At 58.7% G+C, this 56,367-nt stretch carries 58 protein-coding genes, 1 riboswitch and 1 other annotated feature (1 of these 60 cut by a window edge); of the genes, 28 read left to right on the top strand and 30 right to left on the bottom strand.

The annotated features are described in order from the left end of the window. The 4 genes from FD37_RS00500 to FD37_RS00485 all read left to right on the top strand — a co-directional run. Window positions 1–1,034, top strand: partial view of an MFS transporter gene (locus tag FD37_RS00500; RefSeq protein ID WP_147007722.1) — the 3' portion only. It extends 442 nt beyond the left edge of the window; 1,034 of the gene's 1,476 nt are visible here — the last part of the coding sequence; the start codon falls outside the window, past its left edge; its stop codon occupies window positions 1,032–1,034. 144 nt (window positions 1,035–1,178) lie between these two features. After that, window positions 1,179–1,985 (top strand): aldo/keto reductase, encoded by an 807-nt coding sequence (locus FD37_RS00495; protein WP_045806454.1) that lies wholly within the window; start codon window positions 1,179–1,181, stop codon window positions 1,983–1,985. A gap of 325 nt (window positions 1,986–2,310) precedes the next feature. Next, window positions 2,311–2,499 (top strand): hypothetical protein, encoded by a 189-nt coding sequence (locus FD37_RS00490; protein WP_045806455.1) that lies wholly within the window; start codon window positions 2,311–2,313, stop codon window positions 2,497–2,499. A gap of 148 nt (window positions 2,500–2,647) precedes the next feature. Further along, window positions 2,648–3,247: a sugar O-acetyltransferase gene (locus FD37_RS00485; RefSeq protein WP_056962733.1), complete on the top strand. Its 600-nt coding sequence runs from the start codon at window positions 2,648–2,650 to the stop codon at window positions 3,245–3,247. A 115-nt stretch (window positions 3,248–3,362) separates the two neighbouring features. Here the strand turns inward: FD37_RS00485 and FD37_RS12695 are convergent, their stop codons facing one another. The 4 genes from FD37_RS12695 to FD37_RS00465 form a co-directional block, all read right to left on the bottom strand. Further along, window positions 3,363–3,545, bottom strand: a complete 183-nt coding sequence (locus FD37_RS12695) for a hypothetical protein (RefSeq protein ID WP_147007724.1) — start codon at window positions 3,543–3,545, stop codon at window positions 3,363–3,365. A gap of 93 nt (window positions 3,546–3,638) precedes the next feature. Continuing rightward, on the bottom strand, window positions 3,639–4,088 hold the full coding sequence (locus FD37_RS00475) for a GNAT family N-acetyltransferase (RefSeq protein WP_056962716.1): 450 nt from the start codon (window positions 4,086–4,088) through the stop codon (window positions 3,639–3,641). 130 nt (window positions 4,089–4,218) lie between these two features. Beyond that, on the bottom strand, window positions 4,219–5,322 hold the full coding sequence (locus tag FD37_RS00470) for a family 20 glycosylhydrolase (protein WP_082605081.1): 1,104 nt from the start codon (window positions 5,320–5,322) through the stop codon (window positions 4,219–4,221). Window positions 5,323–5,481: 159 nt separating this feature from the next. Next, entirely contained in the window at window positions 5,482–6,531 is a 1,050-nt protein-coding gene (locus FD37_RS00465) for an SDR family oxidoreductase (protein ID WP_056962712.1), read from the bottom strand. A 127-nt stretch (window positions 6,532–6,658) separates the two neighbouring features. Between FD37_RS00465 and FD37_RS00460 the strand changes: the two genes are divergently transcribed. From FD37_RS00460 to FD37_RS00445, 4 genes are all read left to right on the top strand, one after another. Continuing rightward, entirely contained in the window at window positions 6,659–7,237 is a 579-nt protein-coding gene (locus FD37_RS00460) for a TetR/AcrR family transcriptional regulator (RefSeq protein WP_056962706.1), read from the top strand. Window positions 7,238–7,428: 191 nt separating this feature from the next. After that, window positions 7,429–8,130, top strand: a complete 702-nt coding sequence (locus FD37_RS00455) for an ABC transporter ATP-binding protein (protein WP_045806460.1) — start codon at window positions 7,429–7,431, stop codon at window positions 8,128–8,130. Between the two features lie 8 nt (window positions 8,131–8,138). Beyond that, window positions 8,139–10,715 (top strand): FtsX-like permease family protein, encoded by a 2,577-nt coding sequence (locus FD37_RS00450; protein ID WP_082605080.1) that lies wholly within the window; start codon window positions 8,139–8,141, stop codon window positions 10,713–10,715. Between the two features lie 121 nt (window positions 10,716–10,836). Further along, window positions 10,837–11,814, top strand: a complete 978-nt coding sequence (locus tag FD37_RS00445) for an aldo/keto reductase (RefSeq protein ID WP_045806462.1) — start codon at window positions 10,837–10,839, stop codon at window positions 11,812–11,814. A 108-nt stretch (window positions 11,815–11,922) separates the two neighbouring features. On the opposite strand, the gene FD37_RS00440 is transcribed toward FD37_RS00445, so the two are convergent. The 3 genes from FD37_RS00440 to FD37_RS00430 all read right to left on the bottom strand — a co-directional run bounded on the left by FD37_RS00440 (window position 11,923) and on the right by FD37_RS00430 (window position 13,777). Continuing rightward, window positions 11,923–12,291: a hypothetical protein gene (locus FD37_RS00440; RefSeq protein ID WP_045806463.1), complete on the bottom strand. Its 369-nt coding sequence runs from the start codon at window positions 12,289–12,291 to the stop codon at window positions 11,923–11,925. Window positions 12,292–12,622: 331 nt separating this feature from the next. Next, a complete protein-coding gene (gene map, locus FD37_RS00435; protein WP_045806464.1) occupies window positions 12,623–13,414 on the bottom strand; it encodes a type I methionyl aminopeptidase in 792 nt (263 codons plus the stop codon). 156 nt (window positions 13,415–13,570) lie between these two features. Further along, window positions 13,571–13,777, bottom strand: coding sequence for a hypothetical protein (locus FD37_RS00430; protein ID WP_045806467.1), 207 nt, complete (start codon window positions 13,775–13,777; stop codon window positions 13,571–13,573). Between the two features lie 208 nt (window positions 13,778–13,985). On the opposite strand from FD37_RS00430, the gene FD37_RS00425 reads away from it, so the two are divergent. Continuing rightward, a complete protein-coding gene (locus tag FD37_RS00425) occupies window positions 13,986–14,828 on the top strand; it encodes an SDR family NAD(P)-dependent oxidoreductase (RefSeq protein ID WP_045806468.1) in 843 nt (280 codons plus the stop codon). Between the two features lie 657 nt (window positions 14,829–15,485). Here FD37_RS00425 and FD37_RS00420 read toward each other — a convergent pair. Continuing rightward, complete coding sequence (locus FD37_RS00420; protein WP_056962700.1) at window positions 15,486–16,436, bottom strand: 3-hydroxyacyl-CoA dehydrogenase family protein; 951 nt, start codon at window positions 16,434–16,436, stop codon at window positions 15,486–15,488. A 451-nt stretch (window positions 16,437–16,887) separates the two neighbouring features. Between FD37_RS00420 and FD37_RS00415 the strand changes: the two genes are divergently transcribed. Next, complete coding sequence (locus FD37_RS00415) at window positions 16,888–17,145, top strand: hypothetical protein (protein ID WP_056962698.1); 258 nt, start codon at window positions 16,888–16,890, stop codon at window positions 17,143–17,145. 80 nt (window positions 17,146–17,225) lie between these two features. Here FD37_RS00415 and FD37_RS00410 read toward each other — a convergent pair whose 3' ends face one another. The 5 genes from FD37_RS00410 to FD37_RS00390 all read right to left on the bottom strand — a co-directional run bounded on the left by FD37_RS00410 (window position 17,226) and on the right by FD37_RS00390 (window position 22,148). Beyond that, window positions 17,226–18,128, bottom strand: a complete 903-nt coding sequence (locus FD37_RS00410) for a hypothetical protein (protein ID WP_225436310.1) — start codon at window positions 18,126–18,128, stop codon at window positions 17,226–17,228. 121 nt (window positions 18,129–18,249) lie between these two features. Beyond that, window positions 18,250–18,972: a nicotinamide riboside transporter PnuC gene (gene pnuC / locus FD37_RS00405; protein WP_056962695.1), complete on the bottom strand. Its 723-nt coding sequence runs from the start codon at window positions 18,970–18,972 to the stop codon at window positions 18,250–18,252. 268 nt (window positions 18,973–19,240) lie between these two features. Beyond that, window positions 19,241–19,960, bottom strand: a complete 720-nt coding sequence (locus FD37_RS00400; protein ID WP_056962694.1) for a MerR family transcriptional regulator — start codon at window positions 19,958–19,960, stop codon at window positions 19,241–19,243. A gap of 155 nt (window positions 19,961–20,115) precedes the next feature. Next, window positions 20,116–20,889, bottom strand: a complete 774-nt coding sequence (locus FD37_RS00395) for a hypothetical protein (RefSeq protein ID WP_056962692.1) — start codon at window positions 20,887–20,889, stop codon at window positions 20,116–20,118. A gap of 137 nt (window positions 20,890–21,026) precedes the next feature. Then, a complete protein-coding gene (locus FD37_RS00390; protein ID WP_056962690.1) occupies window positions 21,027–22,148 on the bottom strand; it encodes an NAD(P)-dependent alcohol dehydrogenase in 1,122 nt (373 codons plus the stop codon). 295 nt (window positions 22,149–22,443) lie between these two features. On the opposite strand from FD37_RS00390, the gene FD37_RS00385 reads away from it, so the two are divergent. Then, window positions 22,444–23,190, top strand: coding sequence for a DeoR/GlpR family DNA-binding transcription regulator (locus FD37_RS00385; protein ID WP_056962688.1), 747 nt, complete (start codon window positions 22,444–22,446; stop codon window positions 23,188–23,190). Window positions 23,191–23,332: 142 nt separating this feature from the next. After that, entirely contained in the window at window positions 23,333–24,436 is a 1,104-nt protein-coding gene (locus FD37_RS00380; protein ID WP_056962686.1) for a glycerol dehydrogenase, read from the top strand. Window positions 24,437–24,500: 64 nt separating this feature from the next. Here the strand turns inward: FD37_RS00380 and FD37_RS00375 are convergent, their stop codons facing one another. The 3 genes from FD37_RS00375 to FD37_RS00365 all read right to left on the bottom strand — a co-directional run bounded on the left by FD37_RS00375 (window position 24,501) and on the right by FD37_RS00365 (window position 27,147). After that, window positions 24,501–24,902 carry a hypothetical protein gene (locus FD37_RS00375; protein ID WP_056962684.1) on the bottom strand — a complete coding sequence of 134 codons (402 nt, stop codon included), beginning with the start codon at window positions 24,900–24,902 and terminating at the stop codon, window positions 24,501–24,503. 29 nt (window positions 24,903–24,931) lie between these two features. Beyond that, window positions 24,932–25,318, bottom strand: a complete 387-nt coding sequence (locus FD37_RS00370) for a hypothetical protein (protein WP_056962683.1) — start codon at window positions 25,316–25,318, stop codon at window positions 24,932–24,934. A 188-nt stretch (window positions 25,319–25,506) separates the two neighbouring features. Further along, window positions 25,507–27,147: a peptide ABC transporter substrate-binding protein gene (locus FD37_RS00365; protein ID WP_056962682.1), complete on the bottom strand. Its 1,641-nt coding sequence runs from the start codon at window positions 27,145–27,147 to the stop codon at window positions 25,507–25,509. A 123-nt stretch (window positions 27,148–27,270) separates the two neighbouring features. Continuing rightward, window positions 27,271–27,520: a binding site (T-box leader), on the bottom strand. A gap of 288 nt (window positions 27,521–27,808) precedes the next feature. Between FD37_RS00365 and FD37_RS00360 the strand changes: the two genes are divergently transcribed. Continuing rightward, a complete protein-coding gene (locus FD37_RS00360) occupies window positions 27,809–28,984 on the top strand; it encodes a PrsW family glutamic-type intramembrane protease (RefSeq protein WP_056962681.1) in 1,176 nt (391 codons plus the stop codon). 152 nt (window positions 28,985–29,136) lie between these two features. On the opposite strand, the gene FD37_RS00355 is transcribed toward FD37_RS00360, so the two are convergent. From FD37_RS00355 to FD37_RS00330, 6 genes are all read right to left on the bottom strand, one after another. Next, window positions 29,137–30,705, bottom strand: a complete 1,569-nt coding sequence (locus tag FD37_RS00355; RefSeq protein WP_056962679.1) for a bifunctional metallophosphatase/5'-nucleotidase — start codon at window positions 30,703–30,705, stop codon at window positions 29,137–29,139. Then, window positions 30,705–31,517: a phosphonate ABC transporter, permease protein PhnE gene (phnE, locus tag FD37_RS00350; protein WP_056962677.1), complete on the bottom strand. Its 813-nt coding sequence runs from the start codon at window positions 31,515–31,517 to the stop codon at window positions 30,705–30,707. The genes FD37_RS00355 and phnE (FD37_RS00350) overlap by 1 nt, the downstream gene beginning before the upstream one ends. Continuing rightward, window positions 31,517–32,311 carry a phosphonate ABC transporter, permease protein PhnE gene (phnE, locus tag FD37_RS00345; RefSeq protein ID WP_045807343.1) on the bottom strand — a complete coding sequence of 265 codons (795 nt, stop codon included), beginning with the start codon at window positions 32,309–32,311 and terminating at the stop codon, window positions 31,517–31,519. The genes phnE (FD37_RS00350) and phnE (FD37_RS00345) overlap by 1 nt, the downstream gene beginning before the upstream one ends. A 1-nt stretch (window position 32,312) precedes the next feature. Continuing rightward, a complete protein-coding gene (gene phnC / locus FD37_RS00340; protein WP_056962675.1) occupies window positions 32,313–33,089 on the bottom strand; it encodes a phosphonate ABC transporter ATP-binding protein in 777 nt (258 codons plus the stop codon). A gap of 74 nt (window positions 33,090–33,163) precedes the next feature. Beyond that, the gene (locus tag FD37_RS00335; protein WP_045807341.1) at window positions 33,164–34,117 is read right to left on the bottom strand and encodes a phosphate/phosphite/phosphonate ABC transporter substrate-binding protein; all 954 of its coding nucleotides are present in this window, start codon (window positions 34,115–34,117) and stop codon (window positions 33,164–33,166) included. A gap of 290 nt (window positions 34,118–34,407) precedes the next feature. Next, window positions 34,408–35,139: a glucose 1-dehydrogenase gene (locus FD37_RS00330; protein ID WP_056962673.1), complete on the bottom strand. Its 732-nt coding sequence runs from the start codon at window positions 35,137–35,139 to the stop codon at window positions 34,408–34,410. Window positions 35,140–35,273: 134 nt separating this feature from the next. Between FD37_RS00330 and FD37_RS00325 the strand changes: the two genes are divergently transcribed. Next, entirely contained in the window at window positions 35,274–35,726 is a 453-nt protein-coding gene (locus FD37_RS00325) for a MerR family transcriptional regulator (RefSeq protein ID WP_056962671.1), read from the top strand. A gap of 99 nt (window positions 35,727–35,825) precedes the next feature. Here the strand turns inward: FD37_RS00325 and FD37_RS00320 are convergent, their stop codons facing one another. Further along, on the bottom strand, window positions 35,826–36,779 hold the full coding sequence (locus tag FD37_RS00320; protein WP_045807338.1) for an aldo/keto reductase: 954 nt from the start codon (window positions 36,777–36,779) through the stop codon (window positions 35,826–35,828). Window positions 36,780–36,951: 172 nt separating this feature from the next. Here FD37_RS00320 and FD37_RS13055 point away from each other — a divergent pair, with 172 nt between their 5' ends. Then, window positions 36,952–37,083, top strand: a complete 132-nt coding sequence (locus tag FD37_RS13055; protein ID WP_147007726.1) for an intracellular growth attenuator family protein — start codon at window positions 36,952–36,954, stop codon at window positions 37,081–37,083. 101 nt (window positions 37,084–37,184) lie between these two features. On the opposite strand, the gene FD37_RS00315 is transcribed toward FD37_RS13055, so the two are convergent. Beyond that, window positions 37,185–38,012 (bottom strand): hypothetical protein, encoded by an 828-nt coding sequence (locus FD37_RS00315; protein WP_056962669.1) that lies wholly within the window; start codon window positions 38,010–38,012, stop codon window positions 37,185–37,187. Window positions 38,013–38,221: 209 nt separating this feature from the next. Here FD37_RS00315 and FD37_RS00310 point away from each other — a divergent pair, with 209 nt between their 5' ends. From FD37_RS00310 to cytX, 4 genes are all read left to right on the top strand, one after another. Next, entirely contained in the window at window positions 38,222–40,117 is a 1,896-nt protein-coding gene (locus FD37_RS00310) for a glycoside hydrolase family 2 TIM barrel-domain containing protein (protein WP_056962667.1), read from the top strand. Further along, window positions 40,098–41,066, top strand: coding sequence for a beta-galactosidase small subunit (locus FD37_RS00305; RefSeq protein ID WP_056962665.1), 969 nt, complete (start codon window positions 40,098–40,100; stop codon window positions 41,064–41,066). Before FD37_RS00310 ends, FD37_RS00305 begins: the two co-directional genes overlap by 20 nt. A gap of 284 nt (window positions 41,067–41,350) precedes the next feature. Further along, a complete protein-coding gene (locus FD37_RS00300) occupies window positions 41,351–41,656 on the top strand; it encodes a MerR family transcriptional regulator (RefSeq protein ID WP_056962664.1) in 306 nt (101 codons plus the stop codon). A 3-nt stretch (window positions 41,657–41,659) separates the two neighbouring features. Further along, a riboswitch (TPP riboswitch) is annotated at window positions 41,660–41,760 on the top strand. 64 nt (window positions 41,761–41,824) lie between these two features. After that, entirely contained in the window at window positions 41,825–43,009 is a 1,185-nt protein-coding gene (gene cytX / locus FD37_RS00295; protein ID WP_056962662.1) for a putative hydroxymethylpyrimidine transporter CytX, read from the top strand. 68 nt (window positions 43,010–43,077) lie between these two features. On the opposite strand, the gene yeiL is transcribed toward cytX, so the two are convergent. Further along, window positions 43,078–43,749, bottom strand: a complete 672-nt coding sequence (gene yeiL / locus FD37_RS00290; protein WP_056962660.1) for a transcriptional regulator YeiL — start codon at window positions 43,747–43,749, stop codon at window positions 43,078–43,080. A 113-nt stretch (window positions 43,750–43,862) separates the two neighbouring features. Between yeiL and rihB the strand changes: the two genes are divergently transcribed. Continuing rightward, window positions 43,863–44,795 (top strand): ribosylpyrimidine nucleosidase, encoded by a 933-nt coding sequence (rihB, locus tag FD37_RS00285; RefSeq protein WP_056962658.1) that lies wholly within the window; start codon window positions 43,863–43,865, stop codon window positions 44,793–44,795. A 129-nt stretch (window positions 44,796–44,924) separates the two neighbouring features. Here rihB and FD37_RS00280 read toward each other — a convergent pair whose 3' ends face one another. Then, the gene (locus tag FD37_RS00280; RefSeq protein ID WP_045807330.1) at window positions 44,925–45,488 is read right to left on the bottom strand and encodes a cadmium resistance transporter; all 564 of its coding nucleotides are present in this window, start codon (window positions 45,486–45,488) and stop codon (window positions 44,925–44,927) included. A 245-nt stretch (window positions 45,489–45,733) separates the two neighbouring features. On the opposite strand from FD37_RS00280, the gene FD37_RS00275 reads away from it, so the two are divergent. Genes FD37_RS00275 through FD37_RS00265 form a run of 3 tightly spaced genes read left to right on the top strand, consistent with a single transcriptional unit; the run spans window position 45,734 to window position 48,000 of the window. Further along, window positions 45,734–46,240 carry a TetR/AcrR family transcriptional regulator gene (locus tag FD37_RS00275; protein WP_045807324.1) on the top strand — a complete coding sequence of 169 codons (507 nt, stop codon included), beginning with the start codon at window positions 45,734–45,736 and terminating at the stop codon, window positions 46,238–46,240. 22 nt (window positions 46,241–46,262) lie between these two features. Beyond that, window positions 46,263–47,321, top strand: a complete 1,059-nt coding sequence (locus FD37_RS00270) for an ABC transporter permease (protein WP_045807323.1) — start codon at window positions 46,263–46,265, stop codon at window positions 47,319–47,321. A gap of 4 nt (window positions 47,322–47,325) precedes the next feature. Beyond that, window positions 47,326–48,000 (top strand): ABC transporter ATP-binding protein, encoded by a 675-nt coding sequence (locus FD37_RS00265; RefSeq protein ID WP_056962656.1) that lies wholly within the window; start codon window positions 47,326–47,328, stop codon window positions 47,998–48,000. 142 nt (window positions 48,001–48,142) lie between these two features. On the opposite strand, the gene FD37_RS00260 is transcribed toward FD37_RS00265, so the two are convergent. After that, window positions 48,143–49,333, bottom strand: a complete 1,191-nt coding sequence (locus FD37_RS00260) for a multidrug effflux MFS transporter (RefSeq protein ID WP_056962729.1) — start codon at window positions 49,331–49,333, stop codon at window positions 48,143–48,145. 397 nt (window positions 49,334–49,730) lie between these two features. Between FD37_RS00260 and lepB the strand changes: the two genes are divergently transcribed. The 4 genes from lepB to FD37_RS00240 all read left to right on the top strand — a co-directional run bounded on the left by lepB (window position 49,731) and on the right by FD37_RS00240 (window position 53,460). Continuing rightward, complete coding sequence (gene lepB, locus FD37_RS00255; protein ID WP_056962654.1) at window positions 49,731–50,321, top strand: signal peptidase I; 591 nt, start codon at window positions 49,731–49,733, stop codon at window positions 50,319–50,321. A 155-nt stretch (window positions 50,322–50,476) separates the two neighbouring features. Next, window positions 50,477–50,932, top strand: coding sequence for a MarR family winged helix-turn-helix transcriptional regulator (locus FD37_RS00250; protein WP_045807318.1), 456 nt, complete (start codon window positions 50,477–50,479; stop codon window positions 50,930–50,932). A 229-nt stretch (window positions 50,933–51,161) separates the two neighbouring features. Then, complete coding sequence (locus FD37_RS00245; RefSeq protein WP_045807317.1) at window positions 51,162–52,493, top strand: C1 family peptidase; 1,332 nt, start codon at window positions 51,162–51,164, stop codon at window positions 52,491–52,493. Between the two features lie 127 nt (window positions 52,494–52,620). Then, window positions 52,621–53,460, top strand: a complete 840-nt coding sequence (locus tag FD37_RS00240; protein WP_056962652.1) for an AAC(3) family N-acetyltransferase — start codon at window positions 52,621–52,623, stop codon at window positions 53,458–53,460. Window positions 53,461–53,911: 451 nt separating this feature from the next. On the opposite strand, the gene FD37_RS00235 is transcribed toward FD37_RS00240, so the two are convergent. Both FD37_RS00235 and FD37_RS00230 read right to left on the bottom strand, forming a co-directional pair. Further along, a complete protein-coding gene (locus tag FD37_RS00235) occupies window positions 53,912–54,199 on the bottom strand; it encodes a hypothetical protein (protein WP_052957183.1) in 288 nt (95 codons plus the stop codon). 106 nt (window positions 54,200–54,305) lie between these two features. Then, window positions 54,306–54,845 carry a hypothetical protein gene (locus FD37_RS00230; RefSeq protein WP_056962650.1) on the bottom strand — a complete coding sequence of 180 codons (540 nt, stop codon included), beginning with the start codon at window positions 54,843–54,845 and terminating at the stop codon, window positions 54,306–54,308. Between the two features lie 423 nt (window positions 54,846–55,268). Here FD37_RS00230 and FD37_RS00225 point away from each other — a divergent pair, with 423 nt between their 5' ends. Next, on the top strand, window positions 55,269–56,093 hold the full coding sequence (locus FD37_RS00225) for a DNA/RNA non-specific endonuclease (RefSeq protein ID WP_056962648.1): 825 nt from the start codon (window positions 55,269–55,271) through the stop codon (window positions 56,091–56,093). An 80-nt stretch (window positions 56,094–56,173) separates the two neighbouring features. On the opposite strand, the gene FD37_RS12690 is transcribed toward FD37_RS00225, so the two are convergent. Continuing rightward, window positions 56,174–56,329: a hypothetical protein gene (locus tag FD37_RS12690; protein ID WP_156153324.1), complete on the bottom strand. Its 156-nt coding sequence runs from the start codon at window positions 56,327–56,329 to the stop codon at window positions 56,174–56,176. Window positions 56,330–56,367 lie beyond the last annotated feature (38 nt).

Below are 56,367 nucleotides of genomic sequence, written 5' to 3'. Positions count from 1 at the left end.
GGCCGCTGTTCGGGGGCTGGATCGTCGACACCTTCAGCTGGCACTGGGTCTTCTACGTGAACCTGCCCTTAGCGGCCGTGTCGATTGCCATCGTGGCCCTGTTCTTCAAGGGGAGCCGCGCGCTCAACCAGCAACCGGTCGATTACCAGGGGGCCGTCCTGATGGTCCTAGGACTGGTCGCCATCTTGGTCGGCATCCAGTTGCTAGGGACCACGGCCCTCTGGGTCACGGTCGCCTTCGTGGTGGTGGGGCTGGCCCTGCTGCTGCGGATGCACCGCGTCGAGGACCGGGTCAGCGACCCGATCGTGCCCAACCGGCTGTTTAAAAATGAAAAATTGGTCATCGACCTGGTGATCTTCGCGGTCCTCTGGGGCGCGTTCGTCGCCTTCAACATCTACGCGCCGATGTGGGCCCAGGGTATCATGGGCTTCAGCGCGTTGATCGGGGGGATGACCCAGATCCCGGGGTCCATCGCCAACTTCATCGGGTCCGAAATGGCACCGGCCGTGCAGCCGCGTATCGGCCGTTACGGGGTCCTGGCGATCGGTACGCTGACCTTTCTGGTCACGTTTGTCGGCATGGGCCTGGTCGGGTCCGACGCCAGCTACACCTTTTTACTGGTGATGGGGGCCTTTAACGGCTTCGGTATCGGGGTCTGCTTCACGACCCTGCAGGTCGCCGTCCAGAGCGACGTGGCGATGGTCGACGTGCCGATCGCGACCTCGTTCGCCTACCTGGTCCGGATCCTGAGTCAGACGTTCATGTCCTCCATCTACGGGGTCATCCTGAACCAGGCGCTGTCCGCCGGGGTCCGGACGCACCCCGCCATCACCATGGGCATGCTCAACCAGCTGACCAACTCGCAGACCGCCGGGCACCTGCCGGACCAGTTATTGCCACAGATGCGGGCCATCCTGTTCGCGGGGATGCACAACATCATGGTGACGGCGCTGGGGCTGGTAGCCATCATCGTGGTCCTGATCAGCGTCTTACTGGTGCGGCACCACCAGCCAGCCCGGCGTCAAGCCGCCTAAAATCAGCCTGTTCACGGGGCCTCGCCAAGATACTGGCGGGGCCCCGTTTTGGGCGTGCGTTGGGTCAAAATGCATGAAACGGCTTACCCGGTGGTGTATCATGATTGTATGCATGACAATTTGACGGAAGAGCGAGGTAATTTCATGGAAACGACACAGTTAAGCAACGGCGTCACCATCCCCATGTTAGGATTCGGCACCTATTTGATCGATAGTCAGGACGTCCCCGCGGCCATTCAGACCGCATTCGATGCCGGGTACCGGCACCTGGACTGCGCCCACATTTATCGCAACGAACCGGCTGTCGGGGCCGCTATCAAGGCTTCCGGCATCGCCCGCGACGACCTGTTCGTGACGTCCAAGGTCTGGAACGCCGACCAGGGCTACGACAAGACGCTGGCCGCTTACGACCAGACGCTCAAGGACCTGCAGCTGGACTACCTGGACCTGTACCTGATCCACTGGCCGAACGAGAAGAACTTCGACCTGACGCTGGACACCTGGCGCGCCCTCGAGACCCTGTACCAACAAAAGAAGGTCCGGGCCATCGGGGTCTCGAACTTCTCGCAAGACCAACTGAAACAGGTCTTTGAGATGGCCACGGTCAAGCCGATGGTCAACCAGATCGAACGGCACCCGTACAAGGTCCAGGCCGACCTAGGGAAGTTCGACACCGATAACGGCATCGTGAACGAGGGGTACTCCCCAATCGGCCACGGTCACCTGATCTTGGAGGACCCGGTCATCACGCAATTGGCTCAGAAGTACGGCAAGACGCCAGCCCAGATTGTCTTACGCTGGCAGATCGATACCGGCTTCGTGGTCTTCCCGAAGTCCTCGAAGCCGGCCCGGGTCAAGGAAAACTTTGAGATCTCCGGGTTCCACTTGACCGCCGACGAGATTCAAACCATTAACGGCTTGGACCGCGACGAACACCTGAACTACGATTAATGAATGACCGTTAAGCGGACGCGGCGACGTCGGCCATGCGGTGAGACGCAACAGGCAGGTAATTCTCGATTCTTGAGAATTACCTGCCTGTTTTTTGTCAGATGAAACGCGCACCAGTGACGCAAACGTCAATGCCGGAAGCCGTTCAATTATTAATTGATTTGTAAAGGGCCTCAAAGTATCATTAACTGATGAAATAGGGTATTCTAATGGCGAAATGGCGACGGGGCTGAACCAATTCACCAGCAGACGACCCACGACTGGTCGATTGGCCCGGCGCTGGTTTCCAGGCGGGTTAAGAGAGTCAGGGTAAGGAGCGAGAAGAATGACAGCTTTTAACGTGAGCGATCAGGTGCTGCTCCCCCGACCATATCGGGGCGTGGTGGGCACCGTGATCTACTACGATCAAGTGACGAACCGGTATCTCGTGCGTGTCGGCATTGAGCAACAGCTCTACTTCACCGCGGAACAGCTAACCAAGTGGTCCGCCGCGGCCGCCAAACTAGACGAGTAGCGTTGGGCGTCTGGGACGTGGGTCCTGGACGCTTTTTTTGCGCGCTGCGCGGTTCAGGTGAGAAATGGCCACTAAATGGGGGGAGCCGGCCAACCGGTGGGCGTGGTATGCTGAAAGCGGATAGATTGAAAGGAGCGATTCGATGACCCTGAGTTTAGATGAAAAGTTTGCCTACATGGCGAGCGGGCACCCCTACAATGACCTGGATCCCCGCTTGGAACGCCTGCGAGACCAGGCGACCCAGAAAACGGAAGCGCTTAATCAAGCGGGGAGCACTGCCGAAAAGGAACGATTGTTTCGTGAATTAGCGGGGCACGTGGGCGCGCGGCCGTTCGTGAACCCCAACTTTCGCTGCGAGTTCGGCCGCAACATCACGGTGGGCGACGACTTCTACGCCAACTACGACTGTGTGATCCTGGATGGCGCGCCGGTGACCATCGGCAACCACGTGCTGTTCGGGCCCAAGGTCGGCCTGTACACCAGTAACCACCTCTTCGATGCCGCGGAACGCCGGCGAGGGGGCTGTGTTGCCAAACCCATCACGATTGGCGATGACTGCTGGTTGGCGGCCAACGTCAGTGTGATGCCCGGAATGACCATCGGGGCCCACACCATCATTGGCGCCGGCAGCGTGGTGACCCATGCAATCCCGAGCGGGGTCATCGCGGCCGGTAACCCGTGTCGGGTGCTCCGGCAGATTACGTCCGCCGACCGGACCGGCTTCGATCCGACTAGTGGGATGAATTGAATGATTGAACGCAAACTGGCGCCGCAAGTGACTTTCGACTTGCGGCGCCAGTTGTTTTAAGGCCAGAACGGTACCGTTGGCCTACGTCTAGCGCGGACTCAATGCGGGCTTGGCGTTATTTTTTTCGGTTATTTTTAAAGCCGTCTGCACAAATAACCAAGGCCGCCACGATTAAAATGCCGGCCCCAATAAAGAAGAGAAACCGATATTGCGGCATGAATCCCATGGTAAATAAGAGCATACAGATGGCAAACAAAAAGAAACAGGCACTTGCCAATAAACGACTATTCTTCGTCAATGACGCCACCTCCCTGGGTAATCAGCATAATAGTTATAAGCAGTCCCAGTCAACAGTGATAGCTGCTATTAAGCGCCTTGCGGTTGGCAAGGCTTAAGCGGTGAGTGGCAAAATCATGTCGAGGTGTGGAATCCCGGTCTCCAGGTAAACGTCGCTGACGGGCTGGAAGCCGTAACCCGTGTAGAATTTTTGCAGGTAGGCCTGGGCTTGGATGTCAATCTGGACGGCGTGGGGAAACTGGGTCTTCACGGCGGCGATGGCCTCGTGGACCAGTTGCTGTCCAGCACCCTTGCCCCGGGCGGCCGGCGCCACGACGACCCGGCCGATCCGAACGTGATCGTGCTCGGGAATCAACCGGGCGTAGGCGACGAGGTGTCCGGCTTCGTCGGTGCCGAGGAGGTGCACGGCGGTCAGGTCGGCTTCATCGACTTCTTGGTAGTAACAGGCTTGTTCGACCACGAAGACAGCCGTTCGCAGGTGGTAAAGGGCCCAGAGTTCGTGGGTGGTGAGTTGGTCAAAGCGCTTAGCTTGATAATGGATCATGGCAAAACCTCCTGATTAACGGTGGCCGTGACGGCCTTTTTCGGTAGTATAGCACTGGTGAAATAATGGTGCAAATACACTGAAAAAGCTAACGACGAATCGGGGGATTGGGCAACCGAGAGATCAATCCTTATTGTTTAAAATAAGTGTCCAAAAACGGCTTCGTCTTCGCCAGCACCTGTTGCTGGGAATAGGTCTTTTTACCGTCGCCCCAGATGGAGATGGCCGACCCCAGGTTGCGCTTGCTGGTGGCCAGGTTTTGGTGGCTGGTCTTATCCCAAACGGTGGGGGTCCAGTGCCGTTTGAGGTCGTTTTGCCAGTAGCGGACGTTGGCCGCCTTGAAGGTCGCCGGCCGGGTGATGACGTACAGGTACCAGAAGTTGGCGTTGAGGGTCTGGAACCCGGCCCGGTTCAGCTCGGGCAGGGTCGCGCGAATCTGCCGGTGCGCCTTCGCCGTTTGGGAGTTGCCGGTCTCGCCGTCGTAGCTCCAGTAGACGACCCGAATATTGTGGTCGATGCGCCGCAGGTCGGCCTTCATCAGGCCGTCATTCCACATGGTGGTCTTGAGGCCCTTGCCCCGCAGATACCGGTTCAGGCCGTTGGTGTAGCTGACCGTGGTCGGCTGGGTCGCCTGGGTACTGGCGCTGTACTCGTCGCCCCCGATGGCCAGGTGTTGCCCCCGGTAGAGCAGACCGGTGTACTCCCCCAGCAGGGACTTGACGAAGGGCAGGGTCTGCTTCGCGTGCAGGGTCAGCTCGTTTTGATGCGTGATGGTTGCCGCCAGCTGACGGTTGGCGGCACTCGAGGTCTTCATCAGCTTGATCAGTGCGCGGGTGTGCCCCGGGGTATCGATCTCGGGGATGACCTCGACCTTGCGCTGGTGACCGTACACCACCAGGCTGCGGAGCTGGTGCTTACTGAGGAAAGCCAGACCGGTCCGGCGGTTATAGTAGACGTCCCCGCGTTTACGCGCGGCGGCCACGGTCTGCCCCAGGCGGGCGTTCTCCACGCCGAAGCGACTGTCGTCGGTCAGGTGTAGCTGTAAAAAGGTCCCGCCGCCCCGGTGCACGGTGGTGATGAGCCGCTTCAGTGACGCCACGGAGTAGTACTGGCGTGCGGCGTCGAGGATCAGGCCCTTGGTCTGGTGACTGGCGGCCTGCGCGGGCAGACTCGGTCCCCACCCCAGGCCGGTGACCAGCAGGCCCATGAGTAGCCAGTGATACCAACGATGCATAGAAACTCCCTCCCAAAATGACAACGTGTTTGGTTCAAATATACGGCTTTTCAGAAAAGATGGGTACTGAGGCGTCTCACAACTGTGAAGGGGGGTCAGAAACCACCGTCGAAAAAGAGGCCGTGACAGCTGTCGCGACCTCGTGAGGTGGTCCCCACTCTATTCTGCTGGTGCGGTGACGATGCCCAGGTCGATCATGGACTGGGCGGTGGCGATGATGGCCTCCTTGGCGGAGCGGGGATGCCAGTCCAGCAGGCGCTGGGCCTTGGCGTTACTGGTGCCGGCGTACAGGCCGAGGAGGGAGGCGACCATCCGTAGGTTCGGGTGGGTCAGGGCCGCTGCCTTGACCAGGACGTTTGGGATCGTCCGGGTGGGGAGACGGGGCGCAAAGGCGGGGAAGGCCGCCCGTAAGACGTTGGCGACGTCCAGCATCGACAGGGTCTCTCCGGTCGTGGCCAGGAAACGCTGACCGTTGGCGGCGGGGTGCGTCATGGCCAGGAGGTGCAGGCTGGCCACATCGCGGACGTCCACGTAACCGGAGTCGACGTTCGGTACGGCCTTGACCTGGCCGGCGAGCATCTGTTGCGTCTGGACGTTTGAGTGGGAGTACTTGGCGGACAGGACGGGGCCCATGACGCCTACCGGGTTGACGGTCGCCAGTTCCAGTCCGTGGCCCTCGTTTCGGATGAAGTCCCAGGCGGCCAATTCGGCACGGGTCTTAGATTCCTGGTAGGGGTGGATGTGGGACCAGTTCAGGTCCGACCAGTCCTCCTCGGTGTACGGCGTGGTGCGGTGAGGGTGACCGGCGAAGACGGCCCCGTAAGCCGAGGTCAGGACGACCCGGGAGACGCCGGCGTCCTGGGCGGCGGTCAAGACCCGGCGGACCCCGTCGACGGCCGGGCGAATCATCTCTTCCTTGTGTTTGAAGTCCAACTTGGGGGTGGGGGAAGCCACGTCGATGGCGTAGGTGGCGCCGGCCATGACCTGGTCCCAGTGACGGTCGGCACTGAGGTCGGCGGTCACGATATCGAGGTGCTGAAAGTCGGTGATGCCGCCGTTCGTCAGCATTTCATGGATGACGGCCGTCTTGGCCAGCGAGCGGACCGTGGTGCGGACCGCGTAACCTTGTTGTAGAAGTTGGCGAATGATGTGGATGGCGATAAAGCCGCTGCCGCCGGTGACGACGACTAAGGGGTGTTGGGTGTGCATGGATAAAACCTCCAGAATGTGATTTTTGATTAGGTGACACTTGTAACGTCTGTGGAAGTATCCTACAATGGGAACAACGAAAAGACAAGGGTCACGGCGGCATCTGTGACGGATTGGAGGAAATGTTATGGCAGCGACGCATCACGCCCAGGTCATCAAGCGGGACTCACAAACCTACTTGACCACGGCGTTGTTTCAACTGCTAGAGACGACCGACTTAAAGCGCATCACGGTGACGCAGGTGGTCAAGCGTGCGGGGGTCAGCCGAATGGCGTTCTACCGGAACTTCACGACACTCGACGACCTTCTGCGGGCGTACTTTGAACCGGCCATCGCCGCGCGGTTTAGGGACGTCAGCGACCACGTGCCCGCCGACCAGAAATTGGCGACCATCGGGGCCTTCTTCACCGAGTTCGCCCCAATGTTGCGGCTGGCGACCGAGCGGGGCTTCGAACACATCATTCGAACGGCCTTCGATCAAAACATGACGGCCTTTTACCAGGTGACCCTCGCGCAGACAGCGTTGACGTCCGCCCAACGAACCTACTGGACCCGCTTCATGAGTGCGGGCGTCTACGCTATCTGGCGCGAATGGCTGCTGGACGGGCAACGCGAGCCCTTGACCACGATTCACGACCTGATTGGGACCTTCCAGACGGCGACTATGCGGGCACTAATAGGCGGCGGGAACTCGCGTGGCGATTAGTCGCCGCTAGTGGTGGGCTAACGCAATCCCAAGTCAAAGAAAGGCGAGCCGAAGACTTCTGTCTGAGACCCGCCTTTTTTGACGACCGCGTTCGCGGAAATCCTGAATGAAACCAGGTCGGAACGGGCGTCCCCGCCGCGAACATGCTAAAATAAAGCTATGTAATCGGATACATAAGAGGAGGTTTTTGTATGGCCTACATTGAAGTAACACACGAGACCCGGTCGTTTCGTAACGGGGACCAGCTGACCGTGGCCAATCGCGACCTGACCTTTACGGTCGAACGGGGAGCCGTGGTCACCATCCTGGGACCCAGTGGGGCGGGCAAGTCGACGCTCCTGAACATTCTCGGGGGGATGGACTCGCCGACCAGCGGCCAGGTCAAAATCGACGGGGTCGACATCAGCCGCTTCACCCCCAAGCAGCTGACCACTTACCGGCGCCAGGCCGTCGGGTTCGTCTTTCAATTCTATAACCTGATTCCCAACCTGACCGCCCGGGAAAACGTCGAGCTGGCCTCGCAGATCACCCAGGACGCCCGTGACGTCGACCAGACGTTGGCGTTGGTGGGGCTGAGCGACCGGGCCCGCAACTTCCCGGCCCAGCTGTCCGGCGGGGAACAGCAGCGGGTGGCCATCGCCCGGGCGGTCGCCAAGAACCCCAAACTGTTACTGTGCGACGAGCCCACCGGTGCTTTGGACTATCAGACCGGTAAGCAAGTCCTGCAGGTGATCCAGGATGCCGCTAAGCAGACCGGCACCACGGTGATCATCGTGACCCATAACAGCGCCATCGCCCAGATGGGAGACCAGGTCATCCGGATCAACGACGCGCAGATTCAGTCGGTCCACCACAACGCCCACCCGACGCCGCTGGCCGACATTGAGTGGTAGGTGATGACATGACAACCGCTTATTTACGCGTCATCCTACGAGAAATCTGGCGCTCCAAAGCCCGTTTTCTGTCCATCCTCCTGATCATCTTCCTCGGCGTGGCCTTCTACACCGGCATTCGGGCGACCGGGCCGGACATGCTGCAGGCCGCCGACCGCTACTTCGCCACCCAACGGCTCGCGACCAACAGCGTCCAGTCGACGCTGGGGCTGACGGCCGCGGACACCCGGGTCCTCGACCGGCACACCGACCAGCTGACGTATCAGACCACCCGCTACCTGGACGTGACCCAACGGAACAATAACCGGGTGGTCCGGGTGACCGAGCTGCCTCGTCAGCAACGGGTGGACCGCTTGCGGGTGGTTCAGGGCCGCCTGCCGCGCCAGGCCAACGAAGTGGTGCTGGACGCCCAGGCCAAGCGCCTCCAACCGCGGCTGAAGGTGGGCGGGACCTACCGCATCGCCAGCACCGCGCGGTTGAACCGGCAGTTCACCCGGCGGACGTTTAAGATCGTCGGCTTCGTTAACTCACCCCGGTACCTAGAAAACGTGAGTCGCGGAGTGACCACCGTGGGTAAGGGGACGCTGGACTACCTGGCCTACGTCCGACCACGGACGCTGACCGGCAACGTGGCAAGTCGCTTGGACGTGCAGTTCAAGAACCTGCGGCACGTCACGCCGTACTCCGCGACCTATCGCCGCTTGAACCGGGCCAACACCCGGCAATTAAAGGCCTGGTTGCGGCCCAACGCACAAAAACGTCAACGGCAGCTCCAGCGACAGGCCCGCGCTCAGCTGGCCCCCCTGCAACGGCAGGTCAGTCAACTACAAGCCCAGGTGCCGGCGAAGACGCCCGCCCTGGTCGCGCTGCAGCAACGCTTGCGAGCCGCCCAGGCGCAGGTCGCGGCCATTCGTCCGGCGACCTACCTCTACACCGACCGGGCGGACAACCCGGGGTACACCGAGTACCACGAGAACACCCAGCGGGTCGTGGCGTTGTCCACGGTCTTCCCGCTGTTCTTCATCGCCATCGCCGCTTTGATCTGTCTGACGACCATGACCCGGATGGTCGAGGAGCTGCGGTTGCAGATGGGTACGCTGAAAGCCCTGGGTTACGGCAACGCCGCGGTCGGCAGCGAGTTCATGCTCTACGGCGGGCTGGCCGCGTTGCTGGGGACCGCGCTGGGCGTGGTCTTCGGCGTGAACTTCTTCCCGCAGTTTATCGCGCAGGCCTATGGCAGTATGTATAACCTGCCGGCCATCAGCGTGCAGTACCTCTGGCCCGACATCTGGGCGGCATTGGCCATCGCGCTGGCCTGCACCCTGGGGATCGCGGCCATCGTCTTGCGCGTCGACCTGCGCAGCTTACCGGCCCAGCTCCTGCAACCGAAGGCCCCCAAGGCCGGGAAGACGCTGTTACTGGAACGCTGGACCGGACTGTGGCGCCGGCTGAGTTTTAACCACAAGATCACCCTCCGGAACCTCTTGCGCTACAAGCAGCGCCTGCTGATGACGGTCCTGGGGATCGCCGGGTGCATGGCGATGATGATCACCGGGTTTGGGTTGAAGGATTCGATCGGCGACATCAGCACCAAGCAGTTCAACGACCTCTGGCACTACGACGCCATCGTGACCCGGACGGGCAACCCGACTCGCGCCCAGCGGCAAACGCTGACGCGGCCCGCCGTTTACCGGGACAGCCTGACGCTGAAGTCGGCGCAGGTCACGATCCAGGGCGCTGGCGTGGCCGAGCAGACCGCGACCCTGGGCGTCCCGGAGCATCCCGAGCGCTTGAACCGCTTCGTGACCCTGCGGAACCGGCAGACGCACCGGGCCTACCACCTGACGCGGCGCGGTGCCATCATCGACGAGAAGCTGGCCAAGCTCTACCACGTTAAGATGGGCGACCAATTGCCGCTAAAACTGGCGGGCCAGGGGACCCACAGGGTGACGATCGCGGCCATCGCCGAGAACTACGTCAACCACTTTGTCTACCTGAGCCCGACCTATTACCGGCAGGTCTTCGGTCAGCGCCCGACCTATAATGGCGACCTGGTCCAGTTCACCCACGACAGCGAGCGGGCCGGGAACGCCTACGCCGATACGCTGTTGCGCCACAACGGCTTCCTGAACGTGACGCTGATGCGGACCGAGCGGCAGACCAACTTTAAGACGTTCGACAGCATGAACCTGGTGGTCCTAATCTTCGTGATCTCGGCCGGGGCGCTGGCGCTGGTGGTGCTCTACAACCTGACCAACATCAACGTGTCCGAGCGGATTCGCGAGTTGTCGACCATCAAGGTCCTGGGTTTCTACGACGGCGAGGTCACGCTGTACATCTTCCGGGAGAACCTGATCCTGACGGGGTTGGGCATCCTGGTGGGGTGCTTCTTGGGGAACTGGCTGCACGCCTACATCCTGCAAACGGCGGAGACCAACGCACTGATGTTTTCGCCGGGAATCCACTGGGTCAGCTACCTGTACGCTGCGCTCTTGACGCTGGTCTTCAGCCTGGGCGTCATGGCGTTGATGCATCAGAAACTCAAGCACGTCAACATGTTGGACGCCTTGCAGTCCGTCGATTAACGATTGCGCTTGTCTTAGAGGTACCTCTAAGGACTACACTAGGATCAATGAGTGTGAAAACTGACAAAAAAACGCGCCGGGCGGGTTCCGTGAGCCCGGGCGACTAAAGGAGCAAGTGAACATGGAATATCGTCAATTTGGGAATACCGGTTACAAGATCAGCGAGGTCTCGCTGGGAACCTGGCAACTCGGGGGCAAGTGGGGCGCACCGTTCAGCGAAAAGGACGCGCTCGACACCCTCGCCGAAGCCTACGACCGCGGCGTCAACTTCTTCGACACCGCCGACGGGTATCAGGGGGGCCTGAGCGAACGGGCCGTGGGGCAGTTCATCAAGACCCACCCGGACGTGCACTTCACCACCAAGCTGGGTCGCAAGGAAGAGCCGCTGTCACTGGCGCACTTCGACCCGCAGCACGTCGACCGGTACATCGATGAGTCGTTGGCTAACATGGGCGTGGATTCGCTGGACATGGTCCTGCTCCACTGCCCACCGACCGACATCTACTACACGCCGGAGACCTTCTTCGAGCTGGATAAGCTGAAGCAAGCTGGCAAGATCCAGCACTACGGGGTCAGCGTGGAAAAGGTCGAGCAGGCCATCAAGGCGTTGGACTACGACATCTCGGCCGTGGAGATCATCTTCAACATGTTCCGGTTGCGGCCGGCCAAGCTGTTCTTTGACCTGGCGAAGAAACGCAACGTCGGAATTCTGGCCCGGGTCCCGCTGGCTAGTGGGCTACTGACCGGGAAGTTTACCGCCGACACGACCTTTGCGCCGGACGACCACCGGAACAACAACCGAGACGGGCAGTTGTTCGACAAGGGGGAGACCTTCTCCGGTGTCGACTACCTGACCGGGGTCAAGGCCGCGGCCGAACTGAAGGATCGCCTGGGCACGGATAACCTGGCTGCCACCGCGTTGCGCTACATTCTGATGTATGATGCGGTCTCCGCCGTGATTCCGGGCGCCAGCAACCCGACGCAGATCGAGCGGAACACCAGTGCGGCCGACGTGGCACCGCTGACCGCCGACCAGATGGCCATCGTCCAAGACGTTTATGATCAATATCTGAAGAATCCCGTCGATTACCTCTGGTAGCCTAAGGTGTGTTGATGCGGAGACGCTAAAAAAACGATGTCCGTCCCGGTCGCTTGACCAGGGGGCGGACATCGTTTTGGTGTTTGGGGGGAGTAACTAGACCGCGAATCATGCGGGATTCGTGGGCTGATCCCAGAGGCGACCGACCAGCCCCACCTCCAGGCAGCTGGTGAGGACCAGCAACCAGAGATAGGCGCGCGCTGGCGCGGTTAAGGGGTTCAACAGGATTCCCAGAATGATGAGCATCAGGCTCAACCCGTTAGCCAGCGTCCAACGCCCCAAGGCCTGAACGGACGTGCACAGCGCCCAAGTGGAGGCAGCCGCGGCTCCCAGGAAGAAGAGGAGGGCCAGCGGTCGCCCGGTCAGGTGCCCCGCAACGGTGGCATCAGCGGTGGGAACGAGGGCCGTGAGCAGGACGAATAGGCCGTCCGACAACCAACCACAGAACGTTGCGAATCCAGCTATCTTGTTGTGCATCATGACCCCTCCGTTTCCATCTTTAAGGTACTGGGATTGGCCCTAAAGTGCAATCAACCCGCCACCTTTTTGGGAGGATAGGCCGTTCGCGTAAAAAAGACCTTAAGTGATTGACCCCGGAAAACCTGAAAAACCACAACCGCTGTGCCCGGCGCTGAGTCCGGACGAGCGATTGTGGTTTTTTAGGAAGCAGGTGAGTCTTGGGTGCCGGTAGCATGCCGAGATGATGGGACGGTGAATTCGGTTTTGATGGTGTTCAGCGAAGTCGTGCCCACCACGGCCAGCTTGCTCGCCGGTGTGAAGCGAGGTTATCGACCAGCGGATTATTTCACTAGAGCAGGTACTTGGCGTCGATGTCGGGGTCCTGCGACGTTAAGATCTTGGGACCGTCCTTGGTGATGGCCAGGGTGTGCTCGTATTGGCAGGACAGGGACCCGTCGGCGGAGACGTAGTATTCCCAGTTGTCCTTGTCGAGCTTGTCGGTCAGCTCGAAGGTCCCCAGGTTGACCATTGGTTCGATGGTGATGACCATGCCCTCGCGTAACCGGATGCCGTGACCGGCCTCACCGTAAGCGGGCACGTCGGGTTCCTCGTGCATTTCGGTACCGATGCCGTGGCCAATCAGGTCGCGAACGTCGCCCATGTGGTTCTGCGTCTCCACGTAGTCCTGGATCACGTGGCCGATGTCCCCGATGCGGTTGCCGATGACGGACTGGTCGATGCCCAAGTACAGGGCCTTTCGGGTCACGTCCATGATCCGCTTGACGTCGTCGCTGACGTCCCCCACGGCGTAGGCCCAGCAGGAGTCGGCCTGGTAACCGTCCAAGGAGACGGTCATGTCGACCTTGACCAGGTCGCCGTTCTTTAACAGCCGGCCCTTTTGGGGAGCCATGTGGGCGACTTCATCGTTGATGCTGATGCAGGTCGCGTAGTGGTAGCCGTCGACGTCCTTTTCGGAGGGGATGGCGCCGTGGTCGGCACAGTATTCGTTGGTGAATTTTTCGATTTCCCAGCTGTCGATGCCCGGCTTGATGATGTTGCGCAAGCCCAGGTGAATGTTGGCCAGCAGGGTGCCGGCCTCGTTCATTTTTTCAATTTCTCGTGGTGATTTGATTGTAATCAAGTGTGGTTCCTCCCTAAAAGTCTTACTGCTCCTACTGTACGCTAGTTTGCCGTTTCTGACCAGATATCGGGATGACTGTTTCATGTGAAACAATGGTAAACGCAAAAAAGCCTTAGACACAGGTGTCTTAGGCTCGAAAATTTGTGCATTTGGTCCTTACCGGTGAGAGGTCGTGACGGGCGTGGTCGTCGGGGTCGAATTGCGGACAACCACTTTCTCGGATTTGGCCCGGCTGGTGGCGACGTTTTCGGTAGCCTGATGGGTCTGATTGGTCAGCCGGTTCTGGGTAAAGGTGCGGTAGCTATCGAGCGTCACAAACCCAGCAATGACGGCGGTGACCACAATGGGAACGAGTCGCTTCATAAGATAAATGCTCCTTTGATGTTTACCTAGGAGTATAGGCGGTAATTGTGAATAAATCGTGACCGAACCGTTAAGGGGCTGCGACGTTTTGCTAAAGACGGGCCCAACCGTTGCGCGGCAACAGCGAGTCAACGGAACCGACTAACTTGACCTCGAGGGGACTCGAGGTTGTAAGCTAGAGATAATCAAGTTGAGGAGGAATTCGCATATGACAAAAACATGGTTGATTACGGGAACTTCGACGGGGTTTGGCAAGTCGCTCGCGACGTTTCTGGCGCAGAAACCGGACGTGAACCTGGTTGCCACGGCGCGGCACACGGACCAATTGAGCTACCTGGACCCCTACGACCACGGTCAGATTTTGAAGCTGACCCTGGACGTCACGAACCGGACCGAGATCGCAGCGGCGGTTCAGGATACGAAGGAAAAGTTTGGGCGGATCGACGTGTTGATCAACAACGCCGGGCTCGGCTACTTTGGGACCTTTGAGGAAAGTGACCGGGACGCCGTCGAGTACATGTTCAACGTCAACGTCTGGGGCCTGGTCGACATGACCCGGGCCGTGTTGCCGACCATGCGGGCCCAAAAGTCCGGCATCATCGTCAACTTTTCCTCCATCGCGGGGCTGGCGTCGTTCACCACGCTGTCCTTCTACAATGGGACCAAGTACGCGGTCGAGGGCTTGAGCGAGTCGCTGGCCCAGGAAGTGGCCGACCAGGGCATCAAGGTCATGCTGATCGAACCGAGTGGGTTCCGGACCGACTGGGCGGGCCGTTCGTCGCAGAAGACGCTGCCGCAAATTGACGCGTACCAACAATTTGCTGCTCGGATTGAGGGCAATGCCAAGGAAGCCCACCACGAGGCCGGTGACCCTGACAAGGCCGCGGCAATCATCTACGATCAAGTGACCAATCACGCGGCCGACCTGCCGCTGCGTCTGCCGCTGGGGCAGTACGCCACCGATACGGCCATTGAGAAGTACACCAAGAACTTGGCGGCTTTCAAGCGGCTGCACGACCTCTCCGTTTCGGCGGACCAACCGGAAAAGTAGCCTAGAAAGTTAGGCGGCGCCTGGGACGATGCCTGTCCAAGGCGCCTTTTTAGATGGGGTTAAGTGGCTCACCCGCCAAAAATCCCACCGGACGTTGGGGGAGCGTCCAGTGGGATTTTCGGTGTTGCGCTGAAGGAGTCCTGATCGGGGCGACCGGCGAAGAGAGGACCGGCCGTCCATGCTGGGGAGGAGAAGTCCCCGGCGGCTTGACCAGGATGAAGGGGGCCGCGTCGTTGGTTTGCGGCAACTCGGCGGCCGGGGTGATAGAAATTGGGGCGTGGCTAACGCTGCGTGAGCCGCCTGGTTAGCCACGCGCGCGCCGCAAGGTATTGCAGAGTTGAAGCAGGCATTCGCTTGATTCGGCCCCATCATAGCACCTTCGGAAACCAATCGTCTATACCCGTAACGACTTCTGATATGAATAGATTTATAAAATAGCCGCTTAAGCGAGCCCCACCAACGGCTGCGGGTCCACCGAATTAACGTATCGAGTGACCAACTGGTTAAGTGCTTGATCTAAATGGGCACCGGTGACAAATAGCCTTCGCGAATGGGATGAAAGGCGGGGACTGACCCGAGGTTCCCCCGCCACGCTAAGAACAAAATGCTCCCCACCAGTTGAAACTGATGGGGAGCGTTTTGTCGTCTAGATGATGACTAATCGTCCGGTGTTTGGTCATCCTTGAGGAGCTTCAGGAGGCCAGCGTCCCGTTTGGCGACCACTTGCTTGCCCGCGGCACCGGTCCAACTGTAGAAGCCGCGGCCGGTCTTGAGGCCCAGGTCGCCGTCCGCGACCTTGTGGGCCAGCGCGGGGTCGGTGCCCTGTTCGGCCGACAGGTCCGCGTAGAGGTAGGAACTGATATTCTTGAAGACGTCTAGCCCGCCCAAGTCGGCACTGGCGATGGGCCCGACCAGGCTCCACCGCCGGCCCAGACTGTACTTGATGATGTCGTCCACGGCTTCGGGGGTGGCGATGCCCTCGTCGACGATGTGCAGGGCCTCACGCATGACGGCCAGCTGGATCCGGTTTCCGACGAAGCCCAGCGACGCCTTCTTGAGCGGGACCGCGTGCTTGCCGATGTGGTTCATCAGGGCCACCGTGAAGTCGACCGTGCTGGCCGCGGTCTGCTCACCGGGCACGACCTCGACCAGGGGCATCAGGTGAGCGGGATTCCAGAAGTGGGCCACGACGAAGCGCTCGGGATGTTGCAGGCCGCTTTGCAGCTGAGTCGGGTCCAGCCCCGAGGTGTTGGTGGCCATGATGGCACGCTCCGGGGCGATCTGCTCGACCGTTTGCCAGGCCTGCTGTTTCACGGCCAGGTCCTCGGAAATGGATTCGATGATGAAGTCGGCCCGTTCGAAGGCAAACTGCTGGTCGGTCGTCGGGTGAATGTGGGCCATGACCTCCTCGGTCGACTGCGTCAATAGGCCCGCCCGCTGGAAGGTGGCCAGGTCGTGCTGAATCATGACGATGCTGCGGTCGAGGGCCGCTTGACTTTGATCGTATAGTTTTACGTGGTAACCGTGCAGGGCGAACTGCAGGGTCGTGGCGTGCCCCATGGTGCCGGCCCCCAGGTTACCAATGATTTTAACGTCTTTGAGTTCCATGATGAACGATCCTTTCTACCATGTGATGAGGTGGGGGCCAGAAAGGGTTGGCCCCCACCGTAAACCGCTTACAACTTGATTATAGCATGCTTGGCGGCAGTTAAGGGGCTGCCGGGGGAATCGAGTCAGAATGCGCGTTGCGGGATTGGCGGGGCCACGTAACCCCGGTGGGACGCAATTTATCCGCTTTAACGATTGTGGGGTCACAGGGTAATTTATGAGAAGACTTCTCATTTTGATAAAAGGTGTTAAATTTCGTAAGGTGTAATAGTTGCAATCGCTAACAAGGCTGATTACAAGCGGTTCAGGTTGGCTAAATTTGGTAATGTCTGACTAAAATTCAGCGTCATGTTAAATGTTATTTTAAATTGTTTATAGAATCAATTGTATCCGGGTGAGTAAACCGTTAAACTGGCCCTTAACAGTTTGTTAGTGAAGGAGTGAAAGACCGATGCAACGATTACAGACGGGATTGAAGTACGGCTTGATTTTGGTGTGCATGTTGGGATTCATGTGGCTCGGAGATCAACGCCAGGATACGGCGGCTAAGCCCGCCCAAGACGTCACACTGGTCAAACGCTCGAAAAACATCGCTCATACGGATCAGCTGACGACCTATTCGCCGGACAAGACCTACCGCGATGGTCAGATGGTCATCAAGAACGGCCAAATCTACGAGGTCCAGGTGGCCAGTTCGGCCCATTCTTAACGGCCGCGAAACGAAAAGGATACCCAAAACAGGCAGAAAATTCTCAAAATGAGAACTTTCTGCCTGATTTTTTAGAATATTTAGTTGCTGGCCCCGTCGAAGCCAATGAAGGTGTAGTACGGGGTGCCGCCGACCAGGTACAGACTGTCGAAGGTCCCGGCCACGCCCTTGAGCGGATCCCCGGCGATGTGCTGGGGGCGGTGCAGGTTTTTCAGCGTCAGGCAATACTGGCGCAGCCCGCTGTTTTTCACGTGGGTGAGGTGCAGGCCCGGTAAGGCGTGCCGCACGTAGAGCTTGCGGTAGGGGTCGTTAAAGCGCGTCTGGTAGATCTTGGCCTGGCTGGTCGGTTGCTGGTAGAAGCCCAGCCCGGTCCGTACGTTGGTGGCGTAGGTGAGGAGCTCCACGTAGCCGTCCGGGGTGATCCGCAGACTGGTCTGGTGGGGTTCCTCGGGGCTCAGGGCCGCGGTCGCCCCGCCCAAGTAGAGGTCGCCGTGACTGTAGGCGGGCATGTACTTGGGGCACGGGACGCGTTTAAAGGCCGAGAGCTGCTTCGTCCCGGTGATCACGGTCGGCGTCGCATCGGTGTCTGCCGTGGGATCGACCGTGTAGCCGGCCGGTTGGGCCGTGGCCAGCCGATAATGGCTCAGCCGCGACGCGTACAGCAGGAGTGCGGGCGTCAGGCGACTGCCGTGCTTCTGTTGCGTCAGGTAGCCAGCGACGACGGTGCCCTTGGGGAGCGTCAGGGTCCGCATGACCCGTTTACCGAAATGGGTGGTCGGTACGTAGGCCACCGCGACGCGGGTCTGACGGGTCGTTTGGTAGTATTGACTGAGGTTTAACAGGTCCGTGCTGGCGGTGTAGTGACCCACCTTGACCAGTGCGCCGGGTTGCTCCGTCTGCGCGTGGGCGACCGGGGTGCGGCCGCCGAGGACTAGGCCGACGCCCAGAAGCGCCAGGCCCCAACGGATGAGGGAATGTTTCACGGTGACGACCTCCTTAACGAAAGATTCAATGCTTCCAGTATACCCTATATCGGGCAACGCGGGGAACGGAAACCAAAAAGCGCCGTGACTGGGGTGGGTCACGACGCTTGATAGGGATGGGTTATTTCAGCCCACCTTCATTGTCGGCCTCGCCACTGGCCCAGACCTTCGTAGCGTAAACGGAGTTGAACAGTAAGGCGGCTTGGAGGGCGACCTGGGACAGGTTGGCGCCCAGGGTGCCGATGGTCGTGGCCCCAATCAGGATCTGCACGGTCAACGTCCCCCAATAGATGATGTTGGCGGTGTTGACCACGATCCACAGCGACCAGTTTTCCTGGTACTTGCAGATGTAGAGAACCTGCGCGATGATGCTGACCACGAAGTTGATCGAGTCGAAGTACGGTAGTTGGCCGTGGAGCATCGCCAGGACCCACCAGCCAATCAGCCAGGCGACGAACGCCCCGGCAAAGATCCAGCGCCGGGTGTTGGTCGAGAAGGTGTGGGTGGCCTCGTCGTGCCCCCACATGAACCAGCCGATGGGTTGCGAGATGACGTAGAAGATGTCCATCGCGAACGACCCGTAGGCGTGACTGATCCAGGCGACGTAGGTCATGGCGACGCATTGCACGATCCCGAAGATGAAGGAAATCTTGCGACCCTTCATGCCGTACACCAGGCACAGCGTCCCGGCGACCCCGGAGAGCATGCCGACCCAGCTATCCGGCGCAATCAGGTAGACCCCGAGTTGAATCAGGACCAAGATGGTGACGTAGATGACTTCAAACCGTTTCCAATTGGTGAAAAGCTGGCGATACCACCAGCCGTGTTGCGTTTGTGTGTCCATATGTATTGTTTCCTCCCAAAATAACGATCTATCGTGTTGCCCCTAAACGATTAGGTTAAGTATACCGCGGACGGGGACGGTTGTCTGGGAGGACGATGGGGAAATGGCGAGGGGTGGTAAATGGACAAGTGGGGTGGTTGTTTGGATGATCAATTGAATTTTGAGTCAATCGATTGGGGGACTAGGTTACCGGGAATAACCCGGGTTGTATTTCCACCGAAAAATGACGACCCGTCTGAATGAAACCAGACGAGTCGTCGTTTTTAGCTTAATGCTGATCGTAGACTTCCACGCAGAAGTTCGTTTGGTGGCAGTGGGGACAGGTCAGCTTGCGGGCCTTGGGCGTGTGCCGGGACCAGAAGGCTACCCAGTAGGTGGGCTTGAATTCGGCCTGACAGTTTGGGCATACGTAGTTGACGGCTTGCAGGTACCAGTGAACGGCGCCCAAGGCGAGCACGATGGCGACCAGAATAGCGCCGGCGAACGGCCACCAGTGGCCGGAAAAAATCCCGTAAATGAAGGCGCTGAGTTCGATGGCGTCGATGAGGATACCGAAGACCAGTAAGCGTTGGTGGACCCGAGTCAAAGCAGTTTTAGCTAACATGAGCTGATCCATGTCCGTTTTAGAAGTTAACGGGTGGGTGGTTGCGCTGGGCAGCCGGTGGCGAATGGCCGCGATGCGGTCCAATCGGTCAGCGGTCGTGGCCTGCTCGGCGGTCAATTGCGCCGCCTGTTGGTCGAGCAACAGCGCCAACGTCTGGTTACCGTGGTCACTGGTGATGATTTGGTGAATCGCCGCCAGAGAGAGGCCCATCTCCTTAAGTAGGAGAATCAGCTGCAAGCGGTCGTAGTCGGCTTCGTCGTATTGCCGGCGCCCCGCCGCGGTGAGGGTCGCCGGTTTGAGAAGCCCACGTTGATCGTAGTATTGCAGCGTGCGGATCGACACGTGGGCCAGCTTGGCCAGTTCCCCCGTTGAATAGGTTGACATGGATGACTTCACCTCCTGAGTCTAGGTATACCTGATGACGCCGCGTGACGAGCAAGGGGTATTTTTAATTTCCTGGGAAATATAAAAAGGACCGAATCTCGACCGTCAATCTACCCGAGATCCGTTCCTCTTGTCGTGGGAAAACGGCGTTTCAATTAGGACCACGGGCCCCCGTGATGGCTGTGGTCGCCGCCCATCCACCGGCCGAACCAGTAGGCGTTCCAGGCACCGTAATCGTCGTAGGGTCCGGACGAGAAGGTGATGTTATGGAAGTTGCGGATGAAGTGGATGAGGCCCCACAGCATGAACGGCAGGAGAATCAAAAACGACAAGAGGTCGGCGCTCATGCCCGGTTTAATGGTCTTGGCGTTCGCCACGTGGTGCCCGACGAAGCGGGAATACCGGTTGAAGAAGGTCATCGCCGAACGGCCGGTCCCCTGTTGGTTGGGGAGCCGCTGGGTGATCCACCACTGTTCCAGGTCCGACATGCTGCCGAGCAGGTCGTCGGAGGGGGTGATCACCGTGTGCCAGCCGTGGTCGGGGAAGACCATGATCACGGAAACGCGGTGGTGCAGGCGATTGACCCGGCTGGTCACGGCCCAGTCACTAGGGTCGGTCACGCCGGATTCCTCTTCGGCAATCCGGGTGAAGAGCCGATCGACCAGATCGTTTCCCGGCGTATAGAAGGGCTGGTCGTAATCAAAGCCGCTCAGAGCGCTGTCCGATAGGCGCGCGTAGGTGTAGACCCAGAGTTGCGGTCGTTGCCGCGTGGTCGTCCAGTTCTGATTGGTCGTTTCGATGGTCGTGCGCTGTTGCGGCGTCAGCAGGTGCGCCCCGTCGTGGACGACCGGGGCCGCCGCTGCGCCGGTCAAACTGCTTAATCCGAATAAGATGCCGCCAATGATGCGCCAGACGAATCCCTTCCGCATGGCGTTCAGCCTTCTTTCCTCCGTCTTGTTAGCTTGATTATACCAAATTCTTCACGTGGTGGATGGTTCAGCCAATCAAAAAAAGCCTCCCACGGGGGAGACTTTTTGAGCAGATAAGCTGGGATTCGTAAAGGGAATTATTTCCCGGGTTGATACGTGTCATCGATGATCAGAACCGGCTTGATGGTCTTCCCGGAACGGGAGTCGGCGTTGGCCTGGTTGATGTCGCTGAACTTGTAGAACTTTTCGGTCTTGTCAAAGTCGAATTGGCCGGCCTTGTAGAAGTCGATCAACCGGGGAATGTCGACTTGCGGGATCGAGTCGCCCATGTTGACGCCGACAATCTTCTTGTCGTTGACACACAGGTCGTTCCAGGTGTCGACGTCGGTGTGGTTGGGCGTTACGGCAATCGTGGCCGTGGTACCACCCTGGGCCAGGACCTTGATGGAGTCTTCCATGACCTTGGTGACCCCGGTGGTGTCGACCGCGTAGTCGACGCCCCGGCCACCGGTCAGGTCTTGGACGGCTTTGACAACGTCGGTGTTCTGGCTATTGATGACGTCGGTCGCGCCGAGTTCCTTCGCCAGTGCTAAGCGGTCGTCGACGATGTCGATCCCGATGACCTTGGTGCAGCCGGAGATCTTGCCGGCCATCATGGCGGCTAAGCCCACGGCCCCGGTCCCGAAGACGGCGATGGTCTCACCGGGACGGGGTTGCAGGGTGTTCAGGACGGTGCCGGAACCGGTCACGTAGCCGCACCCCAGCGGGCCGAGCTTTCGTAAGTCGAGGTCCTTGTCGACCTTCACGGCGTTCCGTTCCCGGACCACCGTGGTCGTGGTGAAGGAGCTTTGGTCGAACATGTCGGCGACCTTGTGGCCGTTTTCGGTGAAGTGGGCACTGCCGTCGGGCCGGGTCCCGGAAAGGTTGTTGGCCGCGTAGTTTTCACACTGCGTCGGCATGCCTTCGAGACAGCTCTTGCAGTTCCCGCAGGCGTAGAAGCTCAAGACCACGTGGTCCCCGGGTTGAAATTGGGTGACTTCGGGGCCGACCTTTTCGACGATGCCAGCACCTTCATGGCCTAAAACGATGGGGTAGTCAATGACGGCGTCCCCGATTCGGAGTGCTTCGTCGGAGTGACAGATCCCGCTCGCGACCATGTGGACCTGTAAGTCGTCCGCCCCGAGTTCGGCCAATTCCACGTCGTCCCGAATTTCAAAATCAGCATTCTGTTTTTCAACCACTGCAGCTTTAATTTTCATGAGAGACACACCTCGTTTTAGAATATGTAGATTACGTGATTATTATCACACAGTTTGATTTAATTGCAAGCGCTTTCAAAGGAGCATTCAGGGCCCTAAGCGGGTGAAATTCCCCTATATCTCGGGGCTGACGTCTACTGATGGTTGTGGCAAAATAATTTTCACCAAACAAGGTTGTTGCCGCTAATTAGTCGGGCACGGGGACGTTGCCGTTAGCGGGGGAGCGGTGTACACTAAAATCAATCTGATACCGAACGAAGAAAAATCTTTTACGGACGAAAGCGAGGAACCCGCCATGCTCAATTCACGGCTCGAGGAAATTTTAAAGGTGGTCAATCGGCAACGCAAGGTCGCGGTGACCGAGCTGGCCCGGCAGTTACGGGTCTCAGTGGTCACGGTGCGCAAGGACCTGACCACCCTGGAGGACCAGGGACTCCTGCGGCGGCAACACGGGTTCGCCGTAGTCAACAATCCCGATAATCTGAACTACCGGTTGGCGCAGCATTACGAGGCGAAGAGCCGCATCGCCCGGGCCGCGGCCGACCTGGTGGCGGACGGGGCGACCATCATGATCGAGTCGGGGTCGGCCTGCGCGTTGCTGGCGGCCACCCTGGGTGAGCAGGGCAAGCACGTGACCATCGTGACCAATTCATACTACATCGCGGATTACGTGGCTAATTACCCGACGCTCGCTGTGTTCGTGTTGGGGGGCCGTTATCAGGGGACCGCACAGGTGGTGGTCGGGCCGCTGACCCAGCAGATGCTGACGGCCTTCCACGTGGCCCAGTTGTTTGTGGGGACGGACGGGTACGATCACGCCAATGGCTTTTCCAGTCGGGACATCATGCGCAATGAAGTGGCGCAGGCCATGGCGCGCCGGGCGGAAACGGTGACCGTGCTCACGGACAGCAGCAAGTTTCAGGGCGCCAGTCTGATGCATCAGTTTGCCCTGAACGAAGTCGACCGGGTGATCACCGACGACTCCCTGTCGGACGCCGTGGCCCGCGACTTACGGGCCCAAACGACGTTGCAGTTGGTTTGAAATCAAGTAACGGGTTCCCCGAATTGGGGGACCTTTTTTTCTTGTTCACTATTGAATTATCTATCGAACGAAACTATAATAGGTTTCGTAAGGCGAAAGCGTTTCAATTTCACGGAGACTAAACCTAAAGGAGTTTTTGACCATGACAAGTATTTTCGGAAGTCCAGCGACATACGTTCAAGGGATTCACGCGCTCCAGGATAGTTACCAGTACATCGAACGGCTGGGAAGCAAGGCCTTGGTATTGGCGGATACCGTTGTGTTGAAGATTGTTGGAAACGATTACATCGACTACCTCACCAAAAATGGGTTAGCCGTTAAGAAGGTCCAGTTCCGCGGGGAAGCCTCCGAGAATGAAATCAACCGGGTCGACGAGATTGGCAAGGACTTCGGTGCCGACCTGATCATCGCGTTGGGCGGGGGGAAGACGCTCGACAGTGCCAAGGCAATTGCCGACGACCTGCACATCAGCGTGGCGATCCTGCCGACGTTGGCCTCCACCGACGCGCCATGTTCCCGGTTATCCGTGCTCTACACGGACGACGGGGCCTTCGAAAAGTACCGGTTCTACGCTAAGAACCCGGACCTGGTTCTGGTCGACACGGCCGTGGTCGCCGGGGCGCCGGCACGCTTGCTGGCCTCGGGGATCGCTGACGCCTTGGCGACCAACGTGGAAGCCCAAGCGGTCGCTCAGGGACACAACCAGACTATGCTGGGCGCCCAACAGACGTTGGTGGGCAACGCCATCGCCACCAAGTGTGAAGAGACCCTGTTCAAGTATGGATTGGAGGCCCTGACGTCGGTCAAGAGCCACGCGGTGACCAAGGCGCTGGATAAGATCGTGGAAGCCAACACGCTGATGAGTGGGTTGGGCTTTGAAAGTGGGGGCTTAGCCGCCGCCCACGCCATCCACGATGGCCTGACCGCCTTACATGGGCCGGTGCACGACATGACTCACGGGGAAAAGGTGGCCTTCGGGACGTTGACCCAGCTCTTCTTGGAGGGCGCCGACAAGGAACGTTTCGAGAAGTACCTGACCTTTGACCTGCAACTAGGTCTGCCAACGACCTTCAAGGACCTGCACTTGGCGGACGTCTCCGATGAAGACCTCTTAAAGGTCGGGCAACAGGCCACTTCACCAGAAGACACCATGAAGCAGATGCCGTTTACGGTGAGTCCCGATGACGTGGCCCAGGCCATGAAGGGTGTGGACGCCTACAGCCGGCACTTCCAAGGATTAGATTAAAGTTAATAGATAGCGAAAAGGTCGTTTTCCTGTGACGGGAAAGCGGCCTTTTCTGATAGCTATTTTAGCGCTTAAAGATTGTGGCACCGTACTGTTCGTTGCCCGTGTAAGCTCCCTTGAGGTGCAGGATGTGTTTGGGTACGAAGTCGAAATGCTTGGCGCTGAAGACCTTGATCTTGATGGGTTCGGCGCGCTTCTTCGTGTAGTGGAGCGTGGCGAAGTAGGTCTTGGCATTCTGCTTGCGCACGTGGGTGAGGCGCCAGGTCCAGTGGCCGACCCGCATCCGGTTGCCGGTGAAGGTGGTCTTGTCGTGGAGCCCGCCCTGGGCGCCGTCGGTCAGGCGGTAGAACGTGTGGTGACGAATCGTGCGGGGCAGGTAGGTCGTCTTGGCGCTTGCGGACGTCGGCGCGAAGAGACCCGCCGTGCCCAGTGCGATGACGGTGAGGCTTAGAAACCATTTTTTCATGTAACTTCTCCTCCAGTTTTTTTGTGGGGTCAGTACTTGGGATAGGCCGGGGAGTACCTGCTACGGTAGGCCTTGGGCAGGGTGATCTTGTACTTGAGGCGGTGGCCCATTTTGACGAGCTGAATGTGGTTGACCTTGTGCGAGTAGAGGTACTCGACGCCCTTGACCGCGTAAACGTTGTGCCGCACTTTGTGGTACTTCAGGTGGTTCAACACGAACGGATCCCCCAACCCGAAGGCCGTGAAGTGGCGGCGCGTCAAATAGATTCCCGTTTTAAAAGAAAAACGATTCTTGCCAGTGCCCGCGTAGGCCGTGCGTTGCCAGGTGCCGCGTAGCGCGCTGGGAACCCCGGCATGCCAGGTCGTCGCGTGTGCGGTCCGCTGGTCGGCCCCCCAGTAAGAGTAGGGCCGCGACACCCGTGGTGACGGCGAGGCTGGTGGTTAATTTAGACATCTCCAATTCCTCCTTTAGTGACTCTTCTAGTATGCGAAGCGAATCGAGAAAAATCAACACCTGACGAATTGTTTTTGCAATTAACCAGTTGATCAAAAACACCCTGCCAGTCAATGCTTGGCAGGGTGTTTCTTCTATGATAAGGTGGTCATTACTTGACGTAGGCCGTCCGGTAATCGGCTTGGCCATTAAACTTGTTGTACACGACGCCTTTGATCTTTGGGTTGACCAGTTCGCTGGTCCGCGCGTCGTAGAGGGGCGTGACGGCTTGGTCGGTCATGGCCGTCCGGGCCGCCGTGACCAGGTCGTGGTACCGGGCCGCTGTGGTCAGGGCGTCGGCGCCTTCGGCCGTGTTCAACGCCTGGTCATAGGCGGCACTCTTGTAGTGGCCCATGTTGGAGTTGTTGGTCGATTCCAGGATCTGTAGTGACTGGATCGGGTCGGCGAAGTCCATGCTCCAGCTGGTCAGGTTGGCCTCGAAGTTCCCCTTGGAAACGGCGCTCAGCATGGATGGGAACGGAACGGACTTGACGTTGATGGTCAGGCCCTTCAGGTTCTTGCTGACGGTCGTCTGCAGGTATTCAGCGATGGGCTTGGTGGCGTCATCGTCCCCACAGATCAGGGTGATGGCGATCTTGGACTTGCCCAGCTGCTTTTGGGCCTGCTTGAAGAGCGCCCGGGCCTTGGCGGGCTGGTAGTCGGCCGTGCCGGCGACCGTGGCGTCCTTGGTGAAGTCCGCGCCGGTCCGCGGGTTCTTCGCCATGTGCTTGACGGCAAAGGTCGTGGCCGGCGTGGAGCCGTTTTGCAGCACGTGCTTGGCCAGTTGTTCCCGGTTCACGGACAGCGAGATCGCGGTCCGCAGGTTCTTATTAGCGGTCAACGGGTTCTTCTCGTTGTATTGAATGAAGCCGATGCGCCCGGAGGCGACGGTCTTCAGGTCGGGATTGTGCTTGTTCTGCCGCGTCTGCTCACCGCTTAAGGTCACGGCCGCGAGCTTCTTAGCCTGGTACAGGTTGTAGGCCGTCGACGTGGACTTGATGACCTGGTAGTTCAGGTGTTGGAGCTTGATGGCGCGCTTGTCGCGGTAGTCGGGGTTCTTGGCGAGCGTCCAGGTCTCGCTGGTCCCGTTCCACTTGGTCATGGTGTACGGTCCGTTGTAAACGGTGGTCTTGGCCGACGTCCCGTACTTCTTGCCGTACTTTTGCACGGCGGTGGGGTCGAGCGGGTAGTAGGTGGTGCTGGCCATCATGCGCTTGAAGTAGCTGGCCGGCTTGCTCAGGGTGATCTTCAGCTGGTACTTGCCAGACGCCCGGACGCCCAACTTAGTGGGACTGAGCTTGCCCGCCGCAATGGCGGTCGCGTTTTGGATGTTGGCGAACTGGTAGGTAAACTCAGATTTGGATTGCGGGTTCAGCGTCCGTCTCCAGGAGTACACGAAGTCCTGCGCCGTCACTGCGTGGCCGTTGCTCCACTTGCCGTTCCGGTGCAGGTCGATGGTGTAGTGCTTGCCATCCTGAGAAATGGTGGTCTTTTTGGCCAGGGCGTTTACGGGTTGACTGTCGGCGTTGAGCCGGTACAGGCCCTCGCCGACCTGGCTCAGTTGGTTGGCCGAGACGCTGTCGGTGACCTTCGCGGTGTCCAGGCTGGTGATGGGGGACGTCTCGTAAAGGTCGATGTCCTGGGCCGTGGCCGCCTTCGTGGCGTCCGAATGGGCCTTAATGGCGAACGCGCCGCCGATTAAAACGATGCCGCAGATTGCGGCGATTGTGGTTTTCTTGTTGATCATGCTCATAATCTTTGCCTCCAAATAGGGTTGTCAGTTCAGTTAGCAGCGACTTTGAGCTTTGCCATCGTTTAATCATGTTAGTGCCTCCTCGGTTAAATGCAAACAAAAACCGCCCTTAACAGCCAATGCGTTAAGGACGGTTAATTAACCGCGGTACCACCTTAATTGGGAGCGGACCTCAAAATAGATCCCGCGCCCCACCTCACAGGAGACCAACATCTCCCTGACAACTGACGTATGTCACACGTCTTCCCGTACTCAACAGTTTTCGGGGAAGCCCTCGGTGGTCCATTTACTTACCTGCGTTCGGCCGTACTCTCAGCAACGACGGCTCTCTTGACGGGCACAATAAGCTTGATCTCCACTTCAATGGTTTGTTTCGGACGATTTTTGAATTGAGGCTAGTGTACCGCTGGGGAAAAAGGGTGTCAACCGGGCAACGGAAAAACCGAAGTGGGGAAACCGCGGGATGCCTTGAGCCCCTAAATCACGGTGGGGTGAAAAATTTTTTGTGATCGCCCAGGAGATCGCTATGTTTCACATGAAACAGTGACGAGGGTTCTACCGGCGTTTTCGGGCGGGGACTGCTATAATTAATAACTGGGGAAATCCCCGTCAAGTCAACGCTCCGAAACCACTTCGGGGTCACAAAGGAGTCTACATAATCATGAAATTCTGTCCACACTGTGGTCATCCCATCGCGCCGACCGCAAAGTTCTGTCCGGCCTGTGGCCACGCGCTGCCCGCTAGTCAGGCCCAAGCCGCCCAACCAGCTGGCGACCGGGCCCAGGACCACCGCCAAACGGCGAATAATCAGACGACGTCCGCGCAGGGCCAGGCGTCCCCGCGGCGTCGCGAGTCGCTCTACGACAACGCCACCGCGAAGTTGAATCATTATACCGGGGAGAACGGGGCCGTGAAGGTCAACCTGTCCGCACTGTTCTCGGAGGTCCCCAAGCACCACAGCAAGTCGGAGGCCGAATCGATCTTCATCGCCGGGACGGACACGACCACGCCGTCGCTGGACCAGATTTCCGGCGACTGGGCCAAACCCTGGCTCTTCTCCCGGATCCTGCTGGGCTTCTTGTTGGCGTTCATTGCGCTGCTCTTCATGCTGGTGGGGATGCAAAACGGTAACGCCATCCCGGGGTTGATCCTGGTCGGGGCCTTCGCGGTGCCGTTCTCGGGCCTGGTCTTCTTCTTTGAGGCCAACGCCTTCAAGGACATCAGCCTCTTTGAGGTCGTTAAGATCTTCTTCATCGGGGGCATCTTCGCCCTGATTGCGACGCTGTTTCTCTACCAGCTCGTCAGCTTCAGCCAGACCAGTCAGATGACGGGCATGTTGACGCTGGGCGATTCGTTGTCGATCGGGGTGGTCGAGGAACTCGGCAAGCTGCTGATCACGGCGTACTTCATCGACCGGCTCAACGTCCAGCACATCCTGGACGGCCTGCTGATCGGGGCTGCGGTCGGTGCGGGTTTCGCGGCCTTCGAAACGGCCGGCTACATCTACGGCGCCGGTAACCAGCTGGTCGAGGTCGCTATTCTGCGGGGCTGGTCGGCCATCGGGGGTCACCTAGTCTGGGCGGCCATCGCCGGTGGGGCCATCATGGTGGTCAAGCGGACGAAGCCGTTTAAGGCCAGCAACCTGCTGGACACCCGTTTTCTGGTCTTCTTCGTCCTGGCGATCCTGCTCCACGCCGCCTGGGACTGGGACATCGGCTTGATCGACCCGTACCTGAAACTGATTTTTCTGATCGTAATCGCTTGGATCATCGTGTTTGTCCTGATGAACGCGGGGCTCAAGGAGATCGAGCACCTGCAACAACGGCACATGGAATAGGCGTTCACCGCGCATTAAAGAGTGTTAAAAAGGGAAGTTGGCGGTTTGGCCAACTTCCCTTTTTAGCGCCCACTCAACCAGAGGAGGCCATAGGCCAGCGCAGCGGCCCAGAGGAGAAAATCAATGACGTGGAAGAATTTTTGGGTCATGGGTCACGGCTCCTGAGAAATGACGTGGAGGTTGTGCGGCGTAACCCCCGTGGTTGTCGGGTGGTGTTCTAAGTAGGTTTGAATCAGGTCGACCACGCTGGTGTTGATCTCGCGAATGACCTTGCGGGCGTTAAACATCGGGTAGTCCCCGCCGCCGTTGCCCCGGTACTGGTTCATGACCACGTCGAGGGACTGGTCCGCCGTGACGGGGGCATCGTGGTAGGTCAGCCGGGTGACACGCTGCCCCACCGGTTGCCGCAGGTCGAAGGTGTAGTCGATGCCGCGGTAGACGTCGTAGTTGTAGAGCTCGACCTTGGGCGTCGTGAAGGCGGGGGACACGCCGATGTGACCCTGGTCGTCGCAGGTGAAGAAGCTGGCGCAGCGCTCCAGGGCCGCCTTCAGGTCCGCTCCGGTGATCCGTTCGACCACCAGGGTGTTGGGATAGGGGTAGCTGTTCAGCAGCTGCCGCCGGGTGACGTTCGGCGCAAAGCCCTGAACGTCGTCGTTAAAGAGGGCGGTCGCGGCAATGTCGACCTGCCCGGCAGCGGCTTCCACCTGGTTGACGAAGTTCAGGTAGGCGTGGCCGTGCAGGCGTGCCGCCAGGTGGTCGGTCACCTCGAGGCTGGCCCCGGTCAGGTGTCCCAGGGGTTGGTCCAGCCAATCCTCCACGGTGGCCTGTAACGGCGCCAGTTGGTGGGCCAGTGCGGGGGCTGGCGCGACCGTGGCCGTCTTCAGTAACCGGGCCTGGCGGTCAACGATGGCCAGGTCGTCGTCGAGGGTCAGGTCGATCTCCCCGACGGCCACGGCCTTGTCCCCGGGTTGGGTCGTGGGGATGCCGTGGTACACGCCGGCAATCTGCCGGTGCTGGTGGCCCGTGATCAGCGCGTCGATGCCGGGCACCTGGGTCAGGAGTTGGTACCCCTCATTTTCACCGGTCAGGCGTTCGGTCGGGTGTCCCGTGGCCGGGTCGGCCTCGAAACCGCCGTGATAGGCGACCACCACGACGTCCGCGCGTTGGCGGAGCTTGGGGACCCAGTGTTGGGCGGTGGCCAGGGCTGACTGGAAGGTCAGGCCGGTCAGGTGGGTCGCCGGTTCCCAGACGGGGATGTAGGCGGTGGTCAGCCCCAGAACGGCGATCTTCACCCCGCGTTTCTCAAAAATCTGGTAGGGTGCGTCGATGATCCCCTGAGCGTGGCCGCCGTCGATGTTGGCGCCCAGCAGCGGATAGTTGCGGTCTTCCTCGCAGGCGCGCAGATAGTTGAGCCCGTAGTTGAACTCGTGGTTCCCCAGGATGCCGGCATCGACGTGTAGCCGTTGGGCGAGCTTGGAGAACAGGGCCGCCTGCTGGGGTGCGGCGGTCGCCAGGTAGCTGGCCAGTGAGGACCCTTCGATCCAGTCCCCGTTGTCGATGGTCAGGACGATGTCGTCCGGGCCGGCCAGGGCTTGCTGCTCCTGAATCAGGGCCGCGGCGCGCAACCAGCCGTAGGGTTGGGTGTCGTCGCGGGCGCTGTAGTTGGTGGGAAACAGGTACCCGTGGACGTCACTGGTGGAAAGTAACTTGAGTCGGCGCATTAGATCAACCTCTTTCGTAATTGTTCCGAGAGGGTATCGATCAGCAGGACCATCACGATGATGCCCAGCAGGATGATGCCGACCCGTGGCCAGTTCCGGGTCTGGATGGCGAAGATCATCGGCGTCCCGATCCCGCCGGCGCCGACCATCCCTAAAATGGAAGCGGACCGCACGGCGATTTCGAACCGGTAAAGGGTGTAGGAGATGAATTCTGGCATGATCGTCGGAATCGTGGCCAGGACGAACACCTGCGGGGCGTTCCCGCCGGCACTGGTGATGGCCTCTTCGGCCCCCCGGTCCATGTTTTCCAGCGACTCACTGAAGAGCTTGCCCAGCATCCCGATGGAGTGGATGCTGATGGCGAGCACCCCGGCGTAAGACCCGGGGCCCACCGCCTTGATGAACATGATGGCTAGGACGATTTCGGGGAACGTCCGAATCAGCGTCAGGATGACCTTGCCGCTCCCGGAACGCAGGTAGAACCGCTCGTGGGCGGTACGAGCGGCCCAGAAGGCGAAGGGCACGCTGATGACGGCCGAAACGATGGTCCCCAGAAAGGCGATGGCCAGCGTTTGAATCGTCAGAGAGGACAGGTCCTCACCGCTGCCGTTGTAGACGTAGGCCCAGTCCGGGTGAAGCAGGCCCTTGACGATGGAATCGGAGACGGTCTTGGCGGACGATTGCAGCCCGCTGAATTGCAGGCCGCCGATGGCCCAGGCGTAGATGGCGATGATGATGGCCACCCAGATCAGCCAGCACCAGCGTTGCCAGAGTGAGCGTGGCGCGAATTCTTTGGATAAAGTCGTTTGCATTAGAGCAGCACCCTCCTTAGATGGTTGCTGACGCCGTCAATGACCATGACCACGACCAGCGTGGCTAAGATGATCACGGCGGTGGCGCTATAGTTGAATTGGTCGAGGGACCGTTGGAGGTAGACCCCAATCCCGCCGGCTCCCAGGTACCCCAGGACGGTGGAGGCCCGGACGTTGATTTCCAGGGTGTAGAGGAAGTAGCTGACGAACTGGTTCAGGATCTGGGGCAACACGGCGTACCAGATGATGGTCACCTTGCTGGCCCCAACCGACTTCATGGCTTCCAGCGGGCCCATGTCGATGGTCTCGATGACCTCGTAGAACAGCTTGGAGACCATCCCGAACGAGAAGATGGCCAGGGTGATGACCCCGGCCGTGGAGCCGATGCCGAAGACCGCGACGAAGATGGCGGCCAGCAACAGGTCGGGCAGGGTCCGGACCAGGTCCAAGAAGAGCCGAATCAGGTTACGTAAGACCTGGTTACCGACCAGGTTGCTGGCGGCCAACAGGGAGAAGGGAATCGCGAAGGCGGCCCCAATCGTGGTCCCCAGGATGGCCATCTGGATGGTCTCGTAGAGGGGCTGGATGATGACCGACAGGTAGGCCCACGCGGGATGGGACATCTGCACCAGCAGGACCGTGAATTGATTGATGTTGGCGAGGAACATGCCAAAGTTGGCCCCGGTCGCCATGGAGGAGAGAATCAGTAAGACCACGATGGTCACCGTCCAGGCGATGGCACTGACGTGGTAACGTTGCCGCCACGGGCGTTGGGGAATTTCAGGAGTACTCATTTTACGCCTCCGGTTTCGTTTGATAGATCTGGTTCAATCCCGCTTCGGTCACCTGATCGATGGGTTCGTCGTAGACCAGTTCGCCGCTGCGTAGCCCCACGATACGGTCGGCGTATTCGCGGGCCAGCTCGACGGAGTGCAGGTTGACGATGACGGTGATGCCGTCCTCCCGGTTCAGACGCTTCAGGGTGTCCATCACGGCCTTGGTAGTCCGGGGATCCAGCGAGGCGATGGGTTCGTCGGCCAACATGATCTTGGGATCTTGCATCAGCGCGCGGGCGATGGCCACCCGCTGCTGTTGCCCCCCGGACAGCTCATCGGCCCGGGAGAACAGCTTCTTGGTCAGACTGACCCGGTCGAGGGCTTGAAAGGCGCGCTTGCGGTCGTGGGGCGTGAACAGGCCCAGCACACAGCGCCAGGTCGGGTAGTAGCCGACCAGACCGGAGAGGACGTTCTTCTCCACGGTCGCCCGCTTGACTAGGTTGAAATTTTGAAAGATCATGCCGATCTGGCGGCGCAGGTGGCGCAGGGCCTTGCCCTTGTAGTCGCTGACCGATTCGTTGTCGACCAGGACCTCGCCGGAGGTAATCTCGTGCATCCGGTTGATGGTCCGGAGCAGGGTGCTCTTCCCGGCCCCGGATAGGCCGACGACGACCAGAAATTGCCCCCGGGGGATGTCAAAGTTGATATCCTTCAGGCCGACCGTGCCGTTGTCGTAGATCTTGTTAACGTGCTTAAACGAAATGATTGGATTGGTTTGGGTCGCAGTTGCTTGCATCTTATTTCCCCCCCATAAAAAAGCAGCAAAGGCGGTTCACATCCCTTTGCTACTTCTGGTGACGTCAGCACCGGTTACTTGTTCAGTGCTTCGGCCTTCTTGTCGTATTCGCGAATAATGTTGAAGTTACTGTCCTTAGAATCGGCGTAGCCTTCGTGTGAGTAAACGGTCGAGATGATCTCGTGGCCCTTCTTGGTCTTGGCGATGGCCTTGAACGCTTCGGCAATCTTCTTTTGCCACTTAGCGGTCATGTCGCCCCGGACCGTGATGGTGTCGTTCGGGATCTTGCCCGTGGTGTAGATAGGGACCACTTGGCTCATGATGTTCGGCACGTCCTTCTTGACCAGGTTCCGGGCGCCTTGGAAGACAAAGGCGGCGTCGGTGTTCTTGTTGTAGACGGAGAGCACCCCTTGGTCGTGACCCTTGACCTGCACGGTCTTGATGCCGTCCTTGTTGACGTTGATGCCGTGTTCCAACAATTCAACGGCGGGGAAGATCCAGCCGGCCGTGGACGTGGTGTCTTGGACGGCAATCTTCTTGCCCTTCAGGTCCTTGATGGACTTGATGCCGCTATCCTTGCGAACCAAGATTTGGGACCGGTAGTAGTTGACCAACCCTTTGGTGGCTTGGTCGTTCGGTTCCTTCACGCCGTAACGTTCGGCTTGGAGGATGGCCTTGTCGTGGTACTGCTTGTGTGCGAGGACGTAGGCGTCAGGCGGCAGGAACCCAACGTCAACTTTCTTGGACCCCATCGCTTCAACGATGGTGTTGTAGTCCGTGGAAACACTCACTGTAACGGGAATGCCCAGTTGTTTCTTCAACAGGCCTTCCAATGGTTTAGCCTTGGCTTCGATGGTGCCGGCGTTGGAAGAGGGCACGAATTCAACGGACAACTTCTTCGGCGTATAGCCGGCAGACGTTGCGGAACTGGTTGAACTCGTGGCCTTTCCACAACCGAACAGGGTGATCGGAAGCGCTAATAGAGCCAGACCGAGTACGAGTAGTTTTGCCTTACCTCGCAAATGCATGTCACTCACTCCTCAGTTATGTAATTTTGTTGCGATGATTCTTTTTCATTCTAGCAAATGACCGAACTTTTGCAACGATAAGTTCTGATAAATTTCGTTATTAAAATAATTATAAAACGCTCAATCCTAAAAAAGCGGAATGTAAAACGTGAAACCTGAACGATATTTATTTTGTTCGGGAACGGGTGGTTTGGTCAAAAAGTGACCAAACTGGTCGTTGAAGTATACATTTGGCGCATAAAAAACGCCCGCTGAATGGTTCAGCGGGCGTCGTGAGTTGATAGTGATGATTATTGAGCGGTCAGGCCACCGTCGAAGACGAATTCGGCGCCGGTCGCGTAGCTGGAATCGTCGGAGGCCAGGAAGAGGACCGCCTTGGAGATCTCTTCCGGTTGGGCGACCCGCTGGAGCGGAATCAGCTTGGCGAACTGCTTCACGGCTTCGTCGGTATCGCCCTGATGGATCATCGGCGTGTCGATGACGCCGGGGTGGACCGAGTTGACCCGGATGCCGGAGTGGGCCAGTTCCAGGGCCGCGGCCTTGGTGAAGCCCCGGACCGCGAACTTGGTGTCCGTGTACCCCACGGCACCCCCCACCAGGCCATTGATGGAGGAGACATTGACGATGCTGCCGCTGTGTTGCGGCTGCATGGCCGCCGCGGCCAGCTTGGTGCCCAAGAAGACGCTCAGTTGGTTGATCTTGAAGATCTTCAGGTAATCAGCGGTGCTGACGTCGAACAGCGACTTCGAGTAGGTGATGCCGGCGTTGTTGACCAACACGTCTAGGTGGCCAAACTGCTTGACGGTCTGATCGATGACGCGGTGCCAGTCGTCTTCGCTGGTCACGTCGTGGGGCATGAAGTGGGCGTGGTCGCCGAGCTTAGCGGCGGTGGCCTGCCCCTCATCCGCGTTTACGTCGGTCAGCACGACCGTGGCACCGTGGTCGATGAAGGCCTTCGCGTGACTGGCACCCATTCCCTGCGCCGCACCGGTGACGATAACAACTTTTCCTGTGAAATCCATCGATATCCCTCCTAAATTATGTAAACGGTTACTTATAGGATACGCAAGTTTCTCAGTCACTGCAAGCAAATTGCGTTTCGCCGGCGATGGCGGTATGATGGGACGATACTATGATTCGATTAGGAGGGAAACTAATGGCATATTCAATTGGGCAGGTCGCCGAAAAAACCGGTCTCAGTGCGTACACGTTACGCTATTACGATCACGAGGGGCTGATGCCGTTCGTCCAGCGGAACCCCGCGGGCCGGCGGGAGTTCTCCGAGCACGACCTGGACATGGTCGACCTGATCACCTGTCTGAAGGCGACCGGGATGACCCTGAAGGACATTCGCCACTTCGTCGAAATCGCGATGGAGGGGGACCGGACGCTGAACGAGCGGTTGGCGCTCTTCCGCAAACAGCGCGACCAGGTCGACCAGCAGATCGCCCAGCTGCAGGCTTACCGGCGTAAGGTCGATTACAAGGTCCGCTACTTCGAGGCTTGCTGCGAAGCGGGGACCGAGGCGGCGGTCACCGGCGATTGCGATTTGCCGGACATGCCCATCTACATCGACGACGCGTTGCGGGTGAAACCCGCGCACAAGTAACCGGGATAAGTGCCAACTGAAGAACGTGAAAGAAACGCCTAGGACGGCCGTCCTAGGCGTTTTTGGGGGTTGTGTGTAGATAATAGGGATGCGGTCCGCTTATGGCAAGCTGTTGCCCGCGGCCAGGTAGACGTCGTACCACTCCTGCCGGGTCAAAGTGATGTCGCTGCCGGCCAGGCTTTCCTTGAGGTGGACGGGGTTCATCGAGCCCAGAATGACCTGCATGTTGGCCGGGTGCCGGAGAATCCAGGCGGTGGCGATGGCGCTCTTATTCGTCTGGTAGCGGTCCGCCAGCGTTTGTAGCGCCGCGTTTAAGTCCGGAAAGGCCGGGTTATCGATGAAGGTGCCGGCGAACAGGCCGTACTGGAACGGGGACCAGGCTTGAATCGTCATCTGGTGCAGCCGCGAGTACTCGATAATGCCGCCATCGTGGTTGATGCTGGCGTCGTCGGTCATGTTGGTGTGCAGGCCGAAGTCGATGGGACCGGTGTGGCCCACGCCGAACTGGAGCTGGTTAGCCATCAGCTTCTGGGAGACGGCGGACTGGACCAGGGCGACCTGTTGCGGGTTGAAGTTGGAGACCCCGAAGTAGCGGACCTTACCGCTCTGTTGCAGCTGATCGAAGGCCGCGGCAATTTCGGCGGGGTCCATCAGTGGGTCTGGCCGGTGCAGCAAAAAGGCGTCCAGGTAGTCCAGCTGCATCCGTTGGAGAATGCCGTCCACGGCGTCGATCAGGTGTTGCTTGGAGAAGTCGTAGCGTTGGCCCAGGACCACTTCGCCGGAACTCTTCGCGGGGTCGGGAACGATGCCACCCTTAGATTGGATGAACAGGTCCTCGCGCCGTAAGCCGGAACGTTTGAGGGCGTCCCCAAAGATGGTCTCGGACTGGCCAACGCCATAGATGTCGGCGGAGTCGATGTGGGTCACGCCTTGGTCGTGAGCGGCCGTTAAGAGGTCGGCCGCCTGGGAGACGTCGAGCCGCAAGAGCCGCATGATGCCCAGCGCCACAGCTGAGGTTTGAACGTGGGTGTTGCCCCAAGTGATGGTTTTCATGAATAGAACACTCCTTATCGTGTGAATTGATTCAACGGTGATGAGTATAGAAGTTAGAGGCTACTCGAGGTCAAGAGCCTGGGGAAACTTTTTTGCGGGTCAGTGGGTCGCCACGCGATTGTTTAACCCCCGCGGGCCTTGTTACACTGGGCGTGGGGAGGTGAAGCTGATCGTGACTTTGCAGTGGTTATACGTTGGCGACACGTTGCTTTACCTGATTATAGGGGGAACGGGAATTCTCCTGGTCGTGGGCATCGTCCAGTTCGTGCGGACGTTGCGGCGCGGGAAACGCCGTGGAAAGTGAACGGAACTAGTTGGATACTCAGAAAAAACAGAAGGGAAATTCTCGGTTTGAATTTCCCTTCTGTTTTTTTTAAAAGTTATGTTTCAAATCCTTTTGGTCGGTTACTTGAGATAATACAGAATGAGCTGCACGTGGAGCGTGTTTTGCGAGATCTCACCGGAGAAGCCGTCGTACAGGGAATATTGGGTCGCGTGATGGGCCGTTAATTGCTGTTCGACCCAGCTTACCAGGTGACTGGCAAGTTGGCCTTGCCCCGTGACTTCCAGCTGCTCGTTGCCGTGCTGCGGGTCGATCCAGTGCGCCAAATCGGCCGGCGTCGCAGTGACCACACCCACGTTAGCCGGTGTCAACCGCTTGCGGTGCAAGGCTTGAATCGATTGCGCAAGCTGGGACGGCGTGGGACTGAGCTGATTCGACCAGTTGTAGTCGTTCACCATGGCGAGATCGTTATTAACGGCAAAGCCGTCATCGTGAATTCGTTGGGTCACGACACCTTCAAGTTGCGCGTTCGAATAGCGGCCAGTCCCGGCGTAGTAGGACTTGCTGGTGAAGTAGACGCCGTCAACGCTGGCAGCGGCCCGTTTCCGGGCGGTGCCGGCCGTGACGAAACCGTGCCAGACCCAGCCACTGGTTCGGCCGTTGGCACTGACCACGTAGTAGTAGCGGGCGGCTTTCCGACCGTGCTTGAGCAGGGCTGTTTGGGTGACCTTCCAGGTCGTGTGGGGATAGTTTCGCAGGTTATGTAACTTGGCACCGTGGTTCCAGTTCCACAGGTAGTGCGTCCGGGTGTCCCGGTTATGGTAGTTTTGCGGTTGCACGTAGGTCGAATGATCGACCATGGTATAGCGCGTCTTCGCGGCTGCCGGGGTGCTGAGACCGAGGACCCCGATTACCCCGATGGCCAGTAACAAACTGATTTTTTTTAACATGTTTTCTCCTCCTTAACAGAAGTATAGCAGGAAACGGGGGAGAAGGTGCGGGGGTGATGTTCCACATGAAACATTTTGCAAGGGTGGCTGCCGGTAACAGCAGAAAAAGTTGCCGTAACTTTTACTAAAACCATGAAACCTGTAGTACAATGACCATATACCAATATGTAAGCGGTTTATTATCACTGAAACCTAAGGAGGGTTTGGGCTTGCAAGCAGAATTGAAATGGTTGGATGACCCGCAGACGTTTCGCGTGAACCAGCTACCGGCGCACAGTGACCACCACTACTACGCCACGGACGCCGACGCGAAGAGCGGCGACAACCAGTTAGAACAGAGCCTGGACGGGACCTGGCAGTTTGCCTTTGCGGCGACACCGCAGGACCGGCCGCAGGGCTTTTATCGGCCGGACTTCGATCGCAGCGGGTTCGACACGATTCAGGTGCCGGGCCACATCGAGCTCGCCGGCTACGGTCAGCTTCACTACACCAACACGCTGTATCCCTGGGAGGGCAAGCAGTACCGGCGGCCCGCGTACACCCTGGGGGATCAGACCGGGATGCCGGGGATGTTCAGTCAGGGGGCCGATAACACGGTCGGCGCCTACGTTCGGACCTTTACCCTGGCGCCCGGTCTGCGCCATCACACGGTCACCGTCCAGTTCGACGGGGTTGAGGAGGCCATGTACCTCTGGCTGAACGGGCACTTCGTGGGGTATGCCGAGGACAGCTTCACGCGGTCCGAGTTCGACCTGACGCCCTACCTGCAGGACGGGGAGAACCTGATCGCCGTTGAGGTCTTCAAACGCAGTACCGCGGCCTTCCTGGAGGACCAGGACTTCTTCCGGTTCTCCGGCATCTTCCGCAGCGTGCGCTTGCTGGCACAGCCGGCGATTCACCTCGCCGACTTGACGGTTCGCGCCAACGTGACGCCGGACCTGCAGACCGGTGACCTGAATTTGCGGCTGCGGCTGCAGAGTTTACAGGCAACGACCGGGGCTCAGGCTCAGGTGACCCTGGCGGATGCCGCGGGGCAGACGATCCTGACCCAGACCGTGGGGGCAAAGGGCGACCTGCGACTCAGCCACTTGCCGGTGCCGCAGGTGCACCTCTGGGCCCACCACACCCCGTACCTCTATCGCCTGACCATCCGGTTGTTGGACGCTCAGGGGACCGTGGTCGAGGTGGTGCCAGTCGCTGTCGGCTTCCGGCGCGTCGAGCTCAAGGACAAGGTGATGCTGCTCAACGGAAAACGCCTGATTCTAAACGGCGTCAACCGCCACGAGTGGGACGCCCGGTCCGGCCGGGTCATTTCGTTGGCCGACATGCAGGCCGACATCGCGATCTTTAAGGACCACCACATCAACGCGGTGCGGACCTGCCACTATCCCGACCAGGATGCCTGGTACGACCTGTGTGACCAGAACGGCATCTACATGATGGCCGAGAACAACCTGGAAACGCACGGTACCTGGCAGAAGATGGGCGCCGTGGAGCCGTCCGACAACGTCCCCGGCTCACTGCCCCAGTGGCGTGAGGTGGTGCTTGACCGGGCCCGCAGCAACTATGAGACCTTTAAGAATCACCCAGCCATCTTGTTTTGGTCACTGGGAAATGAATCCTATGCGGGCGATAACCTGGCCGCGATGAACCAGTTCTATAAAGAGCACGACGATACCCGGCTGACCCACTATGAAGGGGTCTGCCGCAACCGGGTCTACCAGGACCGCATCTCCGATATGGAGAGCATGATGTACGATCCGCCGATGGCCATCCGCGATTATCTGGAGCACGACCCGCAGAAGCCGTTTATCAACTGCGAATACATGCACGACATGGGGAATTCCCTGGGCGGCATGAACAGCTATACGGATCTGCTCGACGAGTTTCCGATGTATCAAGGTGGCTTCATCTGGGACTACATCGATCAGGCCCTGTGGGTCACCGATGAGGTCACGGGTAAGCCCGTCTTGCGTTATGGCGGGGACTTTGACGACCGTCATTCAGACTATGAGTTTTCGGGCGACGGCCTGCTCTTTGCCGACCGGACGCCGAAGCCCGCACTTCAGGAGGTGAGCCACTACTATGGCAAGTACGACGACTGAGTTACGCGTGATTTACGGCGACGGGACCTTAGGCCTGGCCGGTGAGCATTTTCAGTACATTTTCAGCTACGAGCGCGGCGGCCTGGAGTCGCTTAAGCAGTTCGGTAAGGAGTGGCTGTACCGCACGCCGAAACCGGCCTTCTGGCGGGCAACGACCGACAACGACCGGGGCAATCACTTCTCCGAGACCTCGGCCATGTGGCTGGGCGCGGACCTCTTCAGTCCCTGCCGGTCCGTGGCCGTGGCGGTCAACGGGCAGCCCATCACGTTGCCCATCGCACCGGAGAACAACCGGTACTCGGACAACGAAACGGCCCAAACGGTCACGGTGACCTACACCTACGCTACGGCGACGGTTCCCGCGACCATGGTGACCGTGGCGTATACGGTGGACGGCACCGGGACCATCGCAGTCACGACCCACTACACGGGGCAACCGGGGCTGCCGGAACTGCCCGCGTTTGGGTTGCGGCTGATCGCCCCGACCGTCGCCACCGAGTTCACCTACCAGGGGTTGTCGGGCGAGACCTATCCCGACCGCATGGCGGGAGGGCGTCCGGGGACTTACCAGGTCACGGGCCTGCCGGTGACGCCCTACATGGTGCCGCAGGAAAACGGGATGCACATGGCGACCCACTGGGTCAAGATCACCCGCGAGACGACGCTCAACAACGCCGATCCGGACCGTGACCCGTTCCAGTTGACGGTGCGGCAACACGGTGACCAGCCGTTTGCCTTCAGCTGCCTGCCGTATACCGCGGCCGAACTGGAAAACGCCACGCACATCGAGGAGTTACCACTCGCCCGGCGGACCGTCTTGACGCTCTTCGGCGCCGTTCGGGGTGTCGGCGGCATCGACAGCTGGGGCGCCGACGTCGAGGACGCGTACCACGTCTCGGCCGAAACGGACCACGACTTCACCGTTGAAATTGCGGGTCCCACGGCCTGAATAATTAATTATTAATAATCCGAGTCGGCGGTTAGCTGGCTCGGATTTTTTGTGAACTCCATTATAATTAATTCGTTAAAGTGACTGGTACTGTAAAGATTACGCATTGTTTTGGTAAAGGGGGTTGTCAGCTGGTGCGGGTTCCAGTTATGCTATGAGTATGACATGTTGACGATTAATTATTAAAAGATAGATTTAATGATTAATAACAAAATAACCGATGATTCGCTATTTTGTCAGACCACGTAGCGACGGCTATCCGTCGAAGGAAGGGGAAATCGAACTTGCAACGATATACCAGTCAACAGGCGGCCGACCAAGTGGGGATGACTCCGGCCGCGGTGAAGCGTTATTGTGCCCACGATCTCGTGCCCGAGGCGACAGAACAGGCGAATGGTGAGTGGGCGTTGACGGCCACCAGCTTGGCGCGCCTGCGGGTGGTCAAGGCCTGCCGCCTCTGCGGCGTGTCGTTACCGGACATTCACGCAGCCCTAATCCCCCAGACACAGCGGCCCACGGCGACCGATGTGGTGGGCTTGCGGCGGCTGGTTGAGTTTGGCGCGGTTTCACGGTATCATGAAGGCAATTAAATGAAAAGACACTAGGGGTGCCGCTGTGGCTGAGATGGACGTAGGTCCGATCCCTTTGAACCTGTTAAGTTAGAACTTGCGAAGGAAAGTGTTCGGTTAAGACGACTTTCGCGCGGTTACACGCAACGGGGTCGTCTTTTTAATACATAATTAGAAGGGAATTTCTTTATGGCTATTCGATATCGAAGTCAGTTTCTGTTGTGGTTGGGGGCGGCCATCTCGATTGCGGAGATCGTCACCGGGACGCTGTTGGCGCCGCTGGGTTGGCGGCTCGGGCTGCTGGCCATCCTGTTGGGGCACGTAATCGGGTGCGGCCTGTTCCTATTACCGGCGGCCTACCTGTCGGCGCGGCAACACCAGACGGCGATTGCCGTGACCCAGACCGTTTTCGGTCCGTGGGGCGTGCGCCTGTTCTCTCTCCTGAACGCATTGCAACTGCTGGGCTGGACCGCGGTGATGATCGTCAACGCCCAGCTGGCGATGAACGGCATCTCGCGGCACCTGTTTCACTTCCAGTCGGCGGCGGTCATGGCCAGCATCGTGGCGGTGCTGATCATCATCTGGTTGCTGATGAACCACGACTGGTTGTTCCGCATCAATAACGTCGTGGTCGTGCTGCTGGCCGTGGGAATGCTGGTGATGATGGGCACCATCGTGGCCAGCGGCAGCGTGCACGCCGTCAGCGGGGTCTCCCTGAGCTTTGGGAGCGCCGTGGAGTTGAACGTGACCATGGCCCTGTCCTGGTTGCCGCTGATTGGGGACTACACCCGCGGCGAAACGCAACAGCCATGGCGCGCCAGTCTGGTCAGCGTCAGCGGGTACTTCCTGGGAAGTATCGCGATGTTCACGATTGGGCTCCTGACGGTCGTGCTGACCGGCAATGCCGACTTCACGGCGGTGCTGGCCGAGTCCAAAATCGGCAGCCTGGCCCTGTTGGTGATCGTCTTTTCGACCGTGACGACGACCTTCATGGACGCGTACTCGGCGGCCACGAACCTGAACAACCTGTTTCACCGCGGGCACGTCAACCTCTGGGGCGTCGGGGTGACGCTGGTGGGGCTGGCCATCGCCCTGGGCGTCTCGATGAGTTATTACCAGAACTTCCTGTACGCGATTGGGGCGGTCTTTACCCCCTTGTTCGCCATTCTCGCGGTCAGCGTGTTTGGCCTGAAGCAGCGGCTGGCCCTGGGCTGGAACTTTGCCTGGTGGCTGGTCGGGGTGCTGGGGTATTCGTGGCTCCAGCGACTCGACTTTATCGGCGGGACGACGCTCCTGCTACTGGTCCTCTTGAGTGCCGGGGTGTACCTGACGGGCAAGCTGACCAAGCTCTATCCGTTGGTTGAAGCTGCCTAGCTGCCTGGATTTTGAACGCAAAAGTTCCCCGTTTCGCCACCTGTGGGGTGGGCGAACGGGGAACTTTTTTAGTCGGCGAGGTCGTGGGCCAGCCGGTGTAGGGCGGCCCGGTCGTGAATCCGGTAGCCGGTCGGGGTCTTCACCAGGTACCCTTGGCGCAGGAAGTCGGCGATGACATACAGCAGGTGCCGGTAGGAGATGCCGAGGTATTGGGCGACCTGGGTGTGTTGCTCGTGATATTGACCGTGATTCTCCGTCAGCAAGATGAAGGCCGCAAGTCGTTGCGCGGCGGTGAATCCCTGATTCCGGGCGGCCTGCGTCAGGTTGGAAACGTCCTTGTGGGTGAGGTAGATGCAGATGTGCCGCAGGAAAACGGGGTCGTTGAGGAGTTGGGTCGCGATGGGGGCCTTGGTCAGGGCCAGACACCAGCAGTCTTCGATGGCCTGCACCGCAAAGGCCGGGGAGGTGGGGTCGATCAGCTCCATCTCGCCTAAGAAGCAGGGCGGCGTGAAGAACCCGGTGATCAACGTTTTGCCGTTGGCGAGCGTGTGGGACAGCTTGGTCCGGCCGCGCACCAGGTAGAACAGGTCGGGCGAAGCGGCGTTTTCGTGGATGAGGGTGCTGTTGGCCGGAAAGAAGACCAACCGGGTGTTGGCCAGCACGGGAAAAGAAAATTGCTCTTCAAAGTGGGATTCGGCGCTGAACCGCTGCTTCAACGAGTCGTTTTGAATCAGACGCATACAAAGGCCTCCTAGTGTGAGATTTCTCATATCGGTGAATCGTTAGCCCCAGTATACTCGTTTTAGAGAACGAGATTGAGCAGGCGGTTGAACGAAATGAGGAGGAATTTATCATGACAAAACGGAAAATTATTTTAGATTGCGACCCGGGACACGACGATGCCGTGGCGATGCTGATGGCCTACGCTCATCCGGCCATTGACCTGCTGGGCATCACCATTGTTGCGGGCAATCAGACGCTGGAAAATACGGTTCGCAACGGACTGAACGTGGCGCAGTTGCTCGACATGGACGTGCCCATCTACGCGGGGATGCCGCAGCCCCTGGTGCGCCAACAATTGGTCGCCGGCAACGTTCACGGCTCGACGGGCTTAGACGGGCCCACGTTCGGCCCCCTGCACCGGCAAGCCGAATCCACGCCGGCGGTACGCTTCATCATCGACACCCTTTTGGCGAGCGACGGGGACATTACGTTGGTGCCCACCGGTCCGCTGACCAACATCGCCGTGGCCATGCGAATGGAACCGCGCATCCTGCCTAAGATCAAGGAAATCGTCCTGATGGGAGGCGCGTACGGTACCGGGAACTTCACGCCGTCCGCCGAATTCAACATCCTGGCCGATCCCGAGGCGGCTCGAGTGGTCTTTACCGCGGGCGTTTCGCTGGTCATGATGGGCTTAGACCTGACGAACCAAACGGTCTGCACCCCGGACATCATCGAGCGGATGGAGGCCGTGGGCAACCGGGCGGGAAAGTTGTTCGGCGACATGTTGCGCTTCACGCTCAAGACCCAGTATGAGGCCTTTGGGCTGGCTGCCGGTCCGATTCACGATGCGACCACGATTGGGTACCTGATCGACCCGAGCCTGTTTGACCTGCAGGACATGTTCGTTCAGGTCGACATCAACCGGGGCCCAAGCTATGGGCGCACCGTCTGCGACGAACACAACGTGCTGAAGCAGGCCCCGAACGCCAAGGTCGGCAAGGGCATCGATAATGACGGCTTCTTCGATTTGGTAGAACACTGCATTCGGATGTATCACTAACGCAAACGAAAGGCGTCTGAGACAAAATGTCCCAGGCGCCCTTTTGCGTTCTTTGCGTATCTGGTGTCGAAACGTGTGCCAGCTAACCGCCTTTTGGCCCACTCTCCGTTTTGTTTCACATGAAACATTCTAGAAATAGGCCTTGGCCAAGAGCGAGCACCCAATGAATAGGTACAGCACGGCGGTCACGTAATGGCCGTTGCGCTGGAGCCAGTAGCGGTATGGGAGCCGTGCCAGTACCTGCGCGGCTAGGTAGAAGACCGTCAGCATGGCGAAGAGGGTCACGATGATGACGCCAATCTGGGGCCCGCTGGCCTGGGTGAACAGGGGAATGTAAACGCTGATGTTATCGGCTCCGGTGGAAACGATCAGCAAGGCAATCGTGAGGGACAACCCACGGCGGGGATGCTGGTCGACGGTCGTGGTGGCGGGGCGGCTGAAGGCCGTTTTGAGGCCAATCAAGATGGGGAAGATTCCCAAGATGCCCATGATGGTGGCTTGCGGCAGGCTTCGCAGGGGGTAGGCACACAGGCCGCTGATCAGTAAGAGGAGGGTTGTCCCCAGGCAATCGCCCAGGTAGATAGGTCCCCGGGCGGCGCGCCCGTGAATACTGAAGAGTAGGGTCAGTAGGATCAGGCAATCGACACTGGTCGACGCGTAGGCCACGATCCCCGTGATAATAGTGGTCAACATGTTTCCGTCTCCTCCCCGTTGGTAACGTTGCTACCAGCGTACCACAGCCTGATGGGAGAAAAACGGTAAATTTTTGTTTAATCGGTCACGGCAGTCGTGGTGATGACAGGAATTTATCATTGGCGGGGTGTGGCGAAGAAATAAATCTTTTGATCCAAGAGTTGACATCGTGTCACCACCCTGTTAAGCTGGGGTCATCCATTAAGGTGACATGATGTCACCAATTGACTGAAGGAGGTGGTCGCATGCCAACTGCGACCTTTCAACATTTAGATGACCAGAAGCGCCAACGCATCACCGCGGCACTCCTGACCGAATTTTCCCACCATTCCCTGGCGGACGCCCAGGTGGCGCGCATCGTCAAGGAGGCCACAATCGCCCGCGGTGCCTTTTACAAGTATTTTGATGACCTGACCGACGCCTACCAGTACCTTTACCAGGTGGCGTTGCAGTCGATTCACCGGGACGTGCCCATGGCGGGGACCCCGCTGGACGTCGCGGCGACCTATCAGGCCGTTGCGTCGTTCGTGGATCAGGCCGCCAACAGCCCGTACTACGCGTTGATTCAGCGCCATTTCACCCAAAACGAGGGGCAGTTACCGGCCGAACCAATGCCGACAACGCCGTTACCAGCCCCGGTATGGGCGGCGATGGTCCTGAGCCACGCCACCATTAAAGAGATTCTGTTGCATCCGGAACAGCGCACCGCCGATCTGGACCGGTTTCACACGGCCCTGCAGGCCCTGGCCTAGTGCGTAGAAGAGGGGGAGCCACATGTTTTTAGCCTTGAAAGAGATTCGCCATGAGAAGCTGCGGTACGGCTTGATTATCGGCATGATTTTACTGATCAGTTACCTGGTCTACGTCCTGAGCGGGTTGGCCTACGGGTTGGCCCAGCAAAATACTCAGGCCGTGGACTCCTGGCAGGCGCAGAGCATCGCACTCGACCGGGATTCGAACGTGAGTCTGTCCCAGTCGTTGATCACCACGCAAACGGCGGACAAGCTGACCCTGAACCGGTCGCAGGCCTACCTGGGTCAGGCCGGCATCGTGGCGAAGGCCACCGGCAAGACCAACCTGTCCGCCCAGTTCTTGGGACTGAACCGCCGGCAGTTCATCTACCGTGACCTCAAGCTGACCGCGGGGCACAAGCCGCAGTCCGACCGGCAAGTCGTCGTCGACACCGCCTTTCAACAGAAGGGGTATCGACTGGGCGACCGGGTCACGCTGAACTCGGCGGCCGGCAAGTACACCATCGTCGGCTTCACGAAGAATGCCAAGCTCAACGTGGCGCCGGTGGTCTATGGGACGCTGACCACCTGGCGGACGCTGCGGGGCGTCACGCCGGCGATGAAGGCCAGCGCCATCGTTTCGCAGAAGGCCGACCAGTCGGTGGTCAGCCCGTTGAAGACCTACAGCGTGGCGACGTTCGTGAACAACCTGCCGGGCTACTCCGCGCAGAACACGACCTTTACCTTCATGATCGGCTTCCTGATGATCATTGCGGTGGTGGTCATCGCGGTCTTCCTCTACATTTTAACCATGCAAAAACTGCCTAACTACGCGGTCTTGCGGGCGCAGGGGATTCCGGCGCGCTTTCTGGTCTCGACGACGCTGGGTCAGGCCGTCGTGCTGGTGGTCAGCGGGTTGGCGCTGGGGGCGCTGCTGACGCTGGCGACCATGCGGGCCTTGCCGCTGGGTGTGCCGATCAGCTTTAACCTGCCGCTACTGGCGGGCGTGACCGGCGGCATCCTGTTGACCGGGGTGCTGGGCGCGCTGATTCCCGTCAAGTTGATTTTGAAGGTCGATCCAGTGACCGTGATTGGGGGATAAAAACATGCCAACTTTAGAGTTATCACACGTGAACAAGGTCTTTGGCCACCAGACCAGCCGGGTCGAGGTGCTCAAGGACGTCAATTTCCAAACGCAGGCGGGCGAACTAAGCCTGATCCTGGGGCCATCGGGGTCCGGGAAGAGTACGTTCCTGACGATTGCCGGGGGCATCCAGACCCCCACGGACGGCCGCGTCACGGTCGACGGCAAAACGCTGGCGTCGCTGAGTGCGGCGGACCGGGACAAGTTGCGACTGCACCAGATTGGCTTTATCCTACAGGCGCATAACCTGGTGCCGTACCTGACGGTCAAGGACCAGTTCGCCCTGGTCGACCGGGTTAAGCCGCAGGGCAACCTGAACGCCCAACAACTGACGGCGCTGCTGCAGGACCTGGGGATCGACCAGATTGTGAACCAGTATCCCAGCGAACTGTCGGGCGGCCAAAGCCAGCGGGTGGCCATCGCCCGGGCGCTGTACCAGGATCCGGCCATCATCTTGGCCGACGAACCCACGGCGGCCCTGGATAGCCAACGGGTCAAGGTGGTGGGCCAGCTCCTGAAACGCTTGGCGCAGGAACGCCACAAGGCCGTGGTGGTCGTGACCCACGACCTGCGGCTCCGCGAGTTCGCGGACCACACCTACCAGTTGATGGACGGGCAGTTGCGGTTAGAGGCCTAGAAAAAATAAATGAAATGAAAAATGGGCGCCTCCCGAAAGCTGGGGAGGCGTCCATTTGTATTGGATCAATATGGTAATCAGTAACGCTTAGGCGAGCACAACAGAGGCGACTGGCCCGCCGGCTTGAAGCGCCATAATGGATTCAATCCATGTGATGCCCTTGGTAGCGCACCAGGGCGTACGCGCCGGTGCTGCAAACGAAGAGCATGCTGGCCATGGCCGCGTAAGAGCTGCCGGACATGCCGGCTAGCGGAGAAGCGATACCCCCGCAGGCGTTTTGCGCCAGGCCAATCACGGCGGAGGCGCCCCCGGCGTTTTGCGTGGCCCGGTCCATGATGACGGTCACGGTCAGGGTCAGGAGGGCCCCAATCAGGATGACCAGGAGCAGGACCAAGCCGATGACCAGCCAGACGTTGGCCGGGAAGAGCAAGGAGACCAGTAGAATCGCGCTGACGGCCATGGCGCCAATCAGCAGGCCGGTCAGTTGTTGGCGGTTGGTGTAGCGTTTTGCCAGCCGACCCGGCAGGTTGCTGCCGACCACGATGCCCAGACCGTTGAAGGCGTAGAGCAGGCTAAACGTCTGCGGCGGCAGGCCGAAGCCGGTCTGGAAGACGAAGGTCGACGCGGATATGTAACTGAAGAGCGCCCCGTAGACCAGCCCGGTCGCGAGGATCAGCGGCCAGAAGGCGGGTTGAACGATCAACTTGCCCATGGCCACGAAGGCGACCGAGTAGCCGCCGGACTGGCGTTGATCGACCGGAAGCGATTCGCGCAGGCCCCAGGTCACGGCCAAGGCGATGGCCAGCCCGATGACGGCCAGTAGAATGAAGACGGCCTGCCAGTCCACGTAACGAATCATGAAGCCCCCGATGATTGGGGCGATGATCGGGAAGACCCCGTTCACCGTGTTGAGCATGGCGTAAAAGCGTGTGAGTTTTTTGCCGGTAAAGAGGTCCCGGGCCACGGCCCGCGCGAGGACCTGTCCGGTCGCTCCGGCAATACCTTGCAGGAACCGCAGGGCAATCAGCAGGGCAATCGAGTGGACGAAGGCGATGGCGAGGGAGACCAGCCCAAAGACGATGAAGCCGATGATCAGCGGCTTCTTGCGGCCGTGCTGATCGGAGAGGGGCCCGGCGATGAGTTGCCCCAGGGCCAGACCGACCAGGCAACTGGTGATGCTGAGCTGCATCAGCGAGGCACTGGTCATGAATTGGGCCTTCATCTGGGGGAGGGCCGGCAGGTAGAGATCGATGGCCAGCGGTCCGGTCGCGCTCACGGTTCCCAGTAGGAGGGTGAGCCAGATTTGCCGGCGGCGAGAGAGTGTTGCGTTCAAGATGGTCAGCCCTTTCATAATTATATTAATAGTGCGTGGTAAACCACTGGACCGCGACTCTGCGGGGCAGAATGGCGGTCCAGGTTAACGTCACGGTCAATTTTGGACGGAAATAGCGTTGATTCTGCAACGCGACCCGCCCATCAAAATGAAGCACGTTCCCTATTATTGCCGGATTCTGCCGAATTTGCAAGGATGGTTCGGGAAGTTACCACGGAAATTATCACAAATAAATTAATTTTGACCGAATTTGTAGGGTTTTGGGCCCGTAAATGGTAAGATTAATAGCAGTTCTATAGAGACGATTTCTCTCATTAGGAGAGACGCGGGCCGACTCGCCAGCCGGAACCCGCCTAACTTAAACCTGTTAATTGTGGTTGTGTAAGGAGTGCCATCGATGCAAAAGACAAAAGAAATTATGAGTTGGATCTTACCGGTCCTGATTGGGTTGGCCATTGCGCTGGCCATCAAGGCGTTCGTGTTCACCCGCGTGCGGGTCGACGGACCGTCCATGGAGCCGAACCTGATGGACGCGGAACGGGTTTTAGCGTTCAAACCTGCTAAAGTCAAGCACCTGAGCGTCATCGTGTTCGACGCTTACGGGGAAGACCCGTCGGCCAAGACGCACACCAACTACGTCAAGCGGGTCATTGGCCTGCCGGGTGACAAGGTTGCCAGCAAGAACGGCTACATTTACGTAAACAATAAGAAGATCAAGCAAAGCTTCATCAGTCAGACGGAACGGACCTCGGGAACGGGGAACTGGACGCTGACTACCCTGGCTCAACAGAACGGTTGGGGCAAGGGCAAGAAGGTCACGGTCGTGCCGAAGGGCAAGTACTTTGTCTTAGGGGATCACCGGAGCGTCTCGAACGACAGCCGGTACTGGGGCTTCGTGGACCAGAAGAAGGTCCTCGGGGTCGTTAAGGTACCATTCTGGACGTCCAACAAGACTAAGCGGCACAACGTCAACTCACTATCGTACTAAAAGGAAAGCGAATCGGTCTGACGACTGATTCGTTTTTTTCGTGGTCAGCGCTTAACGAAGCGGATTTAGGTCAGGTTCAGCGATGAAAAAAGTTGATTTTTCAAAAAAAATAGTATATGCTTGCGCATGTAATTTTAAGGAAAGGGAGATGGCCCATGGTCACGCCAGCAAAGGATTCAGACATCTTAAAGTGGTTGTCCATCGCGAACCGCTACACCCGGATCGCCCTGGACCGCCAACTGCAGCCGTACCGCCTCAACGCCAGTATGTACTACTACATTCTGCGGCTGCACGAGCAACCGCGGATGACCCAAGATAAGCTGATCAGTCTGACGTACCTGAACCCCAGTAACGTGACCCGGGCCGTGAACCAACTGGTCAACCTGGGCTACGTGCGCAAACGCCAGTCGAAGACCGACAAACGGGTCTACGAACTCTCCTTAACCAAGCGGGGCGAACGCATTTACCCCGAAATCGTCAAGATTCGCCAAGCGGTCGCCGATGCCCTGTTAGTGGACACGCCGGCCGCCGACCACGACGCCCTGGTCGCCCAGGTGCGGCAATTGGCCTTACGGGCCGTGGCCAACGAGAATCCGAACGCCACAGAATAGAAGCTGTTGAAGCGGGTCGCCCTAGGGGGGAACCCGCTTTTAAAGAGCCGTTAAGTGAGTGGTCACTCATTTGAAAACAGCACTTCGGGAAGGCCAACGGCGGTGACCTTCCTTTTTTGACGAGAAAGATTGCGTTGGCTGCCAGAAAGGGCTAGAATGGGCTTATTCGAGATTATGAGATTACTATGAGAACTCTCATAATTAACCAGAGAAAGAGGGAACGTCGAGTATGGATAACACCAAAATCAACACTGCGTTAAGTCCGGATGATTTAGCCGACTTACACGCGGACTTAGTCCAACAACCCGCCCATGAAGTGATTAGCCGGGCAGTCATCAAGAACGGGGTCTTAGCGGCCTCCGAGGATCCTCAAGCGGCGGTTCGCTTGAACCGGACCTTCTCCGTGGAGCTGGATACGGGCACCGTTTCGAACCAGAAACACTCCGGCCGGTGCTGGTTATTCTCGACTTTAAACACGATTCGCCATCAATTTGCCGCGAAGTACCACGTGAAGGACTTTGAACTTTCTCAAAGCTATCTGTTCTTCTGGGACAAGGTCGAACGGGCCAACATCTTCTACGACCGGATCTTAGCCACGGCCGACCAACCCGCCGACAGCCGCTTGGTCAGTTATTACCTGGGAAATCCCGGCGGCGACGGTGGTCAGTGGGCCATGGGCGCGGCGCTGGTCCAAAAGTACGGGGTCTTACCCAAGAGTGCCATGCCAGAATCCTTTAACACCGAGGACACGACCGGTTTTGGCGCGACTCTGAACCTGAAGTTACGCAAGGACGCCGTGACCTTACGGGGGCTGGTCGCCAACGGGGCCAGTGACGCCGAAATCGCCACGGCTCGCAAGCAGGCGCTGCAGGAAGTTTACCGCATGGCGGCCTACTCCTTCGGCGAACCGCCAACCACCTTTGACCTGGAATACAAGGACGACCAGAAGCAGTACCACCGCGACGCCGGCCTGACGCCAGTCGACTTCTACCACAAGTACTTCGCCGATGACCTCGACGATTACGTGGTCCTGGCGAACTCACCAGAAAAGGCCTATGACCAGGTCTACGCACTGCCTAGCCAGGACAACATCGTGGGTGGCAAGCACATCACCTTCTTGAACCTGCCGATGGCGGACCTGAAGCAGGCGGCCATCGACCAACTGCAGGCGGGCGATGCCGTCTGGTTCGGTAACGACGTGCTGCAACAGATGAGTCGCGAACGCGGCTTCCTCGACAGCAACCTGTACAAGACTGCTGACTTGTTCGGCATCGACCTGAGCCTGACCAAGGGCCAACGCTTGGCGTACCACGAGGCGGAAGTCTCCCACGCCATGACGCTGACCGGGGTTGACTTAGTGGCCGGCAAGCCGACGCGTTGGAAGGTCGAGAACAGCTGGGGCGAAAAGAACGGTGCCAAGGGCTACTTCGTGATGACCGACGACTGGATGAATGATTTCGTCTACGAAGTCGTGGTCAAGAAGAGCTTCCTAAGTGCCGACCAACAAGCGTTGTTGGCCCAGACGCCACAACCGTTAGCACCGTGGGATTCATTGGCTTAAGTGATGGCTTCAAAAAGCGTGCGATAAAGGGTGGTTAACTTCCTTTTGGCACACGTAAATATTCGAAGAACTTAAAAAAGTCTGAGACTTTTGTCCCAGACTTTTTACATATAGAGGAGGAAGTAACATGTCATGGACAGACCACCCGATTACCCGGGTCATGACCCCAGCAGCACTCCAGACCACGCTGGCACAGCTCGGCATTCAGCCGGACGATAGCCTCATCGTGCACACCGCATTGAGTCACTTTGGCTTTCTGCCGGGCGGTGAGGCGTCCGTGGTACGGGTCTTAAAGGCCCTGGTCCCACAAGGCAACATCGTGATGGCGGCCCAGACCGCTGACTGGTCGGACCCAACGACCTGGGAATTTCCCCCGGCCGATGCGGCCGCCGCGGCGCAAATCCGGGCCAGCATGCCGCCGTTCGACCGGGACACGACGCCGGTCCACTTCATTGGCAAGACGCCGGAGTACTTCCGGACGTTACCGGGTACGCGACGCAGCAATCATCCGCTGTGCTCGATGTGTGCCTGGGGACGGGACAGTGCCCGCATCGTGGCCACCCCGACCTTCGACCTGCCGTTTGGCAAGCAGGGCCCGCTACAGAAGCTCTACGACCTGGATGCCAAGATCGTCCAGCTGGGCACCGACTATGAATCTTGTACGGCCCTCCACCTGGCGGATTCGACGATCGACCGCCCGACCCACGCGGAATGGGCGCCCATCTTAAAGGACGGGCGAACGGAATGGGTCAGCTATCAGGACGTTGAGTTAGACCCCTACGACGACTTCAATGAGTTGGGCGCCCGTTACCAGGCGGCCCACCCAACCGCCGTCCGGTCGGTCCCGATTGCCGGGGGCACGGTGGCGGTCCAGGCCATGCGCCCGCTCATCGATTTCGCGCGCGACTACTACCGGCGAAAAGACCGGGAAGTGGCCGCTCAGCGCGCGGCTGCGACGCAAAACTGAAAAAAGGGTAAAAAAAGACCGTCCGTGGTTAGGGGACGGCGCAACTCGCTTGGTTAGGGCGAGTTTTTTCATTTTATTTGGTGAATAAAACGAAAAAGGTTGGTTAATAGGTTTTTGGTATGGTTGTAGCATAACCGCTAAATGTGAAGAAATTGTGAAGAAAATTAACAGTATAATGATGAAAACAATAAGCAAATGGTAAATACCTTGAAAATAAGGGTGCTCCAGTGGTTGGATTATATTTATCTTATCAATAACTGACGATTTTTGCTTAAATAGGCGGCCTAAATTGACCTACGACAAGATTGTTTATCGAAAACTAATCATTATCATTCTTAAAATACTATGTTACATTTCAATAAAATTTTGATAAGAAGTGAGCAAGCAAATCGTTCAAAAAACGAGCCGGGGACCAAGTCTCAGGCTCGTTACTTTTTCTGAACAGGCAGTGTTAGTCGTGCGAATGGCGGCCGTGGGTCAACTGGGTCAGTGGCCGTGGGACCCCGGGCCGGTACTGATTGATCCGCAGCTGTTTGGTGCGTTCGCGTTCAATCTGGAGTTGCTTCTTGAGCTGGCGGTTCTTCCAGAAACCGTGGATCATCGCGGTCGCTGGGAGAATCTCAAGCGCGACCGTGGCCGGGATCAGCCACGGATTATCGTGAATCAGGGTGCGCCAAGCGGCCCCGTGTGCCGCCAAGGCTGTGGGGGTCAGGGTGGTGAACGATGTTGGTTTCGTCATAAGATCACACTCCTTTGGCCCCATCATACCGCACCCGGTGACGCCTGTCAGGTCACAACGTTGCCACAAAAAAAGTCCGGGTTGCCCCGGACCAGAAAAAAACAGCTTAGTTTTTCGTAACCTTCATTAGAACGGCGTGCGTCACGTCGTCGTCAACGTCCCGGTTGATATGGTAACCGGCGACCTTGAGCTTGGTGCTCTTGTTGGTTCCGGTCAGCGTCTTCTTGACCGTAAAGGTTTGAGTCATCGGAATCCCGGACAATTTGCCCTTAAAGTGGACGATGGTCTGGCTGCCCTTGGTCGTGAAGGTCGCTTTCAGCGTACCGGCCTTGTGTAAGGCGTCGGCCTTCTTGGCGGCACTATACGACTTGTAGAGCTTGTCGATGTTGTAGACGGTTGCCTGGTTCCCGTCGAAACGGTAGGCTTCCAGGCCGGAATTACTCTTGGCGTTGACGTTGCCGGCAACGTACCAGAGTTGTTTGGTCCCGGTCAACGTCGATTTCACGTCGGCCTTCTTAGTCGTTTGGTTCTTAAAGCTCGCTTGTTGGTTGTTCCCCGATTTACTGCTGTTGCTACAGCCGGCTAAACCGATGGCCATGACCGCGATGAGACTAAAGACGGTGGCCAATACACGAGATTTTTTCATGATCTTCGTTTCACCCCTTCAATTAAATACACGCACATTTTTAAGGCTAACAACGATGAGCCATTAGCCAACCCCCGTAAGTATAGCATGCCGGCCCGGAAAACTGACAACGGGGACGTTAAAAAAAGATTAAGTTCCGTTGACAATTCCTGGCCAAAAAAGCGCACACCCGTTCGCCTTTTTCTGGTAAAATAAAGACCAGTTCCGACGCATGTCTGTCGACCAAAGCTGATTTTGGTGAGTCGCGGGCTTCCGGACCCCTAAATTGACGATACTGCTCGGTGGTCAGCGGGGAAACGTCTACCTTGGGCAATCCTCATCCGGGTGAGCGCAACAGAGGCGACTTGCTGGTCGTGAAGCGGCTGGCACCATCAGCCAGTTAGACGGGCAGGCGTTAGGCATTTGAGAGGGGAGTTTTGAATCATGGGAAAGCGATATCGTCGCGGATCGCGGCGGAGCCCCATTACGGTTTACGGGGCGTTGATTTTGATTGTGTTGGGGGTCCTGGGCTTCCTGAGCGGACAGGGCAATTCGACCGCCCAACGCATCACCAACGAGGCGTCGAGCGTCATCAGCCGGGTGACCGGCTCCTCAACCAGTGGGACCAGCAGCACCCAGACGCCGCAACAGTCGGTCGCCACCAAGCAACTGGCGCAGGAAAAGTACACCGGCACCCAGATCGTGGCGGTCAACCACAACCGGCCGACCTTTACGGCCAGTGAGCTGTCCTTGAAGAAGGGGGCCTGGCAGAGCTACGGCAACCTCGACAGCCTGAACCGGGTCACCACGGCCAACGCGATGCTGAGCAAGAGCCTGATGCCCACGGCCAAACGCCAGCCGCTGAACGTGACGCCGACCGGGTGGCACAATAAGCCGTACACCATTAATGGCAAGCGGGGCTACCTGTATAATCGCTGCCACCTGATCGGCTACCAGATGACCGGGCAGAACAACAACTGGAAGAACCTGATGACCGGGACCCGGTCGCTTAACGATCCGGGCATGACGGCCTACGAGAATCCGGTGGCCAACTACCTGCGGAGTCACCCCAGCGACCACGTGCGCTACCAGGTCCAACCGGTCTTCCGGGGCAACGAGCTGGTCGCCCGGGGCGTGCACATGCAGGCCAAGTCGATCGAGACCAAGGACATTGCATACAACGTCTACATCTTTAACATTCAAAGTGGCGTCAAAATCAATTACAGCACGGGCTACAGTCAGATGGGGGATGCGGCGGCCGCCTTTTAGTGACCGGCCCCACAACGAAATAAAGCGTTTCGCAACCGGCAGACACCGCACGCGAAACGCTTTTTTTGACGAATGATGCGCTAACGCCGGTTATTGTACCGGTAAAGGCCGTACAGGACGATGCCGGCCAGAAAGATGATGCCGACGCCCGGATTCTCCCGGAATAGCCAGTGAAAGATCCGAAATGGGCTGGTCCCGTGCAACCCGCCAATTAGAGACATAAAGAGTGCAGACACGGTCGATTTCCCCCTCCTAAATTTATCGCCATTGTAGG

The sequence above is a fragment of the Levilactobacillus spicheri DSM 15429 genome (genome assembly GCF_001435095.1).
GTDB lineage: Bacteria > Bacillota > Bacilli > Lactobacillales > Lactobacillaceae > Levilactobacillus > Levilactobacillus spicheri.
Note: the sequence above shows the minus strand (reverse complement) of the source record. Positions and strands in the feature narration are given on the sequence as shown.

Coding starts and splice junctions, on each gene's coding strand:
- FD37_RS00495 (WP_045806454.1), top strand. CDS start 1,179: ATGGAAACGACACAGTTAAGCAACGGCGTCACCATCCCCATGTTAGGA.
- FD37_RS00490 (WP_045806455.1), top strand. CDS start 2,311: ATGACAGCTTTTAACGTGAGCGATCAGGTGCTGCTCCCCCGACCATAT.
- FD37_RS00475 (WP_056962716.1), bottom strand. CDS start 4,088: ATGATCCATTATCAAGCTAAGCGCTTTGACCAACTCACCACCCACGAA.
- FD37_RS00470 (WP_082605081.1), bottom strand. CDS start 5,322: ATGCATCGTTGGTATCACTGGCTACTCATGGGCCTGCTGGTCACCGGC.
- FD37_RS00465 (WP_056962712.1), bottom strand. CDS start 6,531: ATGCACACCCAACACCCCTTAGTCGTCGTCACCGGCGGCAGCGGCTTT.
- FD37_RS00460 (WP_056962706.1), top strand. CDS start 6,659: ATGGCAGCGACGCATCACGCCCAGGTCATCAAGCGGGACTCACAAACC.
- FD37_RS00455 (WP_045806460.1), top strand. CDS start 7,429: ATGGCCTACATTGAAGTAACACACGAGACCCGGTCGTTTCGTAACGGG.
- FD37_RS00450 (WP_082605080.1), top strand. CDS start 8,139: ATGACAACCGCTTATTTACGCGTCATCCTACGAGAAATCTGGCGCTCC.
- FD37_RS00445 (WP_045806462.1), top strand. CDS start 10,837: ATGGAATATCGTCAATTTGGGAATACCGGTTACAAGATCAGCGAGGTC.
- FD37_RS00440 (WP_045806463.1), bottom strand. CDS start 12,291: ATGCACAACAAGATAGCTGGATTCGCAACGTTCTGTGGTTGGTTGTCG.
- FD37_RS00430 (WP_045806467.1), bottom strand. CDS start 13,777: ATGAAGCGACTCGTTCCCATTGTGGTCACCGCCGTCATTGCTGGGTTT.
- FD37_RS00425 (WP_045806468.1), top strand. CDS start 13,986: ATGACAAAAACATGGTTGATTACGGGAACTTCGACGGGGTTTGGCAAG.
- FD37_RS00420 (WP_056962700.1), bottom strand. CDS start 16,436: ATGGAACTCAAAGACGTTAAAATCATTGGTAACCTGGGGGCCGGCACC.
- FD37_RS00415 (WP_056962698.1), top strand. CDS start 16,888: ATGCAACGATTACAGACGGGATTGAAGTACGGCTTGATTTTGGTGTGC.
- pnuC (WP_056962695.1), bottom strand. CDS start 18,972: ATGGACACACAAACGCAACACGGCTGGTGGTATCGCCAGCTTTTCACC.
- FD37_RS00400 (WP_056962694.1), bottom strand. CDS start 19,960: ATGTCAACCTATTCAACGGGGGAACTGGCCAAGCTGGCCCACGTGTCG.
- FD37_RS00395 (WP_056962692.1), bottom strand. CDS start 20,889: ATGCGGAAGGGATTCGTCTGGCGCATCATTGGCGGCATCTTATTCGGA.
- FD37_RS00390 (WP_056962690.1), bottom strand. CDS start 22,148: ATGAAAATTAAAGCTGCAGTGGTTGAAAAACAGAATGCTGATTTTGAA.
- FD37_RS00385 (WP_056962688.1), top strand. CDS start 22,444: ATGCTCAATTCACGGCTCGAGGAAATTTTAAAGGTGGTCAATCGGCAA.
- FD37_RS00380 (WP_056962686.1), top strand. CDS start 23,333: ATGACAAGTATTTTCGGAAGTCCAGCGACATACGTTCAAGGGATTCAC.
- FD37_RS00375 (WP_056962684.1), bottom strand. CDS start 24,902: ATGAAAAAATGGTTTCTAAGCCTCACCGTCATCGCACTGGGCACGGCG.
- FD37_RS00365 (WP_056962682.1), bottom strand. CDS start 27,147: ATGAGCATGATCAACAAGAAAACCACAATCGCCGCAATCTGCGGCATC.
- FD37_RS00360 (WP_056962681.1), top strand. CDS start 27,809: ATGAAATTCTGTCCACACTGTGGTCATCCCATCGCGCCGACCGCAAAG.
- FD37_RS00355 (WP_056962679.1), bottom strand. CDS start 30,705: ATGCGCCGACTCAAGTTACTTTCCACCAGTGACGTCCACGGGTACCTG.
- phnE (WP_056962677.1), bottom strand. CDS start 31,517: ATGCAAACGACTTTATCCAAAGAATTCGCGCCACGCTCACTCTGGCAA.
- phnE (WP_045807343.1), bottom strand. CDS start 32,311: ATGAGTACTCCTGAAATTCCCCAACGCCCGTGGCGGCAACGTTACCAC.
- phnC (WP_056962675.1), bottom strand. CDS start 33,089: ATGCAAGCAACTGCGACCCAAACCAATCCAATCATTTCGTTTAAGCAC.
- FD37_RS00335 (WP_045807341.1), bottom strand. CDS start 34,117: ATGCATTTGCGAGGTAAGGCAAAACTACTCGTACTCGGTCTGGCTCTA.
- FD37_RS00330 (WP_056962673.1), bottom strand. CDS start 35,139: ATGGATTTCACAGGAAAAGTTGTTATCGTCACCGGTGCGGCGCAGGGA.
- FD37_RS00325 (WP_056962671.1), top strand. CDS start 35,274: ATGGCATATTCAATTGGGCAGGTCGCCGAAAAAACCGGTCTCAGTGCG.
- FD37_RS00320 (WP_045807338.1), bottom strand. CDS start 36,779: ATGAAAACCATCACTTGGGGCAACACCCACGTTCAAACCTCAGCTGTG.
- FD37_RS00315 (WP_056962669.1), bottom strand. CDS start 38,012: ATGTTAAAAAAAATCAGTTTGTTACTGGCCATCGGGGTAATCGGGGTC.
- FD37_RS00305 (WP_056962665.1), top strand. CDS start 40,098: ATGGCAAGTACGACGACTGAGTTACGCGTGATTTACGGCGACGGGACC.
- cytX (WP_056962662.1), top strand. CDS start 41,825: ATGGCTATTCGATATCGAAGTCAGTTTCTGTTGTGGTTGGGGGCGGCC.
- yeiL (WP_056962660.1), bottom strand. CDS start 43,749: ATGCGTCTGATTCAAAACGACTCGTTGAAGCAGCGGTTCAGCGCCGAA.
- rihB (WP_056962658.1), top strand. CDS start 43,863: ATGACAAAACGGAAAATTATTTTAGATTGCGACCCGGGACACGACGAT.
- FD37_RS00280 (WP_045807330.1), bottom strand. CDS start 45,488: ATGTTGACCACTATTATCACGGGGATCGTGGCCTACGCGTCGACCAGT.
- FD37_RS00275 (WP_045807324.1), top strand. CDS start 45,734: ATGCCAACTGCGACCTTTCAACATTTAGATGACCAGAAGCGCCAACGC.
- FD37_RS00270 (WP_045807323.1), top strand. CDS start 46,263: ATGTTTTTAGCCTTGAAAGAGATTCGCCATGAGAAGCTGCGGTACGGC.
- FD37_RS00265 (WP_056962656.1), top strand. CDS start 47,326: ATGCCAACTTTAGAGTTATCACACGTGAACAAGGTCTTTGGCCACCAG.
- lepB (WP_056962654.1), top strand. CDS start 49,731: ATGCAAAAGACAAAAGAAATTATGAGTTGGATCTTACCGGTCCTGATT.
- FD37_RS00250 (WP_045807318.1), top strand. CDS start 50,477: ATGGTCACGCCAGCAAAGGATTCAGACATCTTAAAGTGGTTGTCCATC.
- FD37_RS00245 (WP_045807317.1), top strand. CDS start 51,162: ATGGATAACACCAAAATCAACACTGCGTTAAGTCCGGATGATTTAGCC.
- FD37_RS00240 (WP_056962652.1), top strand. CDS start 52,621: ATGTCATGGACAGACCACCCGATTACCCGGGTCATGACCCCAGCAGCA.
- FD37_RS00235 (WP_052957183.1), bottom strand. CDS start 54,199: ATGACGAAACCAACATCGTTCACCACCCTGACCCCCACAGCCTTGGCG.
- FD37_RS00230 (WP_056962650.1), bottom strand. CDS start 54,845: ATGAAAAAATCTCGTGTATTGGCCACCGTCTTTAGTCTCATCGCGGTC.
- FD37_RS00225 (WP_056962648.1), top strand. CDS start 55,269: ATGGGAAAGCGATATCGTCGCGGATCGCGGCGGAGCCCCATTACGGTT.